The 57,092-nt window shown below is 65.0% G+C and carries 49 protein-coding genes and 2 pseudogenes (2 of these 51 only partly in view); 26 read left to right on the forward strand and 25 right to left on the reverse strand.

Annotated features, from left to right (window positions below):
• Together ABIB95_RS11735 and ABIB95_RS11740 are read right to left on the reverse strand one after the other, a co-directional pair.
• Positions 1–959, reverse strand: partial view of an FAD-dependent oxidoreductase gene (locus tag ABIB95_RS11735; protein ID WP_231143313.1) — the 5' portion only. It extends 775 nt beyond the left edge of the window; 959 of the gene's 1,734 nt are visible here — the first part of the coding sequence; its start codon is at positions 957–959; its stop codon lies beyond the left edge, outside the window.
• A 7-nt stretch (positions 960–966) separates the two neighbouring features.
• Positions 967–2,181, reverse strand: a complete 1,215-nt coding sequence (locus tag ABIB95_RS11740) for an ABC transporter substrate-binding protein (protein ID WP_231143312.1) — start codon at positions 2,179–2,181, stop codon at positions 967–969.
• Positions 2,182–2,552: 371 nt separating this feature from the next.
• Here ABIB95_RS11740 and ABIB95_RS11745 point away from each other — a divergent pair, with 371 nt between their 5' ends.
• On the forward strand, positions 2,553–3,854 hold the full coding sequence (locus ABIB95_RS11745) for an MFS transporter (RefSeq protein ID WP_354239449.1): 1,302 nt from the start codon (positions 2,553–2,555) through the stop codon (positions 3,852–3,854).
• Between the two features lie 6 nt (positions 3,855–3,860).
• Here the strand turns inward: ABIB95_RS11745 and ABIB95_RS11750 are convergent, their stop codons facing one another.
• Both ABIB95_RS11750 and ABIB95_RS11755 read right to left on the reverse strand, forming a co-directional pair.
• Entirely contained in the window at positions 3,861–5,399 is a 1,539-nt protein-coding gene (locus ABIB95_RS11750; protein WP_354239451.1) for a glycosyl hydrolase family 79 N-terminal domain-containing protein, read from the reverse strand.
• Positions 5,396–6,364: a LysR family transcriptional regulator gene (locus ABIB95_RS11755; protein WP_354239453.1), complete on the reverse strand. Its 969-nt coding sequence runs from the start codon at positions 6,362–6,364 to the stop codon at positions 5,396–5,398. The genes ABIB95_RS11750 and ABIB95_RS11755 overlap by 4 nt, the downstream gene beginning before the upstream one ends.
• 136 nt (positions 6,365–6,500) lie before the next feature.
• Here ABIB95_RS11755 and ABIB95_RS11760 point away from each other — a divergent pair, with 136 nt between their 5' ends.
• The 10 genes and pseudogenes from ABIB95_RS11760 to ABIB95_RS11805 all read left to right on the forward strand — a co-directional run bounded on the left by ABIB95_RS11760 (position 6,501) and on the right by ABIB95_RS11805 (position 16,729).
• The gene (locus ABIB95_RS11760) at positions 6,501–7,829 is read left to right on the forward strand and encodes a cation:dicarboxylate symporter family transporter (RefSeq protein WP_354239455.1); all 1,329 of its coding nucleotides are present in this window, start codon (positions 6,501–6,503) and stop codon (positions 7,827–7,829) included.
• An 18-nt stretch (positions 7,830–7,847) separates the two neighbouring features.
• The gene (locus tag ABIB95_RS11765) at positions 7,848–8,882 is read left to right on the forward strand and encodes a PdxA family dehydrogenase (RefSeq protein WP_354239457.1); all 1,035 of its coding nucleotides are present in this window, start codon (positions 7,848–7,850) and stop codon (positions 8,880–8,882) included.
• Positions 8,872–10,326: an MmgE/PrpD family protein gene (locus tag ABIB95_RS11770; RefSeq protein ID WP_354239459.1), complete on the forward strand. Its 1,455-nt coding sequence runs from the start codon at positions 8,872–8,874 to the stop codon at positions 10,324–10,326. Before ABIB95_RS11765 ends, ABIB95_RS11770 begins: the two co-directional genes overlap by 11 nt.
• A gap of 17 nt (positions 10,327–10,343) precedes the next feature.
• Positions 10,344–11,780, forward strand: coding sequence for an MmgE/PrpD family protein (locus ABIB95_RS11775; RefSeq protein WP_354239461.1), 1,437 nt, complete (start codon positions 10,344–10,346; stop codon positions 11,778–11,780).
• 52 nt (positions 11,781–11,832) lie between these two features.
• Positions 11,833–12,791 (forward strand): annotated as a pseudogene (locus ABIB95_RS11780) (Bug family tripartite tricarboxylate transporter substrate binding protein).
• A gap of 17 nt (positions 12,792–12,808) precedes the next feature.
• The gene (locus ABIB95_RS11785) at positions 12,809–13,597 is read left to right on the forward strand and encodes an SDR family oxidoreductase (RefSeq protein ID WP_354239463.1); all 789 of its coding nucleotides are present in this window, start codon (positions 12,809–12,811) and stop codon (positions 13,595–13,597) included.
• A complete protein-coding gene (locus tag ABIB95_RS11790) occupies positions 13,597–14,415 on the forward strand; it encodes an alpha/beta fold hydrolase (RefSeq protein WP_028147096.1) in 819 nt (272 codons plus the stop codon). The genes ABIB95_RS11785 and ABIB95_RS11790 overlap by 1 nt, the downstream gene beginning before the upstream one ends.
• A gap of 88 nt (positions 14,416–14,503) precedes the next feature.
• Positions 14,504–15,295: a fumarylacetoacetate hydrolase family protein gene (locus ABIB95_RS11795; RefSeq protein WP_354239465.1), complete on the forward strand. Its 792-nt coding sequence runs from the start codon at positions 14,504–14,506 to the stop codon at positions 15,293–15,295.
• 82 nt (positions 15,296–15,377) lie between these two features.
• Positions 15,378–16,169, forward strand: a complete 792-nt coding sequence (locus ABIB95_RS11800; RefSeq protein ID WP_354239467.1) for a transporter substrate-binding domain-containing protein — start codon at positions 15,378–15,380, stop codon at positions 16,167–16,169.
• A 143-nt stretch (positions 16,170–16,312) separates the two neighbouring features.
• Entirely contained in the window at positions 16,313–16,729 is a 417-nt protein-coding gene (locus tag ABIB95_RS11805) for a hypothetical protein (protein ID WP_084794986.1), read from the forward strand.
• A 10-nt stretch (positions 16,730–16,739) separates the two neighbouring features.
• Here the strand turns inward: ABIB95_RS11805 and ABIB95_RS11810 are convergent, their stop codons facing one another.
• The 4 genes and pseudogenes from ABIB95_RS11810 to ABIB95_RS11825 all read right to left on the reverse strand — a co-directional run bounded on the left by ABIB95_RS11810 (position 16,740) and on the right by ABIB95_RS11825 (position 20,052).
• Complete coding sequence (locus ABIB95_RS11810; protein ID WP_208088442.1) at positions 16,740–17,483, reverse strand: IclR family transcriptional regulator; 744 nt, start codon at positions 17,481–17,483, stop codon at positions 16,740–16,742.
• Between the two features lie 17 nt (positions 17,484–17,500).
• Positions 17,501–18,352, reverse strand: coding sequence for an HpcH/HpaI aldolase/citrate lyase family protein (locus tag ABIB95_RS11815; RefSeq protein ID WP_354239470.1), 852 nt, complete (start codon positions 18,350–18,352; stop codon positions 17,501–17,503).
• Positions 18,352–18,819, reverse strand: a pseudogene (locus ABIB95_RS11820) (MaoC family dehydratase); the annotation flags it as partial. The pseudogene ABIB95_RS11820 and the gene ABIB95_RS11815, both read right to left, overlap by 1 nt.
• Positions 18,820–18,849: 30 nt before the next feature.
• Entirely contained in the window at positions 18,850–20,052 is a 1,203-nt protein-coding gene (locus tag ABIB95_RS11825; RefSeq protein ID WP_354239472.1) for a CaiB/BaiF CoA transferase family protein, read from the reverse strand.
• A 226-nt stretch (positions 20,053–20,278) separates the two neighbouring features.
• Between ABIB95_RS11825 and ABIB95_RS11830 the strand changes: the two genes are divergently transcribed.
• Genes ABIB95_RS11830 through ABIB95_RS11850 form a run of 5 tightly spaced genes read left to right on the forward strand, consistent with a single transcriptional unit; the run spans position 20,279 to position 25,669 of the window.
• Positions 20,279–21,307 (forward strand): TRAP transporter substrate-binding protein, encoded by a 1,029-nt coding sequence (locus ABIB95_RS11830; protein WP_354239474.1) that lies wholly within the window; start codon positions 20,279–20,281, stop codon positions 21,305–21,307.
• Positions 21,308–21,348: 41 nt separating this feature from the next.
• A complete protein-coding gene (locus ABIB95_RS11835; RefSeq protein ID WP_208069839.1) occupies positions 21,349–21,903 on the forward strand; it encodes a TRAP transporter small permease in 555 nt (184 codons plus the stop codon).
• Positions 21,904–21,915: 12 nt separating this feature from the next.
• Entirely contained in the window at positions 21,916–23,205 is a 1,290-nt protein-coding gene (locus ABIB95_RS11840; RefSeq protein ID WP_038941832.1) for a TRAP transporter large permease, read from the forward strand.
• 36 nt (positions 23,206–23,241) lie between these two features.
• Positions 23,242–24,408, forward strand: coding sequence for an acyl-CoA dehydrogenase family protein (locus tag ABIB95_RS11845; protein ID WP_354239477.1), 1,167 nt, complete (start codon positions 23,242–23,244; stop codon positions 24,406–24,408).
• A 31-nt stretch (positions 24,409–24,439) separates the two neighbouring features.
• Positions 24,440–25,669 (forward strand): acetyl-CoA hydrolase/transferase family protein, encoded by a 1,230-nt coding sequence (locus tag ABIB95_RS11850; RefSeq protein ID WP_354239479.1) that lies wholly within the window; start codon positions 24,440–24,442, stop codon positions 25,667–25,669.
• A gap of 30 nt (positions 25,670–25,699) precedes the next feature.
• Here ABIB95_RS11850 and ABIB95_RS11855 read toward each other — a convergent pair whose 3' ends face one another.
• The 5 genes from ABIB95_RS11855 to ABIB95_RS11875 form a co-directional block, all read right to left on the reverse strand.
• A complete protein-coding gene (locus ABIB95_RS11855; protein WP_354239481.1) occupies positions 25,700–27,271 on the reverse strand; it encodes an AMP-binding protein in 1,572 nt (523 codons plus the stop codon).
• Positions 27,272–27,304: 33 nt separating this feature from the next.
• The gene (gene upp / locus ABIB95_RS11860; protein WP_354239483.1) at positions 27,305–27,940 is read right to left on the reverse strand and encodes a uracil phosphoribosyltransferase; all 636 of its coding nucleotides are present in this window, start codon (positions 27,938–27,940) and stop codon (positions 27,305–27,307) included.
• A 158-nt stretch (positions 27,941–28,098) separates the two neighbouring features.
• Positions 28,099–28,227, reverse strand: coding sequence for a hypothetical protein (locus ABIB95_RS11865; RefSeq protein WP_256376468.1), 129 nt, complete (start codon positions 28,225–28,227; stop codon positions 28,099–28,101).
• Positions 28,228–28,317: 90 nt separating this feature from the next.
• On the reverse strand, positions 28,318–28,716 hold the full coding sequence (locus tag ABIB95_RS11870) for a hypothetical protein (RefSeq protein WP_354239485.1): 399 nt from the start codon (positions 28,714–28,716) through the stop codon (positions 28,318–28,320).
• Between the two features lie 17 nt (positions 28,717–28,733).
• Complete coding sequence (locus ABIB95_RS11875) at positions 28,734–28,925, reverse strand: hypothetical protein (RefSeq protein ID WP_063981384.1); 192 nt, start codon at positions 28,923–28,925, stop codon at positions 28,734–28,736.
• A gap of 201 nt (positions 28,926–29,126) precedes the next feature.
• On the opposite strand from ABIB95_RS11875, the gene ABIB95_RS11880 reads away from it, so the two are divergent.
• A complete protein-coding gene (locus ABIB95_RS11880; protein WP_166344033.1) occupies positions 29,127–29,420 on the forward strand; it encodes a hypothetical protein in 294 nt (97 codons plus the stop codon).
• Positions 29,421–29,456: 36 nt separating this feature from the next.
• Here the strand turns inward: ABIB95_RS11880 and dapA are convergent, their stop codons facing one another.
• The 4 genes from dapA to ABIB95_RS11900 form a co-directional block, all read right to left on the reverse strand.
• Positions 29,457–30,374, reverse strand: a complete 918-nt coding sequence (dapA, locus tag ABIB95_RS11885) for a 4-hydroxy-tetrahydrodipicolinate synthase (protein WP_354239487.1) — start codon at positions 30,372–30,374, stop codon at positions 29,457–29,459.
• A gap of 18 nt (positions 30,375–30,392) precedes the next feature.
• Positions 30,393–30,647 carry a hypothetical protein gene (locus ABIB95_RS11890; protein ID WP_063981387.1) on the reverse strand — a complete coding sequence of 85 codons (255 nt, stop codon included), beginning with the start codon at positions 30,645–30,647 and terminating at the stop codon, positions 30,393–30,395.
• A 133-nt stretch (positions 30,648–30,780) separates the two neighbouring features.
• Positions 30,781–31,059, reverse strand: coding sequence for a hypothetical protein (locus tag ABIB95_RS11895; RefSeq protein WP_081369150.1), 279 nt, complete (start codon positions 31,057–31,059; stop codon positions 30,781–30,783).
• Positions 31,060–31,079: 20 nt separating this feature from the next.
• On the reverse strand, positions 31,080–31,547 hold the full coding sequence (locus ABIB95_RS11900; RefSeq protein WP_354239489.1) for a hypothetical protein: 468 nt from the start codon (positions 31,545–31,547) through the stop codon (positions 31,080–31,082).
• Between the two features lie 380 nt (positions 31,548–31,927).
• Here ABIB95_RS11900 and ABIB95_RS11905 point away from each other — a divergent pair, with 380 nt between their 5' ends.
• From ABIB95_RS11905 to ABIB95_RS11935, 7 genes are all read left to right on the forward strand, one after another.
• Positions 31,928–32,152: a hypothetical protein gene (locus ABIB95_RS11905; protein ID WP_085965673.1), complete on the forward strand. Its 225-nt coding sequence runs from the start codon at positions 31,928–31,930 to the stop codon at positions 32,150–32,152.
• 11 nt (positions 32,153–32,163) lie between these two features.
• A complete protein-coding gene (locus tag ABIB95_RS11910) occupies positions 32,164–32,253 on the forward strand; it encodes a K(+)-transporting ATPase subunit F (protein ID WP_041953522.1) in 90 nt (29 codons plus the stop codon).
• A 112-nt stretch (positions 32,254–32,365) separates the two neighbouring features.
• Positions 32,366–34,069, forward strand: a complete 1,704-nt coding sequence (kdpA, locus tag ABIB95_RS11915; protein WP_208088430.1) for a potassium-transporting ATPase subunit KdpA — start codon at positions 32,366–32,368, stop codon at positions 34,067–34,069.
• A gap of 18 nt (positions 34,070–34,087) precedes the next feature.
• On the forward strand, positions 34,088–36,202 hold the full coding sequence (gene kdpB, locus ABIB95_RS11920) for a potassium-transporting ATPase subunit KdpB (RefSeq protein ID WP_231143291.1): 2,115 nt from the start codon (positions 34,088–34,090) through the stop codon (positions 36,200–36,202).
• A gap of 57 nt (positions 36,203–36,259) precedes the next feature.
• Positions 36,260–36,865, forward strand: a complete 606-nt coding sequence (locus ABIB95_RS11925) for a K(+)-transporting ATPase subunit C (protein WP_063981392.1) — start codon at positions 36,260–36,262, stop codon at positions 36,863–36,865.
• A 40-nt stretch (positions 36,866–36,905) separates the two neighbouring features.
• Positions 36,906–39,629, forward strand: coding sequence for a DUF4118 domain-containing protein (locus ABIB95_RS11930; protein ID WP_085405238.1), 2,724 nt, complete (start codon positions 36,906–36,908; stop codon positions 39,627–39,629).
• Positions 39,626–40,315 (forward strand): response regulator, encoded by a 690-nt coding sequence (locus tag ABIB95_RS11935; RefSeq protein ID WP_028147071.1) that lies wholly within the window; start codon positions 39,626–39,628, stop codon positions 40,313–40,315. Before ABIB95_RS11930 ends, ABIB95_RS11935 begins: the two co-directional genes overlap by 4 nt.
• Positions 40,316–40,455: 140 nt before the next feature.
• On the opposite strand, the gene ku is transcribed toward ABIB95_RS11935, so the two are convergent.
• Positions 40,456–41,340 carry a non-homologous end joining protein Ku gene (ku, locus tag ABIB95_RS11940; protein ID WP_354239493.1) on the reverse strand — a complete coding sequence of 295 codons (885 nt, stop codon included), beginning with the start codon at positions 41,338–41,340 and terminating at the stop codon, positions 40,456–40,458.
• Positions 41,341–41,457: 117 nt separating this feature from the next.
• On the opposite strand from ku, the gene ligD reads away from it, so the two are divergent.
• Positions 41,458–44,124, forward strand: a complete 2,667-nt coding sequence (ligD, locus tag ABIB95_RS11945; RefSeq protein WP_354239495.1) for a DNA ligase D — start codon at positions 41,458–41,460, stop codon at positions 44,122–44,124.
• A gap of 106 nt (positions 44,125–44,230) precedes the next feature.
• Here the strand turns inward: ligD and ABIB95_RS11950 are convergent, their stop codons facing one another.
• Positions 44,231–44,395 (reverse strand): DUF3309 family protein, encoded by a 165-nt coding sequence (locus ABIB95_RS11950; protein ID WP_007595743.1) that lies wholly within the window; start codon positions 44,393–44,395, stop codon positions 44,231–44,233.
• Positions 44,396–44,577: 182 nt separating this feature from the next.
• On the opposite strand from ABIB95_RS11950, the gene ABIB95_RS11955 reads away from it, so the two are divergent.
• Entirely contained in the window at positions 44,578–44,895 is a 318-nt protein-coding gene (locus tag ABIB95_RS11955; protein ID WP_085405235.1) for a polyhydroxyalkanoic acid system family protein, read from the forward strand.
• A 3-nt stretch (positions 44,896–44,898) separates the two neighbouring features.
• On the opposite strand, the gene treY is transcribed toward ABIB95_RS11955, so the two are convergent.
• The 6 genes in view from treY to ABIB95_RS11985 are tightly spaced (at most 10 nt apart) and all read right to left on the reverse strand, a layout consistent with a single transcriptional unit that may run on beyond the window.
• Complete coding sequence (treY, locus tag ABIB95_RS11960) at positions 44,899–47,685, reverse strand: malto-oligosyltrehalose synthase (RefSeq protein ID WP_354239498.1); 2,787 nt, start codon at positions 47,683–47,685, stop codon at positions 44,899–44,901.
• A 1-nt stretch (position 47,686) separates the two neighbouring features.
• Positions 47,687–49,441: a malto-oligosyltrehalose trehalohydrolase gene (gene treZ / locus ABIB95_RS11965; RefSeq protein ID WP_354239500.1), complete on the reverse strand. Its 1,755-nt coding sequence runs from the start codon at positions 49,439–49,441 to the stop codon at positions 47,687–47,689.
• Complete coding sequence (gene glgX / locus ABIB95_RS11970; protein WP_354239502.1) at positions 49,438–51,516, reverse strand: glycogen debranching protein GlgX; 2,079 nt, start codon at positions 51,514–51,516, stop codon at positions 49,438–49,440. Before glgX ends, treZ begins: the two co-directional genes overlap by 4 nt.
• A 3-nt stretch (positions 51,517–51,519) precedes the next feature.
• Positions 51,520–53,667, reverse strand: a complete 2,148-nt coding sequence (glgB, locus tag ABIB95_RS11975) for a 1,4-alpha-glucan branching protein GlgB (RefSeq protein ID WP_354239504.1) — start codon at positions 53,665–53,667, stop codon at positions 51,520–51,522.
• Positions 53,660–56,950 carry a maltose alpha-D-glucosyltransferase gene (gene treS / locus ABIB95_RS11980; protein WP_354239506.1) on the reverse strand — a complete coding sequence of 1,097 codons (3,291 nt, stop codon included), beginning with the start codon at positions 56,948–56,950 and terminating at the stop codon, positions 53,660–53,662. Before treS ends, glgB begins: the two co-directional genes overlap by 8 nt.
• Positions 56,951–56,960: 10 nt before the next feature.
• Positions 56,961–57,092, reverse strand: partial view of a maltotransferase domain-containing protein gene (locus ABIB95_RS11985; protein WP_354239508.1) — the 3' portion only. Its footprint extends 1,815 nt past the window's final position; only the last 132 of its 1,947 coding nucleotides appear in the window; its start codon lies beyond the right edge, outside the window; the stop codon is at positions 56,961–56,963.

The raw sequence follows: 57,092 nt of genomic DNA on the forward strand, positions 1-57,092 counted from the left end.
TGTCCGCCGGCGCTTTCGGCAAGGCGCAGGCCGTCGCCGGTGTTGCCGGCCGGTCCCGGCGAATAATGCTCATGGCCGGTCGGTGCGTGTGGAAACATCTTCTTGCGGCGTTCGACGTCATGCGGGAAGCCGCCGCAGGCGAGCACGACGCCCTGTCGCGCGCGGACGCGCACCTCGCGGCCTTCGCGCGAAACGACGGCGCCAGTCACAGTGCCGTTCTCGACCGTCAGCTCGCGCACGGGCGAGGACAGCCACATCGGAATCTTCAGGTCCTGCGCGGATTTCGCGAGGCGCCCGGCAAGCGCGTTGCCGTTGGTCAAGGTCATGCCGCGGCCATAGCGCAGCACGTCCATCAGGTGCCGTGACAGGCGCTTGGCGACGTATACCGCCGAGGTCAGCGACTTCGTCACGCGCATGAAATGGATGATCTCCTTGCCGGAGCCTAGCATCATGCCGAACACGGTGAGCTCGGGAAGCGGCATGCCCAGCGTCTTGATCTGGTCGCCGAGCTCGCGGCCGTCGAACGGGCGCGTCACCATGGAGCGGCCGCCCTGCGCGCCGCCCGGCGCTTCGGCGTGATAGTCGGGAAACACCAGTGGCATGTCGAAGCGCAGCGCGGTCCTGGTGGTGAAGAAATCGACCGCCTCGGGACCCGCACTCAGGAATGCATCGACCCGCGCGGCATCGAAGTTGTTGCCGGCTTCGTGCCGCAAGTAGGTGCGGGCCTGCTCCGGCGCCTCCTCGATGCCGTAGGCCTTCGCCAGCGAGGTGCCGGGGATCCAGAGCCAGCCGCCGGAGCGGGCGGTGGTGCCGCCGAAGCGCGGCTCCTTCTCGACGATCAGCACGTCGAGGCCGCGATAACCCGCGGTGATCGCGGCCGACATGCCGGAGGCCCCCGATCCGGCCACGAGCACATCGCACTCGTAAGTCTCAATTGCGTTGCGCTCGTTGCCGGTCATGCGGGCCTCATTTCTTCAGCAGCGGACATTTGGATTCGGAGACCGGGCGGAAGGCGTCCTCGCCCTTCACGGTCTTGACGATCTGCAGATAGTCCCACGGCTCCTTGGACTGCTCGGGCGATTTCACCTTGGCGAGATACATGTCGCGGATGACGCGGCCGTCCTCGCGCAATTTGCCGCCATGGACGAAGGTATCCTCGATCGGCAGCTCGCGCATCTTGGCCATCACCTTGGCGGGGTCGTCGGTGCCGGCGGCCTTGATGCCCTTCAGATAATGCAGCACCGAACCGTAGACGCCGGTCTGGATCATGGTCGGCATCACCTTGGTGCGCTCGTAGAATTTCTTCGACCAGGCGCGGGTCGCCTCGTCCATGTTCCAGTAGGACGCCGTTGTCATGTAGGTGCCCTGCGCGGCCTTCAGGCCGACCGCATGCACGTCGGTGTCGAACATCAGGAGACCGACCAGCTTCTGGCCGCCCTGCACCAGGCCGAACTCGCCGGACTGCTTGATGGCGTTGTCGGTGTCCTGGCCGGCATTGGCGAACGCCACCACGTCGGCCTTCGAACTCTGCGCCTGGAGCGCAAAGGAGGAGAAGTCGGCTGTGTTGGTCGGATGCTTCACGCCGCCGAGCACCTTGCCGCCCATCTCGTTGATGAACCGCGTGGCGTCCTTTTCGAGCTGCTGGCCGAAGGCATAGTCCGCGGTGATGAAGTACCAGGACTTGCCGCCTTCCTTGATCACGGCGGAGGCCGTCACCTTGGAGAGCGCGTAGGTATCGTAGGTGAAGTGCACGGTGTTCGGGCTGCACAGCTCGTCGGTCAGCGAGCTCGCCCCGGGGCCGGAGAGCAGCGCGATCTTGTTGCGTTCGCGCACCATGTTGTGCACGGCGATCGCGATGCCGGAGTTGGGGATGTCGACGACGGCGTCGACCTTGCCGTTGTCGAACCAGCCGCGCACGATCTGCACGCCGACATCGGTCTTCATCTGGTGGTCGGCGCTGATGATCTCGATCGGCTTGCCGAGCACGGTCGGCCCGAACTCCTCGACCGCCATCTTGGCCGCCTCGACCGACCCCGGCCCGCTGTTGTCACGGCCCCAGCTCGACAGATCCGTCAGCACGCCGATCCGCACCGCGTCATCGGAGACTTGCGCGCTCGCCGCCGTGGTCATGGCAGCCGAAGTCATGGCCGCGAGCAAGGTGCAGGCCAAAAGCCCTCTCATCGTCGATCCCTCTCTTATTGGCCGCTTGGCGCGGCTGGTTATTCTGGGGGATAAATTAGATATTGGCGAATGAGTTTGTCAATGGCGAATAAGAGGGGTCAATGAGTTCCATGGTCGCCCGGGAGACATTGCCGGAGGCGTGCGCGCAACTGCCGCCACACCCGTCATTGCGAGCGCAGCGAAGCAATCCAGACTTTCTCCGCGGAGGCAGCCTGGATTGCTTCGTCGCAAGAGCTCCTCGCAATGACGGAGTGCGGGAGCAGCGACGCGCAAAATCTCGCCTTGTAATCCCGCACAGAGATCACACCTCCGCAGGTTGCAACCGTCCACACGATTAGCCATGATGCCGCCAGGAATCTTTGGGGCAGGGCATGACGGCAGCAACGGGGGTCTCCGCGGCCGCGGAGAAATCGACGACGGCGCATGTGGTGTGGGCAAGCGCGCTCGGCACCGCGATCGAGTGGTACGATTTCCTGATCTACGGCACGGCAGCTGCGCTGGTCTTCAACAAGCTGTTCTTTCCGAGCTTCGATCCCTTCGTCGGGACGCTGGTGGCGTTCTCGACCTATGCGGTCGGCTTCGTGGCGCGTCCGATCGGCGGCGCGATCATCGGGCATTACGGCGACCGGCTCGGCCGCAAGACCATGCTGGTCGCGACCATGATCGCGATGGGGCTCGGCACCTTCCTGATCGGCTGCCTGCCGACTTACAGCCAGATCGGCGTCTGGGCGCCGATCCTGCTCATCATCCTGCGCTTCGTCCAGGGCATTGGGCTCGGGGGCGAATGGAGCGGCGCGGTCGTGATGGTGATCGAGCACGCCGGTGATCGGCGCGGCTTCTACGGCAGTCTGGTGCAGATCGGCTTTCCGGTCGGCGTCGCTGCCTCGACCGGTATCTTCGCCCTGATGACGCAACTGCCCGAGGCCGACTTTTTGAGTTGGGGCTGGCGCGTGCCGTTCCTGATCAGCATCCTGCTCGTCGGCGTCGGCTTCATCGTGCGGCTCAAGCTCGCGGAAACGCCGCATTTCAAGGAAGTCGTCGAGCGCAAGGAAGTGCTGGCGCAGCCGGTGCTGGAGGTGCTGCGCCGCGACTGGCGCAGTTTTCTGCTCGCGATCGGCATCACGGTGTCGGAGGTCGGGCTCGCCTATCTCCTCACCGTCTTCACCGTGGTCTATGCGACGACGAAACTCGGCCTGCCTCGCCAGGTGATCCTGAACGCGGTGGTCTATGCCGCGCTCGTCGAGTTCGCGACGCTACCGCTCGCCGGCTGGCTCTCCGACATCTTCGGCCGCAGGGCGCTGTATCTCGCCGGCGGGGTGTTCTCGGTGGCGCTGGCGTTTCCGCTGTTCTGGTTCCTCGACACCAGGGAGCCGGCGCTGATCACGTTCGCGCTCGTCGTCACGATGACGCTGACGCACGCGCTGCTGTTCGGGCCGAAGGCGGCGTTCATGCCGGAACTGTTCCGCACCCAGGTGCGCTACAGCGGCGCCTCGCTGGGCGCCAATGTCGCGGCGGCGCTGAGCGGCGGCTTCTCGCCGCTGATCGCAACGGCGCTGCTCGCATGGGCCGGCGCCTACTGGCCGGTGTCGGTCTACATCATTGCGCTCTCGATCATCACGATCATCGCGACGCTGATGGCGCCGGAGACGGCGCGCGACGCGCTGAAGCCGTAAGCGCGGTCACCGGCAGGCGGGGTTTGCTGCATCCGGAAACGCCAGGAAGGTGACGGTGGCCGGCACAAGCCGGATCGCCCCCGCAGGTGTTGCGCGCGGCTCAAGTCTGGGCAGTTCGTCATTGGCACTCAGCGCGAGCGTCTTGCCGTTCAGCTGAACTGTCGCGTCTTGCAGCCGCCTCGCATGTATCGTGTAACGCTCGGCGGGGTGTGACAGCGTCAGGGTCGAAGATGCGTGCCGCGACGCGTTGATTGCGAGCACGGACACGGCGCCCCGCATGTCCGGATGGCAATGCGCGTAGAGATGGAGATCTGGCGCGGCGACCGGGTTCGCGTCGAGCACGATCGTTCCCATCAGCCGATGCCAGAGCAGCGCAGCCCAGTAGTTCGGCCGTGGACGAAACGTTCCCTCGTCGAGCAGGCCGTAGTCGCTGGCGGCCAGCGTGTTGTGCATCACCACCTGGACGCCGGCCCTTGCGAGGCGTCCGTGCTGGTCGAGATAGCGGAAGGTGTCGAGAAAGGTCTTGTCCGATGGATTGCCGCCGCAGGCGGCGTTCGCCGTCTCCGTCAGCCAGATCGGCTTGCGAGGCTCGAATGCGTCGCGCAGGGCGCGGTAGGTCGCGAACGTCGCGTCGGTGCGTGCCAGCCAGTCCGAGGAGAGCGTCTGCGCCGGATCATCGCGGCCGCCGCAGCGCGGCGAGAGCGTGTTGTAGTGATGATAGGAGAAGCGATCGATGCCGGGGGCGGATGCGGCGAGCAGATCGCGCGTGGTGATGCCCGACCCGGATGGCGACGGCGCGTCGCCGGTTGAACCCGGACCGACGATCAGCGTCTCGGGCGCCGCGCGTTGCATCCATTCGCGAAAGATCCTGAAGTCCCGGCCATAAGCGGCCGCATCATATCCCGGCGGCGCGCCGTTCGTCGCCGCAAGCGTCGGCTCGTTCATGAATTCCACCGCCGCGATGTGGCCACCCAGCGAACGCGTCGTGTCGATCAGGCGCTGCGCCTGATCGGTCTTCCACGCGCCATCCGCATCGCGGCTGCCCGGACTGATCGCGAAGGAGGTGACGATCTCCGCGTCGACTGCGCGCGCAAAGTCGATGACGTCGCGCCATCGGTTGCGGCTGAGCACGTCATTGAATCCCGGCGGGGGCTTGGCCGGCGCATGGTTCGTGTCGGCAAAGAACGTCGCATTGGCCCAGGTGCCGCTCACGCGCAGATAGGCCGGCGCCAAAGCGGCGGCGAGCTTGCGCAGCCGCGCATTGGCAAGATCGATCGGCGGCCTCTCGCCGTAACGATCCCGCTCATCGAGCGGGCGCATCGTTCGCGGATAGGGCTTCCAGAACCGGCCGCCGGTCACCTCCACCATCTCGATATTGTAGGATTGAAAGCGCGCATCGATCGTCCCGATCGCCTTCAGCTCGGCGGGTGCGATGGAGGCGCCGCCGGCGTGCGCCGCGTCTAACGTTGTGGCAGCGAGCAGGCTCATCAGCAGCATCTGCGGCCGAAGCAGCCCGAAGGCCGACTTGATCCGCGACACGGTCATCTGGTCCGCGGCGCGGCCGAGATGGATTTCCCTCCCGGCCGGCCCTTGCGCACCGAATTCCAGAAAGTCTCGGCCGCCCGGGTCATGCGGGCCCGCGTGCGGAACAGCGAGACGCTGATCGGAATGTCCCAATCCGCGCCGCCGGCGCGCAACAGGCGGCCGCCGTCGAGATCGGCGCGGACGAGGCTCATCGGAGCCCACGTCACGCCGCGCCCTTCGCGCGCCATGTCGACCAGCAGCATGACCGGCGCGGCGAAGCCGGGCGCTAGCCACGCCGTCGAATCCTTCGCGGCCAGGAACGAGGTGACGAGCCGCCCCACGCCCGAGCCGGGGTGATAGGCGAGATAGGGCAGCGGCGCGCCCGATGCGCCGGGCAGGGCGTAACGAGGCTGTGCCTTTTTGCTGCTGCGTCCACCGCGGCCCGGTTTTGCGGCCGGCGCGCTGATCGGGATCAGCACGTCGGTCGCGAGATCGACGCGCTGGAAGCGGTCCATGTCGAGCCGGCTTACCAGCGTCGGATGGTAGTGCGCCAGCATGAAATGGGCCTGCGCGTCCAGAAGTAGCTTCTCGCAGCCGGCGAAATTGGAGGCGACGAGCTGCACGGCGGAGTCGGCCCGCGCGCTGTCGGAGTTGCGGATCCATTCCGGAAAGAAGGTCTGCGACAGTGAATGCGTGGCCGCGAAGGTGATGGTCTCGGCCTTCAGCCGCGCCACTTCGAGCGCTTCCTCGCGTCCGACCAGGACCCGGCGCAGCACGTCCTCCGCGACGGGGCGGAAACTCTCGCCGGCCGGCGTCAGCGTGATCGTGTGGGTCGAACGTTCGAACAGCGGCGTGCCCAGCCACTCCTCGAGCGACCTGATGCGGCGGCTCAGCGCCGGCTGGGTCACATGCCGTCGCTGGGCGGCGCGCGAGAACCCGCCTTCCTCGGCGATGGCAAGGAAATCCTCCAGCCAGACCAGGTCCATGATGCGGTTTTGTCCTCAAATCATACCGATACGGCATTAGCGCCTGACACGCCGCTGGTCCAATGTAAACGGCATCGCAAGACAAGAACAAAGCGCCACCTTCGCATGGCGCGACGATGCCGTTGGAGGAAGCAAATTGCAGATCGCCGCAACGCCGCTGTCTGAGCCCATATCGACTGAGCCGATGTCGAGCCCGGTTTCCGAACGCCGCCGCAAGCCGCTCTGGCGCGAGCAATATGTCCTGGTCGTCGCCGGCGCCGCGCTCGGCGCACTGTTCGGCTTCCTGCTTCCGACCGTCGCCGTCGACTTCAAGCCGCTCGGCGATGCCTTCATCTCGCTGATCAAGATGACGATCGCGCCGCTGATCTTCCTGGTGGTGGTCACCGGCATCGCGCAGGTCGGCGACATGAAGGCGGTGGGCCGCATCGGGCTCAAGGCCTTCGCCTATTTCGAGGCGGTGACGACCGTCTGTCTGTTGATCAGTTTTGTGGTGGTGCGCTGGGTGCAGCCCGGCGCGGGCGTGGCGCATGCCACGGCGCAGCAGGTGGAGACCGTCGCGCGCTATTCGCAGGCCCATGTCGGGTCGCTTTCAGCCTACATCCAGCACATGATCCCGGAGAGTTTTGTCGGCGCGTTTGCGGCCGGCGACGTGCTCCAGGTGCTCGTGCTCGCGCTTCTTTGCGGCATCGGCCTGCTGCTGCTCGGCGAAAAGGCCGCGCCGCTTCGGACGGGCCTCGAGCGCGTGACCGAGCTGGTGTTCAGCGTCGTTCACGTCGTGGTGGCGCTGGCCCCGATCGGAGCGTTCGGTGCCATGGCTTTCACCGTGGCGAAGTTCGGCGCCGCCACGCTCTATGCGCTGGCGCTATTGGTCGGCACCGCCTGGGCGATGATGGCGTTCTTCATCTTCGTCATTCTTGGCACGATCTGTCGCCTCGCCGGTATTCGCCTGATGGATTTGCTGCGGCTGCTGCGGAACGAACTGCTGGTCGTGCTCGGCACCTCCTCGTCGGAGACTGCCATCCCCGGCATGATGGAGAAGCTGCCGAAGGCGGGTGTGGGGCGGGCAGTCGCTGGCCTCGTCATTCCCTCCGGCTATTCCTTCAATCTCGATGGTGTCGCGCTGACGCTGCCGCTCTCCACGATGTTCGTCGCTCAGGTCTACGGCATCGAACTGTCGGCCGGCCAGCAGTTGAGCCTGTTCGTGGTGATGCTGTTCACCAGCAAAGGCGCCGCGGGCGTCACCGGCGGCGCTTTCGCCGCGCTCGCCGCGACGGTGATCGCCGCGGGGTTGCCGGCGGAGGGACTGGCGCTGCTGCTGGGCATCGACCGCTTCATGTCGCTGGCGCGCTCCATCACCAACACCATCGGCAATGCCGTCGCCGCGATCGTGGTCGCGAAATGGGACGGGGAATTCAACCGGGAGGACTGGGCCCAGTCCGCCGCTCAAATCCAAGCAGTGAAGTAAGGACTCAAGGTTTCTATCATGGCTACCAGCACCAAAGAACTGCCCGTCATCGCGCTCACCCCCGGCGATTGCACTGGCATCGGCCCCGAACAGGTCGCGCGCATTCTGTCCGATGACCGGCTCGCGGATGCGGCCCGTCTCGTCGTCGTCGGCGATGCCCGCGTGCTCGAGATGGGCATGGCGCATGCCGGCGTGAAGCTGAAGGTCGAGCGGATTGCCTCGCCCAAGGCGGCCAACTGGGGCCGCGGCGCCGTGCAGCTCGTCGACCTCGGCAACACCGATCCCGCCAAATTCCCGATCGGCAAGGCCAGCGCGGAATCGGGCCGGCTGACCGGCGAGACGCTGTCGCGTGCGATCGATTTCGCCAAGGCGGGCGAGGTCGACGCGATCACGTTTGCGCCGCTCAACAAGCGCGCGATGTTCGACGGCGGCTGGAAGTTCCCCGACGAGCACAAGATGTTCGCAAGCCTGCTCGGGCATAAGACCTATTTCTCCGAGATGAACGTGCTCGACGGGCAATGGATGTCGCGCGTGACTGGGCATCAGTCGCTGCGCGAGGCGCTCGACGGCATCAATCCGCCGAGCATCACCGACTCGATCGAGCTGGTCGACCGCATGATGCAGAGGGCTGGCGTCGCCAGGCCGCGCATCGCGGTCGCCGCGCTCAATCCGCATGCCGGCGAGAACGGCCTGTTCGGCCGCGACGAGATCGAGATGATCCGCCCGACGGTCGAGGCCGCCGCGAAGACCGGCATCGCCTGCACCGGGCCTTATCCCGCCGACACCGTCTATATCCGAGCCTTCGCCGGCGAATTCGACAGCGTAGTCGCGATGTATCACGACCAGGGCCAGATCGCGACCAAGCTGCGCGGCTTCAACCGCGGCGTCACCGTCACCGCGGGTCTCGAGACCGTCTTCACCACGCCATCGCATGGCACCGCGTTCGACATCGTCGGCACGGGCGTCGCCAAGACCGGCGCGCTCGAAAGCGCGGTCCGCCTTGCAGCGCAACTGGTATCGATCAAGGTCAAGGAGGCTGCCCATGCAAACTGATCGCAGGACCCTGCTCCAGGCGGCGGCCGCGCTGCCGCTCGCAACCGTCGGCGCCAACGCGGCATTCGCGCAGGCACCCACCGCAGCTCCCGCAGCAGCGCCACCCAAGGAGGTGACGCGTGCGCTGGCGCATTATCTCGTGACCGCGAGTTATGACGACCTGCCAGCCAATGTGCGCAAGGAAGGCGTGCGCACGCTGCTGAACTGGGTCGGCGTCGCCATCGGCGGCTCGCATCACGAGACAGTCGATATCGCGGTCTCCGCGCTCGGTCCGTTCTCCGGGCCGCAGCAGGCCTCGCTGTTCGGGCGGCGCGAGCGGTTCGACATCATGAACGCGGCCTTCATCAACGGTGTGTCGAGCCATATCTTCGACTATGACGACACCCACCTGAAGACGATCATCCATCCTGCCGGTCCCGTGGCCTCGGCCATTCTCGCGCTGTCGGAAATGCAGCCGGTATCGGGCAAGGAATTCCTGAACGCGCTGGTGCTCGGCGTCGAGACCGAGTGCCGGATCGGCAACTCGGTCTATCCGAACCATTACGATGTCGGCTGGCACATCACCGGCACCGCCGGTGTGTTCGGCTCGGCCGCGGCCGTCGGCAAGCTGTTGAAGCTGAACGAGCAGCAGATGACATGGGCGCTCGGCCTTGCCGCCTCGCAGCCGGTGGGCCTGCGCGAATCCTTCGGCTCGATGAACAAGAGCTTCAATCCGGGCCGTGCCGCATCAAGCGGCATTTTCGCGGCGATCCTGGCCTCGAAGAATTTCACCTCGTCCGACGCCATGATCGAGGCCAAGCGCGGCTGGGCCAACACGATCAGCACCAAGCAGGACTACAACGAGATCCTGGGCGACCTCGGCAAACGCTATGAGGCCGCGCTCAATACCTACAAGCCATTCGCCTGCGGCATCGTCATGCACCCGGCGATCGACGCCGCGATCCAGCTCCGCAACGAGAGCAAGGTGACTGCGGACCAGATCGAGCGCGTCGACCTCAAGGTCCATCCGCTGGTGCTGGAACTCACCGGCAAGAAGACGCCGAAGACGGGCCTCGAAGGCAAGTTCAGCATCTACCATGCGGTTGCCGTTGCGATCGTCGAGGGCGCCGGCGGCGAGAAGCAGTTCAGCGACCGGGCCGTGACTGATCCGACCGTCGTCGCGCTGCGCGGCAAGGTGAATCCGGTGATCACACCCGGCATCAAGCCGGAGCAGGTCGATCTCACCATCGTGCTCAAGGACGGCCGCAAGCTCAACCGCTACATCGAGCATGCGATCGGCAGCGTCGAGGTGCCGATGACGGACAAGCAGCTCGAAACCAAATTCTCGGACCTTGCAGAGAGTATCATCCCTGCTGCGACGATCCGGCGCGTGATGGACGCCTGCTGGAATGTCGAGAACCTGCCGAACGCGGCGGAGATCGCAAAGATGTCGGTCGCGTCCTGACCGCGGGGGAGAGAAGCATGCCGTCACGCCGCCGTTTCCTGCAGTCCGCCGGTTCGGTTGCCGCCTTGGTCGCCACCGGCGGCCGTGCGGCTCTCGCGGCGAGCCCAGGTGTCACCGAGCGTCTCGCCCGCTACATGGTCGCCGCGCGCGACCAGGAGCTGCCGGAGCAGGTGCTGCGTGAATGCAAGCACCGCATTCTCGATACGCTCGGCGCGATGGTTTCGGGCTCGCGAATGAAACCGGGCGAAATGGCGCTGAAATATGTGCGCACCCTCGGCGGTGATGAGCAAGCATCCGTGATCGGTTCCGATTTCCGCACCACGGCTGTTAACGCGGCGTTGGCGAACGCGATGTGTGCGCATGCCGACGAGACCGACGATTTCGAGCCCGTCACCAAGGCGCACCCGGGCTGCTCGGTCGTGCCGGCTGCACTCGCGATTGGCGAGCGCGAGCATCGCAGCGGACAGGACGTCATTCGCGCCGTCGCGCTCGGCTACGACCTGACCTGCCGGCTGCTGTTCGCTCTGGGTCCCGACCTCGTCCGAGGTTCGCATCGGAGTGCCGAAGGGACGTCCTCGACGTTTGGCGCGCTCGGGGCCGCCGCATCGCTGGCGCGGCTCGATGAAAAGGGAATGCGCTACGCGATCTCCTATTCGTCGCAGCAGGTGTCCGGCCTGTGGAGCTGGGTGAAGGATCACGATCACATCGAGAAGGCGTTCGACTTTGCCGGCATGGGGGCCCGCAACGGCGTCATGGCGGTCGACATGGTGAAAGCGGGCCTCACCGGCGTCGACGACGTGCTCGATGGCACCCACAATCTCTTCATCGCGCTATCGACCGATCCGAAGCCGGAGGAGATGGTGAAGGATCTCGGCAAGCGCTTCTATGTCACGGAGACGGCGATCAAGACCTTCTCGGTCGGCTATCCCATCCAGTCGCCGCTGGATGCGATGCTGACGTTGCGCAAGCAGCACAGCCTCGCGCCAGATAACGTGCGTAGCATCCTGGTCAAGCTGCCGACCGATGCGATGGGAATTGTTGGCGAGAGCGCGATGCCAGACGTCAACTGCCAGCATCTCGTCGCTGTCGCGCTGGTCAAGGGCGCCGTGTCGTTCAACGACAGTCATGACGTCGCGCTGATGCACGATCCGAAAATCCTGGAGCAGCGCGCCAAGGTGACGCTGGCCGGCGACAAGGCACTGATGGACCCGGCAGCGCCGCGCGGCGCTGTCGTCGAAGTGACATTGACCGATGGCAAGAAGGTCGAGCACTTCACGAAGTATCCGCCGGGCACCAAGGAGAATCCGCTGAGCACGGAAGCAGTGGCGGCCAAGACGCGGGATCTGATTGCACCGGTATTGGGCAGTGACAGGGCCGAGAGGCTGATCGACCAGATCGGCAATCTCGAACAGCTTGACGACGTCGGCAAGTTGAGGCCATTGCTGACGGCGTGATGAATCAATCAACAACAAGACAAACATCAAGGAAGTGCCCATGCGCGGGGTTATGCGACGCACCTTTCTGACCGCCTGTGCGGCCGTTCTGTTCTCCGGCTTCGCGGTAGCGCAGGATTATCCCTCCCGACCCGTCAAGATCATCGTGCCGTTCCCGGCCGGCGGGTCCAACGACATCATCGCCCGTATCGTCGCGCAGAAGCTGACTGAACGGAACGGCCAGACCTTCCTGGTGGAGAACCGCGGCGGCGCCGGCGGCAATATCGGCGCCGAGACGGTCGCGAGCGCAGAGCCCGACGGCTACACCTTGCTGCTGACCGCGCCGCCTCCGCTGACGATCAACGGTTCCCTCTACAAAAAGCTGCCGTTCGATCCGGCCAAGGCCTTTGCGCCGGTGGCGCTGATCGCCTCGGTGCCGATTGTGCTGGTGGTCAATCCGTCGGTGCAGGCGAAGAATGTCGGCGAGCTGATCGCGCTCGCCAAGGCCAAGCCCGGCTCGCTGAATTTCGGCTCGTCCGGCATCGGCTCGACCAACAGCTCGCCGGCGAGCTGCTCAAGAGCATGGCCGGCGTGGACATCGTCCATGTGCCCTATCGCGGCGCCGCGCCGGCGATGAACGATCTGCTTGCAGGCCAGATCCCCTTCATGTTCGATAACATGCCGGCGGTGCTGCCGCAGGTGCAGGGCAAGGCCATCAATGCGATCGCGGTCGCGGGCGCCAAGCGTGCGGAAGCACTGCCCGACGTGCCGACCGTGGCCGACACCATTCCCGGCTTCGAGGCTTCGTCCTGGTTCGGACTGGTGGCGCCGGCCAAGACGCCCGCGCCCGCGCTCGCCAAGCTGAGCGGCGAGCTCGAGACCATTCTGAAGATGCCGGATGTCAAGAAGCGGCTCGCTGAACTCGGGGCCGAGCCCGGTGCCGTTTTCGGCGACGCATTCGGTCAATTCATGACGGACGAAACCGCAAAATGGGGCAAGCTCGTCAAGGCCTCCGGCGCCACGGTCGATTAGCAAGTTAGGGTAGCGTCATGGATCTGAACCTGGGCGGCAAGGTCGCCGTCGTCACCGGCGGCAGCATCGGCATCGGCCGTGCCATTGCCGCCGAACTCGCGCGCGAGCAGGCGCATGTCGTCATCGTCGCGCGCGACGCCGAGCGGCTTGCGGCGTCCGCGCAGGAGATGTCGCGGGATACGGGCCGGCGCGTGATCGCCTGTGCCGGCGACATGACCAAGCCTGACGACATAGCCCGTGTAATGACCACCGCGCGCGAGGCCTTCGGCCGCATCGATATCCTCGTCAACAATGCCGGCGCCTCTCCGATGGGCCGGATCGCGGAGACGCCGGATGCGACCTGGGCCAAGTCGATCGAGCTAAAACTGCTCGGCTACATGCGCTGTGCGCGCAATGTCTTGCCTGAAATGCGCGACCGCCGCTGGGGCCGCGTCATCAACATCATCGGCCGCAGCGGCCACCAGCCGCGCGCGGCCTATATGGCGGGCGGCGCGGTCAACGCGGCGCTGCTCAACTTCACGCTGGCGCTCGCCGAGGAATGCGCGCCGGACAATGTGCTGGTGACCGGCGTCAATCCCGGACCGGTGCAGACCGATCGTTGGGACAGCCTCATCTCTCAAGGCGCGGCGATCTCGGGCCAGGATCAGGGCGCGACCAATGCTGCGGCGATCGCCTCGGTTCCGCTCGGCCGCGTCGGGCAACCGCACGAAGTGTCCGGCCTCGTCGCGTTCCTCTGTTCAGACCGCGCGTCCTTCATTACTGGTACCTGCATCAATGTCGATGGCGGTGGAACGAGGTGTATCTGATGGCTAGCGAACTGCGGAAGATCGGTGTCAGCGAGGATTGCGAGCTTGCGGTTCGCATCGATGATTATCTGCTGCCATGGGACGTCAAGCCGCCGGTCGTGATGCTGCACGGGCTCGCCGAAAGCGGCGAGGCGTTTCGGCGCTGGGTGCCGTATTTCGCCACGCATCACCTCGTGGTGCGCCCTGACCTGCGCGGCTATGGCGATTCGACGCCGATGCAGGGCGACTATGTCTACCGCTTCGCAGGCCTTGGCGACGACATCATCCGGATGCTGGACGTGCTGAAGCTCGATCGCGTCTTCCTGGTCGGCGGCAAGATCGGCGGCACGCTGGCGATGCATCTGACGGCCAAGCATCCGGATCGGGTGATCGCGGTCGCGGCAGTCGGAGCGCCGGCGTCGCTCACCTCGTTCAATGAGCGGGCGCCGACTTGGCGCAAGCAGATCCGCGAACAGGGCGTCGAGCCCTGGGTGCGCGAGACCACGGCCGGCCGCCTCGGCTCCTCGCTGCCGCCGGCGGCGCTCGACTGGTGGATCAAGCTGATGTCGAAGACCAAGGCTTCGACGCTGGAGGCATTCCTACAGATGGTGCCGACGGTCGACGTCACCGGCGAACTTCCGTCCATCAAGCGTCCGACGCTGGTGATCACCACGACCGGCTCCGGTCTTGGCGACGTCGCCTCCGTGAAGGCATGGCAGGAAACGATTCCGGGCTCGAAGCTGGAAGTGCTGCCGGGCGATTCCTATCACGTCGCCGCGACTGACCCGGACGTCTGCGCGCAAAAAGTTCGCGCGTTCTTCGATCGCGTCGCGACTTAAGACGTACAGGGCGGGCCATTGGCCCGCCCTGCATTTGGCTCTAAGACTACCGTTCGACAAGAAACGGCAAATATCAGGGAGTGAAGCCATGACAAAAACCACGCGACGCAGCGTGCTCACGGCCGCAGCCGCGATGACGGCGGCGGGCCTCACTGAGGTGACGCCGGCTGCGGCGCAGGTCGCACCCAAGCCGATCTTTCCGGTGCCGATGGTTTCGATCCCGATCGTCGGCGAAACGAGTGTGTTCCAGGTTCGCCGCATCTACTGCATCGGCCGCAACTATGCCGCGCACGCGATCGAGCGCGGGTCGGATCCGAACCGCGAGCCACCCTTCTTCTTCCAGAAGCCGACCGACGCGATCCAGAACGTCGCGATCGGCCAGGTTGCCGACCATCCCTATCCGTCACTGACCAAGAACTATCATCACGAGGTCGAGCTGGTCGCCGCGCTGAAATCGGGAGGCACCAACATCCCGGCCGACAAGGCGCTCGATCACGTCTATGGCTACGCGCTCGGCCTCGACATGACCCGGCGCGATCTCCAGAACGGCATGGCCGCGGAGAAGAAGCCCTGGGAGATCGGCAAGAGCTTTGACCACGCCGCGGTGATCGGGCCGATCCATCCGGCCAGCAAGACCGGCCATTTCGAGAAGGGCGCCATCTCGCTCGCGATCAACGGGACGGTGAAGCAGAGCTCGGATCTCAGCAAGATGATCTGGAGCGTGGCCGAGCAGATCGCAAAGCTGTCGGAAGCGTTCGAGCTGAAGGCCGGCGACATCATCTATTCTGGCACGCCGGAGAATGTCGGCCCAGTGGTGAAGGGCGACGTGCTGCTGTGCAAGCTCGAGGGCCTGCCGGATATGTCGATCAAGATCGTGTAGTTCTTTACCTCTCCCCGTAAGAACGGGGCGAGGGAGCGCACCGTCAGCTTGTCGACGGATTGTCCAATCTTGGAGGCGCTAAATGTTGCGGCGTGGTCTGATTGCTGCGTTGGGCTTGGTCTTCATCATGACCTCCATTCCCAGCTTGAAAGCCGAAGGTCCCGTCGACATCGCGCCGACGGGAGCGCTCCGCGTGGCCGTGGCCGTCGGCCCGGCCGCGTCGGCCTTCTGGACGACGCGCGATCCATCGACCGGAAAACCGCGCGGCGTCACCGTAGAGCTCGCCAAGGCCGCCGCCGACAAGCTGCACGTTCCGCTCCAGCTCCTCGAATATCAGAGCTCCGACGAGATCGCCGCCGCCGGCAGCAAGGACGTCTGGGATCTCTCTTTCATGCCGGCGGACGTCAAGCGCGAGCAGTTCGTGGACCAAGGGCCCGCTTACGTCGCCTATATGAGCGGCTATCTCATCCGCGCCGGATCGGACATCCGGATCGTTGCGGATGTCGATCGCGCCGGCATGCGGGTCGGCTGTATCGAAGGGACATCGACGTCACGCACGGTCGAAAAATCCTTGAAGCAGGCGAAGCTGACAAAGTTCGTGAAGCCGGAAGAGGCGGCCGAATTGATCGGCAAGGGGCAGCTCGATGCTCTCGCCATGGGAATGGGAGCCTTGGAAGACCTTTCGCGAAAGCTGCCCGGAACCAAGGTGCTGGATGAGGTGATCCAGTCGACCGGCGTGGTCGTGGTCGTTCCCAAGGGCAAGGCCGTGGCGAAGACCTGGGCGGCGCGCTTCCTGGATGAAGCCAAGGTAGACGGCACCGTGCGTCGTGCGCTCGATGGTAACGGATTTACCAGCGACAAGATCGCGCCGTGATCTGGTCCCGCTGGAACCGCGAGTGGCGGCGGAGGTCTTTGAATTGCCGGAGTTCCATCGGTCATTGCCCCGTGTTGGGCAACGAACAAACCTCGTGCGGCCATATTTGAGTAAGAGTGATCTCCCGAGAGGGAGGCGCTCCGATGAAGAAAGTTTTGATCACTGCGGTCGTGCTGCTGGCTGGCGTGCCTGCGAGCGCCGTTGCGCAGGAGCGCGCTGGTGCTGCGGCGATAGGCGCCGTGTCCGGGGCCGTCGTGCTCGGTCCGGTCGGTGCGGTCGCGGGTGCAGTGATTGGCTATACCGCCGGTCCTTCAATCGCGAGGTCATGGGGCGTGAGAGGTTCGCGGTCGGCAAGACACCAGCAGCCGCCACGCCGCGAGGCGTACCGCGCAGCCGCGACCGGCGCTCCGCCGCGCGCACGTGAGGCGATGAATGCCAACGGCCAGATCAGAGCCGCCAGCAATCCGCCGGCTCAAGCCACGCCCCCGGTGCAGCCAGTTCAAGCTGCCCCGGCTCCGCCGGCGGAGACTTCGACCCCGCCCGTTCAGGGACTCGAATGAGGCTCCGGCTTTAGGCCGCGGTCGTCTTCGGCCGCAGCCGGTCGACGGTCCGTGCGATCAGCGCGGCCACCTCCGGCACTTTTGGACCAATGCGAAATTCCGGCCCTGCGACGACGACGGAGAGCCGGCGATCACCGATCGGCAGCGGGATCGCCGCGCCGGCGAGGTCGCGGCTGTAATCGGCGAAGCTCTGGCAATAGCCGCGCGCGATCGAATTGCGCAGCTCGATCTCGACCGCCTCGATGCTGATCGGCGTCGAGGGCCCGTATTGCTTGAACTCGATCTTGCGATAGACAGAGTCGCGCTCTTCCTGCGAATATTGCAGCAGCAGGGCGCGGCCGCTCGCGGTGGCGTGGATCGGCACGCGATGGCCGATGGTCGCGAAATAGCGGATCGCGGCCTGGGATTCGACGACGTCGATGAACACCGCCATCACGCCGGCAGGGGCGACAATCGATGCGGTCTCGCCGGTCTCGGCGGAGAGATCGGTGATCAGCTGATGCGTCCACGGCGGCAGCGGCTCGACCTCGGAGATCATCCGTGCCATCGCCAGCCAGCGCGGTGTCGGATAGAATCCGGCGCGCGGCCGCGGCTCATAGAGGTAGCCCTTCTCGGACAGCGTCGCGAGCAGGTTGAAGGTCGACGAGCGCGGCCAGCCGAAATGATCGGCGATCTCGGCAAGCGTCGCCGGCTTCCTCGTTTGCGCGAAGAATTCCATGATCTCCAGGACGTTTGCGGCTTGGCGAACGATCATGGTGGCGGCGTTCCGATCTAGGTCTGGCCGAGGATCTTCTTCGCGGCGCGAAGATGCGGCTTGTCGATCATCTGGCCGTCGAGCCGCAGCGTGCCGGAGTTCGGATTGCTCGCGAATGCGGCGATCACCTTTTCCGCCCAGGTGCGCTCAGCCTCGGTCGGCTCGAACGCCGCGTTGACGACGTCGACATGTTTCGGATGGATCAGCGCCTTCGCCGAAAAACCGTCACGGCGCGCCGCGCGCGTTTCTTGCTCGAGGCCGGCGAGGTTGTCGATGTCGGTATAGACGGTGTCGATCGGCGCGACCTCGGCTGCGGCCGCCGCCATCAGGCAGAGATCGCGCGCGAGGCGGTAGGGGCTGTGGAACACGCCGCCCGAGGCTTTCTCGGTGGCGCCGAGCGAGGCCGAGAGATCCTCCGCGCCCCACATCAATCCGGCGAGGCGAGGAGAGCAGCCCTTGTAGCTGCCAAGCCCAAAGATCGAGCTAGCAGTCTCCGTCGCGACGCAGACGATGCGCGTCGCACCGACCGTGATGCCGGATGCTGCTTCCAAGGCTTCGAGCCAGGTTGCAACCTGGCGCACGTCGTCGCCGCCTTGCGATTTCGGCAGCACGATGCCGTCGGGCTTGCCGGGCATCACCGCGGCGAGATCGGTGAGCGTCAGGCCGGTGTCGAGCGCGTTGACGCGGACATAGAGCTGATGCGGGCCGGGGCGGCCCTTCAGCATCGCAAGCGTCAGCCCGCGCGCTTCCGGCTTCCTCTCGGTGACGACGGAATCCTCGAGATCGATGATCAGCGCGTCGGCCTTGCCTTCGCTCGCCTTCTCGAATTTGCGCGGGGAATCCCCCGGCACGAACAGCATCGAACGCATCAGACCGGCCTCTTGTGCATCATCGCCATGCGGCGGCATTTGCCGACGATCTCGTCGTTCTGGTTCAAGGCGTGGTGCTCGAACTCGACGATACCCGCTCTCGGGCGCGATTTGGATTCCCTCAACGAAAGCACCTTCGTCGTCGCCCGCAAGGTGTCGCCATGGAAGACCGGTTTTGGGAACGTGACGTCGGTCATGCCGAGATTGGCAACGGTGGTCCCCATGGTCGTATCATAGACCGTCATGCCGATCATGATGCCGAGGGTGTAAAGGCTGTTGAAAATGCGCTGGCCGAACTCGGTCTTTTCAGCGAAATGTGCGTCGATATGCAGCGGCTGCGGGTTGAGCGTCAGCAGGCTGAACATGGTGTTGTCCATCTCCGTGACGGTCCGGGTCAGCGGATGCCTGAACTCCTGGCCCACGGAAAAGTCCTCGAAATAAAGTCCGGCCATCGCGGTTTCCTCCCTGTATCGCTGCGATTCTGGCCAGCGCTGCCGTTAGGGCGGCGCGGCCAGGTGAACTGCTTTTTGCTCTGCGAGCTGTTCGATTTCGTCAGTCGAGAAGCCGGCCTCGCGCAAAATGTCGCGGCCATGCTGGCCGAGGGTCGGTGCGGGGCCGGCGGCTTCCGGCTGGGTTACGCTCCAGGTGGAGGGCACGCGCATCTGGCGGATGCGGCCTTCGACGGGGTGATCGACGGTCCTGAAGAAATCGATCGCTTGGAGATGCGGATCTTCGAGGATTGTCTCAAGCGTATGCATCGGCATCACCGGAATGTCGGCGCGCTCGAGCAGATCGCGCCATTCCGTGGTGGTGCGTGTGAGGAAGATGTGGCCGATCTCCTCATAGATCTCGTCGATGTGCTTCGTCCGCGCGGCGTGGTTGGCGAAGCGCGGCTGATCGAGGAAATGCGGCTGTCCGATCGCCTCAAAAAAGCTGCGCCAGTGCTTGTCGTTGTAGATGAGCACGCAGAGATAGCCGTCGCTGGTCTTGTAAGGGCGGCGATAGCGCGACAGCAGGCGGGCGTAGCCGCCATGGTCGAGCGGCGGATCGTAGGTGAGGCCGCCCAGATGATCGACCAGCACGAACTCCGTCATCGATTCGAACATGGGAACGTCGATGCGTTGGCCAACGCCGGTGCGGCTCTGATGCATCAGCCCGCCCATGATGGCGTTGACCAACATCAGGCCGACGATGCGGTCGGCGATGGTGACGGGGACGTAGCGCGGCGTGCCGTCGCCGGCCGCCGCAAGCAGCGTCGGAATCGTGGCGGCGCCCTGGATCAGATCATCGTAGGCGGGCTTTGCGGCATAGGGCCCGGACTGGCCGTAGCCGAACGCGCCGACATAGACGAGGCCGGGGTTGATCTCGCGAAGTGTCTCGTAGTCGAGGCCGAGCCGGGCCATCGCCTGCGGGCGCACATTGTAGACGAGCGCGTTGGCGCGCTTGGCCAGCCGCAGCAAGGTGTCGCGGCCTTCCGTCTTCTTCAGGTCGAGCACGATGCTGCGCTTGCCGCGATTGGCATTGAGGAACATCCCGCCCATGCCGGGCGTGCGGCCGGGACCGATCTGGCGAACGATGTCGCCCTCGGGGCTTTCGACCTTGATGATGTCGGCGCCCATGTCCGCCAGCACCTGGGTGCCGTAGGGGCCCATCAGCACCGAGGTCAGGTCGAGAATGGTGAAGCCGGCGAGCGGTCCCATTGAGGCCTCGTTGGATAAATTCATATACGTGGAGTTAGAGTTCATAAAGTAGCCGTGTCAATTCGGCGGCTTCGGTCGACGGCGCATAGCTCCATGCATAGTTCATACACTTGACAGATAAATTCACCTATATGTACATTTTCAAGCAAGAAATCGAGCGAGGGCCGGACGGCGCCGCAGCAATTCGCTGCCGCGTTCGGCGTGGGGACGCGTCAAGGAGAACGACATGAAGAAGAATCTGGTCAGGGCCGCAGCAGTGCTCGCTCTCTCGCTGCCGGTCTCGACGCTGCAGGCGCAGGCCCTGGAGCTGAAGGTCGCCGATAGCTTCCCCGCCGGTCACTATCTCGTCCGCCTGATGCTGAAGCCCTGGATGGACGACGTCACCAGGCGCACCAATGGCGCGGTGACCTTCACCTATTATCCGAACCAGCAGATCGGCAAGGCCGCCGACATGCTGCGTCTGACGCAGTCCGGCGTGGTCGACATCGGCTACATCGGACCGTCCTATGTCTCCGACAAGATGCCGCTCTCGGAAGTCGCGCAATTGCCGGGCGCGTTCGCGACCAGCTGCCAGGGCACGCTCGCCTATTGGAAGACCGCGCGTGAAGGCATTCTCGCCAAGCAGGAATACGCGCCGAACAAGATCAAGCTGCTGCTCGCCGTGGTGCTGCCGCCCTACCAGGTGTGGACCGTCAAGTCGAAGGTGGAAACCACCAAGGACATGCAGGGCCTGAAGCTGCGCACTACGGGCGGCGCGCAGGACCTGACGCTGCGTGCGCTCAGCGCCGTGCCGGTGCGCATGGCTGCGCCCGATGCCTATGAGTCGCTGTCGCGCGGCACGATGGACGGGCTGCTGTTTCCGCTCGACAGCGTCGTCTCCTACGGCCTCGACAAGCTGGTCAAGCACGCCACCGAAGGCGTCAGCTTCGGCAGCTTCATCGTCGCCTATTCCATCAACCAGTCGGTCTGGGACAAGCTGCCCGACGACGTGAAGAAGGCGATGAACGAGGCTTCGGAGGCGATTACGCCGCAAGCCTGCGCCGGCGTCGAAAAGGAAGGCGAAGTCACCAAGAAGCAAATGCAGGACGAAGGCATCAGCTTCGATCCGCTGCCGGAGGCGACGCGCACCGAGATCAAGGACAAGCTCAAGGGTGTCGGTAAGGAGTGGGCGAGCGGGCTCGACAGCCGCGGCAAGCAGGCGTCTGCCGCGCTGAAGGAGTTCGACGATCTGCTCACCGCGGGCGGCGCCAAGTAAAGGCGCCAGGTAGTCCGATATCCAACAGGGAGACGCTAGAGGTGATCAAACGGGCAGGAGATGTGCTCGGCGCGCTGGAGCGCGCGCTGACGGTGATCGCGGTGGTGTTCATGTTCGTGATCATGCTGCTGGTGGTGGCCGACGTGTTTATGCGTTACGCGCTGAACAGCCCTTTCTCCTTCACCTATGATCTGATCGGGCTCTATCTCCTCGCCGGCGTGTTCTTCTTCACGCTGTCGGATGCGTTGCGCGAGCATGTCCATGTCGGCGTCGACATCCTCTTGTCGCGCTTCTCGCTGACGGGGCGGCGGTTGTCCGAGATCGTCACGGCGCTCGCCGGCCTGTTCGTGTTCATCCTGATCTGCAAGGTCGGCTTCGAGCGCGCGCTGGAGAATTACGAGCAGCACGACGTGCTCTCCGGCGCGATCCCCTGGCCGACCTGGATTTCGGCGGCGCTGGTGCCGTTCGGCTGCGGCGTGCTGGTGCTGCGGCTCGCGCTGCAGCTCGTAGGCAATGTGCTGAGCCTCGTCAGCGGCCGCGATCTGTATCCGCTGCCGCCGGTGACCGGTGTCGGCGAAGCACGCGGCTTCGAGTAACGGGCGATATCCATGACACCTTTCATCGTTCTCGCCCTGCTGTTCGGCTTGCTCGCGCTTGGCACGCCCGTCGGCTTCGCCATGGCCTTTTCCGGCTCGGTCGGCCTCGTGATGGTCGGCGGATGGGGCACGCTGCTCGGCATCTTGCAAACCGCGCCGCTCTCGACCGTCTCGGCCTACGAGTTGATCACCATTCCGATGTTTCTCCTGATGGCAGACCTCGTGCTGCTCTCGGGCGTCGCGGACGATCTGTTCAAGACCGCCTCTGCCTGGGTCGGCCGCATCCCCGGCGGCCTCGGCATGGCCACCGCGCTCGCCGGTGCCGGCTTTGGCGCGATCTGCGGCACCTCGACGGCCTCGGCCGCGACGTTGTCCTCGACCAGCCTTCCCGCAATGATCCGTCAGGGCTATGAGCCGAAGATGGCCGCGGGCGTCGTTGCGATCTCGGGCACGTTGTCGATGCTGCTGCCGACCAGCGTTGCGCTCGTCATCTTCGGCCTGCTGGCCGAGGTGAATATCGGCAAGCTGCTGATCAGCGGCATCATCCCGGCAATCCTGGTGACGTTTACCATCATGGCCACGATCTACTTCCTGGTCTGGCAGGATCCCTCGCGCGCGCCCGCTGCGAAATCAGTGCCGTGGCGGGAAAAATTCGCGCTGCTGTGGCAGGTCTCGCCGATGGTGGTGCTGTTCTCGATCGTGACAGGCACGATCTATCTCGGCGTCGCGACGCCGACGGAAGCCTCCGCCTTCGGTGCGTTCGGCGCCTTCCTGCTCGCCATCGTCAAGGGCAAGATCACGCCGTCATCGCTCTATGCGACGCTGCTGCGCGCCTGCCACGGCACCTGCATGATCATCATGATCCTGGTCGGTGCCTCGATCTTCGGCTATTTCTTCACGCTCACCCATGTCACGCAGGACCTCGTCGCCTGGATCGGGTCCTTGCCGGCCTCGCGCTGGGTGATCATCACGCTGATCCTGTGCGGTTATATCGTGCTCGGCTCGTTCATGGACCAGATCGCGATCCTGGTGTTGACCGTGCCGATCGTGCTGCCGCTGATCAAGACGCTCGGCTTTGATCCGATCTGGTTCGGCGTCATCAAGATCGTCACCGCGGAAGTCGGCATGATCACGCCGCCGGTGGGCCTCAACTGCTTCATCGTTGCCCGCTATGCCAAGCGGCCGGTGGCGGAAGTGTTTCACGGCACCTTCCCGCATTTCATCGCGCACCTGATCGCAATCGCGATCCTGGTGGCGTTTCCCTCGATCATTCTCTGGCTGCCCTCGCAGATGGGGCGCTAGGATCGGAGCTCGGCTCCCAATAAGGAGATCAAGAACATGGATTTCGCGCTCACCGATCAGCAGGAAGCCATTCGTGCCGCCGTCGCAAAAGTTTGCGAGGACTTTCCCGACGCCTATTGGCTGAAGAAGGACCACGACGGCGGCTTCCCCCATGACTTCCACAAGGCAATGGCCGATGCCGGTTGGCTCGGCATCTGCGTGCCGGAGGAATATGGCGGCTCCGGGCTCGGCATCACCGAAGCCGCGATCATGATGCGTGCCATCGCGGAATCCGGCGCCGGCATGTCCGGCGCCTCCGCGGTGCACATCAACGTCTTCGGGCTCAACCCCGTCGTGGTGTTCGGCACCGAGGAGCAGCGCAGGCGCATGCTGCCGCCGATGGTCGAGGGCCGCGAGAAGGCATGCTTCGCCGTCACCGAGCCCAATACAGGCCTCAACACCACCCAGCTCAGGACGCGTGCTGTGGCCAAGAACGACCGCTACATCGTCAACGGCCAGAAAGTGTGGATCTCCACCGCGCAGGTCGCACACAAGATCCTGCTGCTGGCGCGCACCACGCCACTGGAAGAGGTGCGCTCGCCAACCCATGGCCTCAGCCTCTTCTACACGGATTTCGACCGCAAGAAGATCAAGGTCCATGAGATCGAGAAGATGGGCCGCAAGATCGTCGATTCCAACGAGCTGTTCTTCGAGGATTTCGAGATCCCGATGGAGGACCGCATCGGCGAAGAGGGCAAGGGCTTCCAGTATATCCTCGAAGGCATGAATCCGGAGCGTATCCTGATCGCCGCCGAAGCCGTCGGCCTCGGCAAGCTCGCGCTGTCGCGCGCGACCGAATACGCCAAGACGCGCGTGGTGTTCAACCGGCCGATCGGCAAGAACCAGGGCATCCAGCATCCGCTCGCGGTCAACTGGGTCGAGCTCGAGGCGGCCTGGCTGATGGTGATGCAGGCAGCCTGGCAATACGACAAGGGCTTGCCCTGCGGCGCCGGGGCGAACGCCGCAAAATATTTCGCAGGCGAAGCCGGCTACCATGCCTGCGAGCAGGCGGTGATGACCCATGGCGGCTTCGGCTATGCCAAGGAGTTCCACGTCGAGCGTTATCTGCGCGAGGTCCTGATCCCGCGAATCGCACCGGTCAGCCCGCAGCTTGCGCTCAGCTTCATTGCGGAAAAGGTGCTCGGTCTGGCGAAGTCCTACTAGTCTTCGCGCGGATCGCTTAGCAGGGACGCCAATGAACCTCGACTTCTCCGACCTGATCCGGGAGGGCGACCGTGTCGTGTGCGGGCAGGCGACGGCTGAGCCGGTCACCCTGACCGAAGCGCTGGTCGCGCAAGCCGGGCATCTGCCGGCGTTCCGCATGATGGTCGGTCCAATATTCTCCGACACGTTTTCCGCGTGCGCGCCCAACATCTCGTTCCAGAGCTATGGCGTAATCGGCAATGCGCGGCGGCTTGCGAAAGCAGGACGGCTCGACGTGATCCCGGGCAACTACAGCGCCTTCTGCGCCGATTTTGCCTCACGGCGCCATCGTGCGGATGTGGTACTGGTGCAACTCGCCGAGTCCGGCGATGGTCGATTGAGCGCGAGCCTCTCCAACGATTATGTCATCGATGCCGCACGGGGCGCGCGCATCGTCATCGCCGAGATCAATCCCGATGCGCCCTGGACGTTTGGCGCGGAATGGCCTGTGGACGCGCCGATCCATCTGCGGGTCGCCGCTCGCCGTCCGCCCGTCGAACTGCCACCGGCGCCGCTTGATGACGTCTCACGAAAAATCGCGTCACATGCGGCGAGCCTGATCGCCGATGGCAGCACGCTTCAGTTCGGCGTCGGCCGGATTCCGGATGCGATCCTGTCTTCGCTGTCGCATGCGCGCAATCTCGGTATCCATTCCGGCCTGATCAACGACGCCGTCGTCGACCTGATCGAGCGCGGCGCGGTGACGAATGCGGAGAAGGGAATCGATGCCGGGATCACGGTGACGAACCAGGTGATCGGCACGAAGCGGCTCTATCGCTTCGTGCACGAGAACGAGGCGGTTTCGGTGCGACCGACGTTGTATACGCACGGCCAGAACGTGCTGGCGCGGATCAACCGGCTGGTCGCGATCAACTCGGCGCTCCAGGTCGGGCTCGATGGCAGCGTGAACTCCGAAACGCTTAACGGCGTTGCGATCGGCGCCATTGGCGGGCAGCTCGATTTCGTGCGCGGTGCCAATGCATCGCCCGGGGGCAGGGCGATCATCGCGCTGCCGGCGACGGCGTCCGACGGGACCAGCCGCATTGTCGCCGATGTGGAGACCGTGACGACGCCGCGCGCCGACGTCGATTCCATTGTGACCGAATGGGGCGTTGCCGAGCTGCGCGGCTGCGGTCTTGCCGAGCGTGCGCGCCGCATGATCGCGATCGCGGCGCCCGGGCACCGCGATGCGCTGTCGGCACAACTTCGCGCCGCGCGCTAGAATCTCGCGAGCTATCTGAAACAGGCGGGCCTATTCGGCGGCGATCCGTTCCATTGCCATGGCGCGAAGCCGGGCGCGCTGGATTTTCACACCGTTGGCGCTGTCGGTGACGGGAAAAGCGTCGACGATATAGATTCGTGCCGGCACCTTGTAGCCGGCGAGCCGCTCGCGCAGGCGCGCCACCAGCATCTCCTGCTGCGGCGGCTCCTCGGCCGGAATCACGAAGGCGACGCAGCGCGCCTGCCCCTTAAGATCGACCGCGACAACCTGGGCGTCGGCAACCCCCGTGCAGGCTTTGAGCTCGTCCTCGATCTCGCCCGGCGCAACCAGGAAGCCGCCGAGCCGCATCGCATCGCCCGCACGGGTCTCGTAGACAAAGGCGCCGTCGCCGCGCATCCGGCCGATATCGCCGGTGCGGAAGAAGCCGTCGGCGGTGATCGCATCGCGCGTCGCATCCGGGTTGTTGAAATAGCCGAGGAAGCGCGAGGGCGCGCTGATCTCGATCTCGCCGGAGACGCCTTGCGCCACCAGCTCCCCGGTCTCGGTATCGCGCACGCGCACCTTCGCGCCGGGAGACATCGGCCACCCGCCGCCTTCGATACGATCGGCGAAGGCATCACCGGGGCGGGCGATCGAGAACAGCGCCTGCACCTCGCTCGAGCCGTAGAGGCCGAACAGCGGCATGCCGCGCGCCTCGGCCTCCGCGGCGAGCTCGCGCCAGCCGGGCTGAAACGCGGCGAAGCCGCAGACTTCGAGATGCGGGAATGGCCGTGGTGTGTCGGCGAGCGCGAGGATGCGGCGGAACATCTCGTCGGAGCCGAAGGCGTGCGTGATCTTGTGTTCGCCAAGGACCTTCAACGCTGATGCCGCCTCGAAAGCATCGAGTACCTGGATGGTTGCGCCGGCTGCGATGAAGCCGAGCAGGCTGGTCATGCCGAAGGTGCCGCAGAACGGCAGCATGGCCAGCAGTGAATGGCGCCGTGGCGAGAGTTTCAGCGCCTTGGCGACGGAGGCGGCGTGCGTGGCGAGCGTCCGTTGCGAATGCGCGACGAGCTTCGGCCCCTTGGTCGTGCCCGATGTCGTGTAGAGCAGCACCGGCAGATCGACATCGTCCTGCGCCGGCGGCGCTGGCGGATAGGACGTCTCGAACGCATCGAAGCGCGCACAGGGCCAGTGAGCGGGGATCGCATCCCCGCCGACCACCGCGACCCTTTGCAGCGCAGGCACTTCGTCTTTGCTGACCTCGGCGAGGATGGCGGCAAAATCGATCGACCGGAACGCGGCCTCGACCACCATCAGCCTGGCGCCGGACACCTTGAGCAGATGGCCGACTTCCGCGCTGCGGTAGCGGGTATTGACCGAGGCGACGATCGCACCGCAGCGGGCGGCGGCGAACAGCAATGCGATCCATTCGACCCGGTTGACCAGCCAGACCGCGACCACGTCGCCCTGGCCGATGCCTTGTGCGGCAAGCCATGCGGCGGTCTGCTCGACCTTCCCGGAGAATTCCGCGCGCGAGACCGGCCTGCCGTCAAACACGAAGGCGGGCTCGGCACCTTCGGCACCGATCAGCGATTGAAGCGAAAATTGGTTGACGCTCATGGCAACCGGACTAACCCGATCGCGCAGACCTGTCTACTTGGTGCCGAACATCCGGTCGCCGGCATCGCCCAGGCCCGGCACGATGTAGCCGTGGTCGTTGAGCCGCTCGTCGATCGCGGCGGTCCAGACCGGCACGTCGGGATGCTCGCTCTGGAACCGCGCGATGCCTTCGGGCGCGGCCAGAAGGCAGACGAAGCGGATGTCGCGGGCGCCGCGCGCCTTGAGCAGGGAGGCGCCGGCGCAGGCCGAGTTGCCGGTCGCCAGCATCGGGTCCATCAGGATCACGGTGCGGTCGGACAGGTCCTGCGGCGCCTTGAAGTAATATTCCACGGCCTGCAATGTCTCGGGGTCGCGGTAGAGCCCGATATGGGCGATACGCGCCGACGGCATCAGCGCCAGCATGCCGTCGAGGAAGCCGACGCCGGCGCGCAGGATCGGCGCCAGCGTGAGCTTCTTGCCGGCGATCTTCGGTGCCCGCATCGGGGAGATCGGCGTCTCGATCTCGACGAGCTCCAGTGGCAGATCGCGCGTCACCTCGTAGCCGAGCAGCATCCCGATCTCGTTCAGGATCTCGCGAAAACTCTTGGTCGAGCGGTCCTTCTCCCGCATGAGGGAGAGCTTGTGCTGGACTAGGGGGTGGGCGACGACATTGACGCTGCTTGTGCTCATGAAACCGATCTACACGGTTCCGTGAAATTGCGCCAGATCGGCCAGATCTTTTCGCGGGGATACGCGGCCTCAGGTGGACATGGCGAAGGCGCCGCGAACCCGGCTGCTCGCCTCGTAGGCAGCCATGGTCAATTCACGGTCCATCGATGTGCCGGGTTCTAAACTCCCAGCCCGCGTGCCACGAGCGTGATCACGATTGTCAGGATCGCGCCCCAGATCAGGCTCAGCGTCATGGTCAGGATCGTCGTCGTGACCGCCTGCTCCAGATTTCCCTTGAGGAGCTGCATGCTACTTGTCCGTGGCAGGCGCGACGCCGATGCGCAGGCCGAGCAGCAATGCACCCATCACCGCAACCAGGATGGCGATCTTGAGCTCGATCATGTCCGCAGCCTTGTCGCCGCGCGGGCCAGGAGCCGCCTCGCACCCTCCGCCAGCGCAATCAGCGGATTGCCGCGGTTCTCGATATCGAGCTCGAAGGTCTCGGCGGGAAACACCAGCGCGCATCTTGCGAGCCCACTCTGCCGGTTGGCGAAATCGACCGCGGAGCTCTTGAACAGGAACAGACCGCCGACGCGTCCATGCGCCTCACGCGCGACCCAGAGGCCGGCGCCGTTGCGCCCGATGAAGAACGCGGGGATGGCGGTGCTTATGACATCCGGGTCGATCGGTCCAAGGCACGCCGCGGACGCGGCCATTGTCGGTCGCTCGGGCTGGCGACGCGTGGCTTGAAGGGCGATCGCGGCCATGGCGGCCTCCTCACACATCTGCAAGGTCATGATGGTCTCCCATGCCGTCAGGCGTGGAGGTGCCAGACATAGATCGCGGTCTTCAGCGCGATCAGCGCTGCGAGCACGCTGCCCATCGAGAGCAGGGTCAGCGCGCTGAGCGCGATGCGCTTGAGCTGCGCCTTGCGCTCCGGCGAGATCCGTGCGGGGCGTTCGGCCCAGCCAAGGGAGCGCTCAACGCCATGTGTCAGCATCGACATGTCTGCATTCCTTCGTCAGCGTGGCGGTGGCCGAGGCCGCCGCAATCTGCCTCGTATGATGTCCATCGTTGCGTAGGATTGCGAGATGAGCGCCGAGGCACCAGTATAGGAATGCTATAAGGATGCCGACCGTCGCGCCGGCAGTCCTCTGAAGAGACCGGGGTTCCGCTTCGGCCGGGCCTGAGACGGCGCAGGATCCGAATGCGTCATCCCGATCGCTGCGGCAAAGGCGTTCCGCAGCCGCGGTTCCTCGATCTGCTTGCAGAAGCATTCCAGCGTCGCTTCCACACTCTGCCGCTGCCCGCTGATGGCCGCACAGAGTTGCGAGCTGGTCCGCCGAAAGAAGTGGAGGGAGTCCCTGGCGCCGCCGCCCAGATGATCGAGCTCCGCCGCGAGCGCGGCGACATTAAGCCTGTCGGACTCATCGAGCGTCACGGCAAATCGCAGCAGCGCGAGCTGCCAGGCGCGGAGCAGCCTGTGAGGCCTTTCGATTGATTGCCGCATGGGGATACCCGGATGCCGTGCGACGCCTCAGGCGCCGACGCGGTCGATCAGCTCCTCGTCGGCGATCGCGGCGAATGCGCGTACCACTTCCCTCTGCGCGGCTGCGTCCAGCGGAACGATCGGAAGCCTTGTGGCGGGCGACATCAGGCCAAGCACGCCGAGTGCACATTTAAGTGCGGCCGGGCTCTCCTTCCCGAGGCAGGCGATCAAGGGGATCAGGCGCTTGTGCAGGTAGCGGGCGGATTGCAGCCGGCCCTGCCTGACATGCGAAAAAATCGTGCGGCAGAGATCCGGCGCGACGTTGGCAACCTCCGAGATCGCGCCATCGCCGCCGTCCGCGATGAAGCCGAAGGCGGTGGTGTCGTCGCCGGATAGACAGCGAAAGCCGGCGGGCAGGCGGCGGGACAGGCGCATCGGACGGGTGATGTCGCCGCTCGCATCGCGCAGGCCCACGAACTGGCGCGATTCGACGAGACGCAGAAGCGTCTCGTCGGCGAGCGGCCGCAGCGTGCGGGAGGGCGCGTCGTGCAGGATCACGGGCAGGCCGATCGCACCGGCAATGGCGCGGAAGTGCGCGAGCATTCCTTCCTGCATCGGCTTGTTGTAGGCGGGCACCACCGACATCACGGCATCGGCGCCGGCGGCCTCCGCGCGCCGCGCGAGTTCGATGGCGTGGCCCGTTGAATTCGACACGGCGCCGGCAATGATCCGCACGCGGCCACGCGCGACATCGACCGCGGTGCGAATGATCAGCGCCTGCTCGGCCGGCGAGAGCGTCGGTGCCTCGCCGGCGGTCTCACACACCACCAGCGCGGGTACGCCGGCTGCGATCTGACGCTCGCAGAGCGCGGCGAACGCCTTCAGGTCGATCGCGTCGGCCGAATCGAACGGTGTCGGCAGGTCCGGTATGAACCCGGTGAACCAGGCGGAGGGTGGGATGAACATGGTTTTTTGCCGAGGAACTCAGGCGGCGCGCTTGGGTGCGGCGGCATCGGGCCTGCTGCCCATGTCGAGCTCGATCTCGCGTGGCAGCTCGATGATGGTCTCGGGATGCTGTCCGTTTTCGAACAGCGCATATTTGATGGCCTGGGCGCGGTTGACGAAGAGGCCACCGTAGAGGCCGTTCTGCTGCTGGGCGACCCACTGTCCCCTGTGGTTGCGGCCGATGAAGACGATGGTCGAGGGAGAGCTGCACGAGGGAGGTTCGACGAGTTTCACTTTCGTATTCCTTCCGATTGACGCGGGCGGCGGGTGCGTGTCCCGCGACCACCCGATCAATATCTTTTCAAGCGAATATGATTTCGAGTGAGGCTGCGCGACGATCTCATAGGAAGGTCATAAAGCCCGATGTTCAGGCCAGCTCGTTGACGACCTGAACCAGCGCGAACAGGGCGCCGAAGGCAACGCCCTCGTCCCAATGATTGAGGACGGCACCGAACAGCGGCTCGCGCCTGACGAGGCCGGCGAGGGCGCACAGGATGATCGACATCCAAAGCAGGGCGGAGAGGCTGCGTGCAAAACCTACGCTGCCGAAGGCTGCAAAGGCGACGAGCAGTGCGATGCGGACGGCAAAGCGCGCGATCAACCGCGTCGGGCTGAGGCCCCGCGACATGTCTGAAGATTGCGGCAAGGCGCGAACCTCCGCTTGGCCTAGCTGAAATTCTCGCAAGCGACCGGCTGATAGAGCGGGTCCGGGGCGGGGCGCACGGTGGGAACGCTCGGCCGCGATACCTCCACGGCCAATGCCTGTACTTCGATGAAGGCCGACAGCAAGGCCAGTGCGAGATCGGCATGCCGGGCTTCGACAGCGGCGTCGAGCCAGTCCGGCAATTCGCGCTCGCGCGACAGCGCGCAATGCCACTCGCCCTCGTCATAGGCGATGCGGCGGACCTGCCACAGCGGCAGCTCGAGCTCGATCAGCGCCAGCGCGGCGTCGGTCCAGGCCTCGGCATCGACCAGGCGCATGATACGCGCACTGCGCTCGCTCCGCCCTCGCGACGGGAAGCGCCGGCAGGCCTGATCGATGACGTCGAGCATCAGCGGACGCGTCATTGCCGGTGCCGCGCGAAGCTGCTGGTTGAGGGAAGGTGGGGCAAGGCGTCGGAGAACGGCGGTCATGTCAGGCCTCCTGGAATTGGCGTCGGTCAGTCGGCCGGCCTCTCCAAGATGGCTGGAAGCGCATTTGAAAACGAGATGGGGACGGGACGGGAGATATAAGGATTTCATAAGTGCACGGAATCTTCCGGATAAGAGCGACAGATCCCCGGCCACCGTCGCCGCCGAAGGTCGAGGCTTATAGAAGCAGGGCTTTTTGAAAAGACCCTCGCCACGGCCTGCCTTAACAACGGTAGTGAAAGCAACGGTGGCTTGTGTCGCTGCGCTGCCTGCTCGGAACGGCCGCCCGGAATACAGTGTCGGCGCCACATGGCGGACAGCCACGACGCGTCGGCACTTATGGAATTCATATAACTTCGCCATAGGCCTCATCTCGAAAACCTATGCCGGTGGTGGCACTTCAACACGGTCAAAAGTCCCGGCTGGTGCCGTGGAAATGCTTTGCATTTCCTTCGTTCCACGCGCTCGCCGGACGCCTGAGAAACGGTTGCGTCCGACATAAAGCCGCAACGAGGAGCATTCCCATGATGGACATTCTGATGCTGGCGCTGGGCTTTGGCTTCTTCGCGCTCGCGATCGGCTACACCTACGCCTGCGAACGGCTGTGAGGGAGCGGACCATGACCTTCGATTATTCGCTCGCCGCCGTCGTCTCGCTCGGTCTCCTGTTCTACCTCACTTACGCGCTGCTGCGGCCCGAGCGGTTCTGACCTGTGCTGCTGCTTCTCGAATTGCTGCTCGCGGACGCCGCGCTCGTGGCGTGCCTGCTTGCCCTGATCCTGCCGCTCCTGCGCAGGTCAAACGTCCTAAAGGGTTGATGCCATGACTATGATCGGTTGGCTCCAGATCATTCTCTTTTGCGCGATTATCGTCGCGCTGACAAAACCGCTCGGCGGGTACATGACGGCTGTGTTCAACGGCGAGCGGACGTTCCTGTCGCCGGTGCTGCGGCCGATCGAGGCCGGCATCTACTGGTTTTCCGGCGTCGAGGAGAGGCGCGAGCAGCATTGGCTGACCTACACGGTCTCGATGCTGCTGTTCCATGTCGGCGGCTTCCTCATCATCTACGGCGTGATGCGGCTTCAGGCGGTGTTGCCGTTCAACCCGGCCGGGCAGGGCGCGGTCGCCCAGGATCTCTCCTTCAACACCGCGATTTCCTTCATCACCAACACCAACTGGCAGAATTACGGCGGCGAGAGCACGGTATCCTATCTCGTGCAGATGCTCGGCCTGACGCACCAGAATTTCCTGTCGGCGGCGACCGGCATCGCGCTCGCGGTGGCCATGATCCGCGGATTCTCGCGCGCCTCGATGCGCACGGTCGGCAATTTCTGGGTCGACGTCACCCGCACGACACTTTACGTGCTGCTGCCGATCTGTGTCGTCTACACGCTGTTCCTGGTCTGGCAGGGCATCCCGCAGACGCTCGGCGATTACGTCGAGGCCACGACGCTCGAAGGCGCCAAGCAGACCATCGCGGTCGGCCCGGTGGCCTCGCAGGTCGCGATCAAGATGCTCGGCACCAATGGCGGCGGCTTCTTCAACGCCAACGCCGCCCATCCCTTCGAGAACCCGACCGCGCTGTCGAATCTCGTGCAGATGCTCTCGATCTTCCTGATCGGCGCGGCCATGACCAATGTGTTCGGCCGCATGGTCGGCAACCAGCGCCAGGGCTGGGCGATCTTCGCGGTGATGGGCGTGCTGTTCATCGCCGGTGTCTCCATCACCTACTGGGCGGAAGCCAACGGCACCTCGATGATGCATGCGCTCGGCCTCACCGGCGGCAACATGGAGGGCAAGGAAGTCCGCTTCGGCATCGTCGCATCCTCGCTGTTCGCCGTGGTGACCACGGCCGCCTCGTGCGGCGCGGTCAACGCCATGCATGACAGCTTCACCGCGCTCGGCGGCATGATCCCGCTGATCAACATGCAGCTCGGCGAAGTCATCATCGGCGGCGTAGGCGCCGGCCTCTATGGCATGCTGCTGTTCGTCGTGCTCGCGATCTTCGTCGCCGGCCTGATGGTCGGCCGCACACCGGAATATGTCGGCAAGAAGATCGAGGCGCGCGAAGTCAAGATGGCGATGCTCGCGATCCTGGTGCTGCCGCTGATGTATCTCGGCTGGACCGCGGTCGGCGTGGTCTATCCGGCGGCGGTCGCCTCCATGGCGAATGCCGGCCCGCATGGCTTCACCGAGGTGCTCTACGCCTTCACCTCGGCGACCGGCAACAACGGCTCGGCCTTCGCGGGCCTCACCGGCAACACGTTGTTCTACAACCTCACGCTCGCATCCGCGATGTTCGTCGGCCGGTTCTTCATGATCGTTCCGGCGATGGCGATTGCGGGCTCGCTGGCCGCCAAGAAGTCGATCCCGCCGTCGGCGGGCACGTTCCCGACCACGGGTGGGCTGTTCGTCGGCCTCGTCGTGGGCGTGATCCTGATCATCGGCGGCCTGACCTTCTTCCCGGCACTCGCGCTCGGCCCGATCGTCGAGCAACTCGCGATGAACGCCGGCAACGTCTTCTGATTGTTTGGAGTGACCTCCATGGATACGATGAAACTGCAAAAACGTGCCCCGATGTCGGCAATGCTCGATCCCAAGATCGTTCTGCCCGCGATCAGCGCGTCCTTCACCAAGCTCGACCCGCGGCTGATGATCAAGAACCCCGTGATGTTCGTGGTCGAGATCGTGGCCGCGCTCACCACGGTGATCTTCCTGCGCGACCTCGTCACCGGCGGCGAGAATCTCGGCTTCACCTTCCAGATCATCCTCTGGCTCTGGTTCACGGTGCTGTTCGCCAATTTCGCCGAAGCGGTGGCCGAAGGCCGCGGCAAGGCACAGGCGGAATCTCTGCGCAAGACCCGCACCGAGAGCCAGGCCAAGCTCCTGAGCGGCGCGGGGCAGGCCTTCACGCTGGTGCCGGGCACCAGCCTGAAGGTCGGCGACATCGTGCTGGTCGAGGCCGGTGACGTCATCCCCTCCGACGGCGAGGTGATCGAGGGCGTGGCCTCCGTCAACGAAGCCGCCATCACCGGCGAGTCCGCGCCGGTGATCCGCGAGTCCGGCGGCGACCGGTCGGCGGTGACCGGCGGCACGCAGGTGCAGTCCGACTGGATCCGCGTCCGCATCACGGCCGCGCAAGGTTCGACCTTCATCGACCGCATGATCAAGCTGGTCGAGGGCGCCGAGCGGCAGAAGACGCCGAACGAGATCGCGCTCAACATCCTGCTCGCCGGCCTCACCATCATCTTCGTGTTCGCCACCGTCACCATTCCGAGCTATGCGGCTTATGCCGGCGGCTCGATCTCGGTGGTCGTGCTGGTCGCACTGTTCGTGACGCTGATCCCGACCACGATCGGCGCGCTGCTATCGGCGATCGGTATCGCTGGCATGGACCGCCTGGTCCGCTTCAACGTGCTGGCGATGTCCGGCCGCGCGGTCGAGGCTGCCGGTGACGTCGATACGCTGCTGCTCGACAAGACCGGTACGATCACGCTCGGCAACCGTCAGGCCACCGCATTCCGCCCGGTTCGCGGCGTCACCGAGCAGGAGCTCGCCGATGCGGCGCAGCTCGCCTCGCTCGCCGACGAGACGCCGGAAGGCCGCTCCATCGTCGTGCTGGCGAAGGAGAAGTATTCCATTCGCAGCCGGGACATGGCCGAGCTTGGCGCCACCTTCATTCCGTTCACGGCACAAACCCGCATGAGCGGTGTCGATGCCGGCGGCTCGTCGGTGCGCAAGGGCGCGGTCGATGCCATGCTCAACTATGTCGGCGGCGGTGCGCCGCTGGCCGTTGCCTCCGGCAACACCGCGCGCGCCATTCAGCCTGCGGTGCTTTCCGACGTCGGCCGTGAAGTCCAGACCATCGCCGATGAGATCTCGAAAGCGGGCGGAACACCGCTTGCGGTCGCCAAGGACGGCAAGCTGCTCGGCGTCATCCAGCTCAAGGACATCGTCAAGGGCGGCATCCGCGAGCGCTTCGCAGAACTGCGCCGCATGGGCATCCGCACCATCATGATCACCGGCGACAACCCGATGACGGCCGCTGCGATCGCGGCGGAGGCGGGCGTCGATGACTTCCTCGCGCAAGCAACGCCCGAGGACAAGCTGAAGCTGATCCGCGACGAGCAGGCCAAGGGCAAGCTGGTCGCCATGTGCGGCGACGGCACCAACGACGCGCCCGCGCTCGCCCAAGCCGACGTCGGCGTCGCCATGAACACCGGCACCCAGGCCGCCCGCGAGGCCGGCAACATGGTCGACCTCGATTCCAACCCGACCAAGCTGATCGAGGTGGTCGAGATCGGCAAGCAGCTGCTGATGACGCGCGGCGCGCTGACGACGTTCTCGATCGCCAACGACGTCGCAAAGTATTTTGCGATCATCCCGGCGATGTTCCTGGCGTTCTACCCGCAGCTCAACGTGCTCAACGTCATGAACCTGTCGAGCCCGCAGAGCGCCATCCTGTCGGCGATCATCTTCAACGCGCTGGTCATCATCGCGCTGATCCCGCTGGCGCTGAAGGGCGTCGCCTATCGCGCGGTCGGTGCCGGCGCATTGCTGAGGCGCAACCTCCTGATCTACGGCCTCGGCGGCATCGTGATTCCCTTCATCGGCATCAAGGCGATCGACCTCGTCGTCACCGCCTTGCATCTGGCTTGATCGTCGTCGCGGGGCGCACCGCGCCCCGCGCAATGACGAAAGATTTGGAGACCTAACATGCTCAGAGAAATTCGCCCCGCCATCGTCCTGCTGCTGGTGCTCACCGCCATCACCGGCCTGGCCTATCCGCTCGCAATGACCGCTATTGCCGGTGCGATCTTCCCCTCGCAGGCGCAGGGCAGCCTGATCGAGCGGGACGGCAAGGTGATCGGCTCCGCCCTGATCGGGCAGGAGTTCAAGGAGGACAAATATTTCCACGGCCGCCTCTCGGCGACTTTGGCGCCGGACCCGAATGATTCGACCAAGACGGTGTCGGCGCCCTACAACGCGGCCAACTCGGGCGGCTCCAACCTTGGCCCGACCAGCAAGGCGCTGGCCGACCGGCTCAAGGAGGATGTGGACAAGTTGAAGGCTGAAAATCCGAACGCCGCCGTGCCGGTCGACCTGGTCACCACCTCGGCCAGCGGCCTCGACCCGGACATCTCGCCGGAAGCGGCTGAATTTCAGGTGCCGCGGGTGGCGAAGGCGCGGAATCTGCCGGACGATCAGGTCAAGCAGCTCGTGGCCTCCAACACCCAGGGCCGTTTGCTCGGCCTGATTGGCGAACCGCGGGTTAACGTTCTGGCACTGAACCTCGCGCTCGATCGCGCCACCGCGAAGTAGCGGTCTAGGCTGCGGGCGGGCGGATGATTATATTGGCCTGATGGTCCGAGAGCGCCGCGATCCCGAACAACGTCCGTCCCCTGAGGCGCTGCTTGAAGCCGCGCGCCGGGAGGAGAGCGCGAGCGGCAAGCTGAAGATCTTCGTCGGCGCCGCCCCCGGCGTCGGCAAGACCTACGAGATGCTGCAAAGCGCCCATGCCAGGCGCAAGGCGGGCATCGACGTGGTGGTCGGCTTTGTCGAGACCCATGGCCGCGCCGAGACCGAGGCGCTGGTGCGCGGGCTCGAGGTGGTGCCGCGCAAGAGGTTCGATTACCGCGGCCAGAGCGTCGAGGAGATGGACCTCGATGCCGTGATCGAGCGCCGCCCTCGGATCGCGCTGGTTGACGAGCTCGCTCATACCAATGCCGCCGGCAGCCGCCATCCCAAGCGCTATCTCGACGTCGAGGAGCTGCTGTCCCACGGCATCGACGTCTATACCGCCGTCAACATCCAGCATATCGAGAGCCTGAACGACGTCGTCGCCCAGATCACCCATGTGCGGGTGCGCGAGACCGTGCCGGACTCGGTCTTCGACCGCGCCGATGCGATCGAGCTGATCGACCTCACGCCCGACGATTTGATCCAGCGGCTGCGGGAGGGCAAGGTCTATGTGCCCAAGCAGGCCGAGCGGGCGCTGGAGCACTATTTCTCGCCCGGCAATCTGACCGCGCTGCGCGAGCTGGCGCTGCGGCGTACGGCCGAGCGGGTCGACGAGCAGCTTCTCAATCACATGCAGGCGAATGCCATCGCCGGCCCCTGGGCCGCGGGCGAGCGCATCCTCGTCTGCATCAGCGAGGATCCGCGCGCGGCGGGGCTCGTGCGCTACACCAAGCGGCTGGCCGACCGGCTGCATGCGCAATTCACCGCAATCTCGATCGAGACCCGGCGGTCGCTCCAGCTTTCGGACGAGGAGCGCGACCGTCTCGCCGATACGTTGCGGCTTGCCGAATCGCTCGGCGGTGAAGCGCTGACCATTCCCGCTGTCGGCCGCCGCATCGCCGACGACGTCATCAACTTCGCGCAAGGCAACAACGTCACCCAGATCGTGATCGGGAAATCGACGCGCTCGCGGTGGTTCGAACTGACGCGCGGCTCCGTCGTGCATGATCTCGTGCGCAGTTCCGGCAATATCAGCGTTCACGTCATTCCCGGCGATGAGCTCGCGGCCGAGCCGGCGCCGAAGACGGCGGTCCAGACGGCGGCACGGGCAGAGGCGTTTGATGCACGTCCCTATTTGAAGGCGCTCGGGATCACCGCGCTCGGCCTTGCCGCAGCGGTGGCCATCAAGCCGTATTTCGGCATCGAAAACGTCGACCTGATGTTCCTTACCGCGGTTGTCGCCGTGGCTGTTCGCTACGGGTTGTGGCCGTCGCTCCTTGCGAGCGTCGCGGCGTCGCTGGCGTACAACTTCTTCTTCCTGCCGCCGGTCTACACGTTCACGATTACCGACCCGACCAATGTTGCGGCGTTCTTCTTTTTCATGTTGATCGCGTTCGTGGTGTCGAACGTCGCCGGACGGGTGCGCACGCAGGCAGACACCGCGCTCGGCCGCATCCGCACGACCGAGCAGCTCTATGCGTTCAGCCGCAAGCTCACGGGCACCGGCACGCTCGACGACGTGCTCTGGGCGACTGCCTATCAAACCGCGCTGATGCTGAAGGTTCGCGTGGTCCTGCTGCTGCCGGAGGAGGGGCTGCTCACGGTGAAGTCCGGCTATCCGCCCGAGGACCAGATCGACCAGGCCGATCTCGCCGCAGCCAATTGGGCCTGGAGCAATGATCGTCCCGCCGGCCGCGGCTCGGATACGCTTCCCGGCGCCAAGCGGCTGTTCCTGCCGATGCGCACCGGGCGTGGCCCGATCGGCGTCATCGGTATCGACAATGATCGCACCGGTCCGCTGCTGACCCCCGACCAGCGCCGGCTGCTCGATGCACTCGTCGACCAGGGCGCACTGGCAATCGAGCGCGTGCTGCTGGTCGAGGACGTGGATCGCGTCAAGCGCACCGTCGAATCCGAGCGGTTGCGCTCTGCGCTGCTGACCTCGATCTCGCACGATCTCAAGACGCCGCTGGCCTCCGTGCTTGGCGCGGCCTCGACCATGCGCGATCTCGCCGGTGCCTTGTCCGACACCGAGAAGCGCGATCTGCTCGCCACCGTGATCGACGAGTCCGAGCGCCTCAACCGCTTCATCGCCAATCTGCTCGACATGACAAAGCTCGAATCCGGCGCCATCGTGCCCAACGCGGCACTGCACGATCTCGGCGAGATCGTCGGCAGCGCGCTGCGGCGTGCGAGCAAGATATTGACGGCGCACAAGGTTGAACTGGTGCTGGCCGCCGATCTGCCGATGCTTCAGCTCGATGCCGTGCTGTTCGAGCAAGTGCTGTTCAATCTGCTCGACAATGCCGCGAAATATTCGTTGCCCGATACAACGATCTCGATCCGCAGCCGGCGCGAGGGGAATCATGTTGTGCTAGAGATCGCCGACCAAGGCGGCGGCATTCCGCCTGACGAGCTCGAGAGCGTGTTCGACAAGTTCTATCGCGTGCAGAAGGGCGACCATGTCCGTCCCGGCACCGGGCTGGGGCTCGCCATCTCCCGCGGCTTCGTCGAGGCGATGCAGGGCACGATCTCGGCCGCCAACCGCGGCGACCGCAGCGGCGCGATCCTCACCATCCGGCTGCCCGTTCCGGCACGGACCCACGCATTGGATACAGCCGCATGAGTGCCGCCCCGATCAAGGTTCTGGTCATCGACGACGAGCCGCCAATCCGAAAATTGCTGCGGATGGGACTCTCGACGCAAGGCTACGAGATCCTGGAAGCGTCGAACGGAAAGACCGCGCTCGAGAAGCTCGCGGAAGAACCCGCGCTGATCATTCTCGATCTCGGCCTGCCCGACATCCAAGGCCACGAATTGCTGCGCACCATCCGCGGCCGCAACGAGGGCGTGCCGATCGTGGTGCTGTCGAGCCGCGGCGACGAGGCCGGCAAGGTGCAGGCGCTCGATCTCGGCGCCGACGATTATCTGACAAAGCCGTTCGGCATGGACGAGCTGTTGGCGCGCCTGCGCGCGGCGCTGCGGCACCAGCTCCAGGTCAAGGGCGAGCGTCCGGTGTTCCGCACGGGCGATCTCTCGGTTGATCTCGTGCGTCGTATCGTCAAGGTCGGCGAGCGCGAGATAAAGCTGTCACCGAAGGAGTACGATCTTTTGCGCGTGCTGGTGCAGCACGCCGGCAAGGTGCTGACCCATCGTTTCCTGCTCAAGGAGCTCTGGGACGAGCTCACTGACGCACAATATCTGCGCGTCTATGTCCGCCAGCTCCGCCAGAAGATCGAAGCCGATCCGGAACGCCCGCAATATGTGCTGACGGAGACGGGGATCGGGTACCGGCTGAAGGCGGGAGATTAGCTTTCGATCCTCATCCTGAGGAGCGCGGAACGCGCGTCTCGAAGGATGAAGGCCCGGCTGCGGCAGCGAGGCCTGCATGGTTCGAGACGGCGCTTCGCGCCTCCTCACCATGAGGGCAGAGAGTGGGTCGCGCGGCGAAATTACCCCACCTTCCTCTGCCGCGCCGTCGAGCGCTGCGTCTTCTTCGCGCTGCGCTGCCGCCCCGTCGCACGACGCGCATGCGACTTCGCCGCCGTCTTCTTCCCGCCGCGTCCCTTCAGGCTCTGCTTCAGCGCGTCCATCAGGCTGACGACGTTGCTCGGCCGCTCCTCGCGCTCCGGCAGCTCGATTGTCTTGCCGCTGGCCTTGCGCTTCACCAGCGCCTTCAGCGCGGTCTCGTACTCATCCTTGAACTTGCTCGGGTCGAAATGTGCGGCCTTGGTCTGCAGGATGTGGCCGGCGAGCTCGACCATGTCCTTGGTGATCTTGGGGCTCTTGATGCCGTCGAAGAACTGGTCCTCGTCGCGCAGCTCATAGGGGAAGCGCAACGTGGTACCGAGCAGGCCCTTGCCGAGCGGTTCGATCGCGATGATGTGCTCGCGGTTGGTGAGCACGATCTTGGCGAGCGCCACGCGGTCCTGGTCCTTCATGGCGTCGCGGATCACGGCGAAGGCATCGACCGCAGCCTTGCCGTCGGGCGCGATATAATAGGGATGATTGAGATAGCGCTGGTCGATCTCCTCGCTCGGCACGAAACTCTCGATGTCGATGGTGTGGTTGCTTTCGATCTGGACCGCCTCGAGCTCCTCCGGCTCGATCTCGACATATTTGCCCTTGCGCAGCTCGTAGCCGCGTCCCTTCTGGCCGCTCTCGACCACGTCACCGGTCTCGTAGTCCACCATCTGCTGCTTGAGCCGGTTTCCGGTCTCGCGGTTGATCATGTGAAACCGCGTCTTCTCGGCCGCGGTGGTCGCCGGATAGAGCGCGACCGGGCAACTGACCAGCGAGAGCTTTAACGTTCCCTTCCAATAGGCGCGCGGGGCCATTCCGTTCTCCAGCGTTTCAAGGCATTTTGGAACCCCAACAGCCCCATCGGGTTTTGGTTCCGGGTGGGACTTCCGCCGTGATAGGCTTCAACGCCGAAAGAGAATGCGGGACCGGTCGTGCTGCGAAAACTCTCCACCTACCGACAGAAACGCGATTTCGAGAAGACACCGGAGCCGTCGGGCAAGACCGCGGTGGCGCCATCGGCGCAGCGGCGCTTCGTGATCCAGAAGCACGATGCGACGCGACTGCACTATGATCTGCGGCTCGAGTTCGAAGGCGTGTTCAAGTCGTGGGCGGTGACCAAGGGACCCTCGCTCGATCCGCATGACAAGCGGCTGGCGGTCGAGGTCGAGGACCATCCGCTCGACTATGGCGATTTCGAAGGCACGATTCCGGAAGGGCAGTATGGCGGCGGCACGGTCATGCTCTGGGACCGCGGCACCTGGGAGTCCGAGGATCCCGAGCGTGGCTTCCAAAAGGGCGACCTCAAGTTCACGCTCCACGGCGACAAGCTGCATGGAAGCTGGGTGCTGGTGCGGATGAGGCATGACCGCACCGGGGGCAAGCGCACCAACTGGCTCCTGATCAAGCATCGCGACGAATATGCCAGCGAGAGCGATGACATTCTCAGCGAGGACAAGTCGGTGGCCTCCGGCCGCGCGATGGCAGAGATCGCCGATGGCAAGGGTCGCGCGCCAAAACCGTTCATGCTGGCGAAGGGTGCCAAGGTCAAGGCCGATGCGGTCTGGCAGTCCAATCGTGCCGATGAGCCGAAAGGGCGCACCGTCAGGCCGGCGCCCGGCGCGGCGTTGAAGCGCGGGACGGGCGCAAAGAAGAAAGCGACGACCGCGACAAGCGCGAAAGAAGTCGCGGAGATGCCGGACTTCGTCGCGCCGCAGCTCTGCACCCCGGTCGAGCGGCCACCGGCGGCCGACGGCTGGTGCCACGAGATCAAGTTCGACGGCTATCGCGTCCAGCTCCGCGTCGAGGACGGGGAGGCGACGCTGAAGACGCGCAAGGGCCTCGACTGGACCGACAAGTTCGCAGCCATCGCGAAGGAGGCGGGCGAGCTTCCCGACGTCATGATTGACGGCGAGATCGTCGCGCTCGATCACAACGGCGCGCCGAATTTCTCCTCGCTCCAGGCCGCGCTGTCGGACGGCAAGACCGAGGACCTGATCTTCTTTGCGTTCGACCTCCTGTTCGTCGAGGGGCTCGATTGCCGGCGCCTGCCACTCGGCGAGCGCAAGGACCGCCTCAGGCAAGTCCTGGACGCAGGCAAGAGGAAATCGAGCCAAATCCGCTATGTCGAGCATTTCGAGAGCAGCGGCGATGCCGTGCTGCAATCGGCCTGCAAGCTCGAGCTCGAAGGCGTGGTGTCGAAGAAGCTCGATGCGCCTTACCGGTCGGGGCGAACGGAAAGCTGGACCAAGGCCAAATGCCGCGCCGGCCATGAGGTCGTGATCGGCGGCTGGAAGACCACCAACGGCAAATTCCGCTCGCTGATGGCCGGCGTGCACCGCGGCGATCATCTTGCCTTCGTCGGCATGGTCGGCACCGGCTTCGGCGCGGACGCGGTCAAGCGCATCATGCCGTCCTTGAAGGCCATGGAGGCCAGGCAAAGCCCCTTCGGCGGCAAGAACGCGCCGAAAAAGACGCGCGACGTGCACTGGCTGAAGCCGGAGCTCGTCGCCGAGATCGAGTTCGCCGGCTTCACCGCCGACGGCAATATCCGGCAGGCCGCCTTCAAGGGTCTGCGGCAGGACAAGCCGGCCGAGGAGGTCGAGGCGGAAACACCCGCTGATACCGAACTCGCAAAGCCCTCGGCCAGGAAGCGTGCCGTGCCGAAGGCAGGCAAGCGGAAGGAGGCCGGCACGGCCGAGGTGATGGGTGTCGTCATCTCGAAGCCGGACAAGGAGCTGTGGCCGGATGGCGGCGACGGCGAGGGCGTGACAAAGCTCGATCTCGCGCGCTATTTTGAGGCCGTCGGCGCCTGGATGATCGAGCACATCAAGGGCCGGCCCTGTTCGATCGTGCGCGCGCCGGATGGCATCGGCGGCGAAAAATTCTTCCAGCGCCATGCCATGCAGGGCACGTCGAACCTGCTGGAGCTCGCGAAGGTCTCGGGCGATCGCAAGCCGTACCTGCAGATCGATCGCGTCGAGGGGCTTGCCGCGGTCGCGCAGATCGGCGGCGTCGAGTTGCATCCTTGGAATTGTGCCCCGGACGCCTACGATACGCCGGGCCGGCTGGTGTTCGATCTCGATCCCGCGCCGGACGTCAAATTCGCCGATGTCGTGGACGCCGCCAAGGAGATGCGGCAGCGCCTCACCGACGTCGGCATGGAGAGCTTTTGCAAGACCACCGGCGGCAAGGGCCTGCACGTGGTGGTGCCGCTGCTCCACGGCGCGCGCGACAAGGTGAGCTGGAAGGAGGCCAAGGCGTTCGCGCAAGGCGTTTGCCAGTGGATGGCCGACGACGATCCCGAGCGCTATCTGCTCAACATGTCGAAGAAGCTGCGCAACGGAAAGATCTTCCTGGATTATTTGCGCAACGACCGCCTGTCGACGGCGGTAGCCCCGCTGTCGCCCCGTGCGCGCGATGGCGCGACCGTGTCGATGCCCGTGACATGGGCGCAGGTGAAGGGCGATCTCGATCCGAAGCGGTACACGGTGCGGACGGTACCGGGTCTGCTGGCGCGCTCGAAAGCCTGGGATGGCTATGACGACGCGGCCACATCGATCACTGCGGCAGCGAAGAAGCTCGCGGGGAAGAAGAAGTAGGGTGGGCAAAGCGAAGCGTGCCCACCAGCTTTCTTATTGCGGCGAAGAGGTGGGCACGGCGCGTTGCGCCTTTGCCCACCCTACGAGGCCGCTACAGCTCCTTGCGCTAGATCCGTCCGAGCAACAGCAAGATCAGCAGGATGACGATGACGAGCCCGAGGCCGCCGCCGCCGTAATAGCCGGTGCCGTAGAACGGGCCGCCGCCGATGCCGCTGAAGCCGCCGAGCAGCGCGATGACCAAAATGATCAGAATGATCGTACCGATAGACATGCTAGTCTCCTCCAGCCCTTTGTTGAAAGGGTCGTTTGCACCTGTCCCGTGGTGCGAGGGCAACTTGCCGCAGGTTCTATAGTTCCGACGATGAAACACGGCGAACGGGGCGAACTTGCATGGAACCTTTGCCAGTCCAGGCGGCATGACTATGTAAGGATCAGTCACCACAGGGCAGCGCCATGTCAGCACCGCTTGTCGTCTCCATTCCGCATCGTCTCGGCCGCGAGGAAGCCGTGCGCCGGCTTAAGACCGGGCTCGGCCGCGCCGCAGCCAGCATTCCCGTGATGCAGGTCGAGGAGGAGCGCTGGAACGGCGACAGCATGAATTTTCGCATCCGCGCGCTCGGGCAGATCGCGAGCGGTCAGGTCGATGTCGCCGACGACCACGTCAAGGTTGAGGTGGTGCTGCCGTGGCTGTTGCAGCGCTTCGCCGAGATGGCGCAGGCGACCATCCGCAAGCGCGGGCAGCTGCTGCTGACCAAGGACGGGGGCAAGTAGCCGTCAGCTACGAGCGCGCTGTTGCCTGGGTCTCGCCGTGCTTGCGGCGCGTGCTTCGATGACCGCAGCGGGAATATCCCGGAAGGCTTGCGCGAGCGGCAATTGATTGCCGGCAAAGCCCGGCCCGGTGTAACCGGTGATGTCGATCGTCGCGTCAACGCCCTCGAACGCGGGCCATTGTCGGCCCTCTTGCGTGAACGGCGCAAACTGGCGCCCGACCACGACGATCGCGGCCGTGCGGCCGTGTCGGCGGACAAAGGCGATGACGTGGTCTGCGTGCGCGCCCCGGACCTGTAGCGGCTGATACTCGCCCTGCGCGAACACATCGGCGAGTTCGTTGCGCAGTTTGAGCAGGTGATGTGTCCAGGCCAGCTTGAGCTGGCCGTCCGGCCAGGTCTTGATCAGCCCGCGCCAGTCCGGCGCTTCCAGTGATGTCAGCGCCGTCTGCCGTGCGGCAAAGTCCACCGGGCGGCGGTTGTCGGGATCGACGAGCGACAGGTCCCAATATTCGGTGCCTTGGTAGAAGTCCGGCACGCCGGGCAGCGTCGCCTTGAGCGTGAGCTGGCTCAGCGAGTTCAAGGCGCCGAGCAGCGCAACGCGGCGTACCAGGATTTGCAGCGCGTCCAGGAACTCGCTGGATTGTACTGGATCGAGGATCTTCCCGATGAAGCTCGCGACGCCGTTCTCATAGGCCTCGTGCGGGTTGAGCCAGCTGGTCTCCTCCTTGCCCTCGCGCGCGGCCTTGAGCGCATAGGCCTGGATGCGCTCGACGAAGCCGGCATCGGCTGTCTCCTCAAGCGACCAGGCGCCGAGCAGGGTCTGATAGAGCATGTATTCGAACGTCGCCGACGGCGCGCGCAGATTGCCGTCGAGCGCGAGGTGCGGCGCGTTCAGGACTTTCCAGCGTGCCACGGCGCTGGTCCATTCGCCGGGAATCTCGCTGAGCGCCGCGATGCGCGCGCGCGCGTCCTCGCCGCGCTTGGTGTCGTGGGTCGCGGTCGCCGTCATCCCTTGCGGCCATTCGTTGGCACGCGCGCGCATAGCCTCGTGGAAGGTAGGTACCGTGAGGCCGTTGCTCGCGGGGTCGCCGCCGACCTCGTTCAGGGCGAGCAGCCGGTGGAATTGATAGAACGCGGTGTCCTCCAGCGACTTCGCCATCATCGGTCCCGTGAACTGCTGCACCTTCAGCGCGAAGCGGCGCACCCGCGGGGCGCTGTGCGGGGGACGGCCGGGCTTGAGCAGGTCCATGGTCAGCGCGTCGCGCAGGAAGTCGAAGATGCCTTCATCCGCGGCGAACCATTCCGCGCGGGCCCGCTCGATGGTGTCGTCGATCAGCTTGCGGTCCAGGGCAGTCGGGCCGCTATGCGTCAAATAGGTGCGATAGACCGGGAAGTGCAGCACGTACAATTCGAGCGCTTGGCGCAGGCTGTCGGCGGAGAAGTCGCGCGTCGAGTAATGCCCGTTGGCGATCCGCGCGAGCAGGCGGGTCAGCACGGTGAATTCGCTGGTCAGCAGCGTCTCCAGCACGCGCCGCTTGGCGTCCTTGACGTAAGGCGCCAGCCGTGGCGCGCGGTTGCTGATCTGCCGCCAGGTCTCGTTCAGCGCCTGCAGCCCTTTCGCGTCGACCAGAACCTGGGTGATGACATTCATCCACTCATAGCCCGTGGTGCCCTGAACGCCGGCAAAACGCGGCAGGCGCTCGTGCTCGCACAGGATCTTTTCGATCACGGTATAGAACGGCTTGGTGTTGCCTTGCGCGTCGCGCACCAGCCGGCGCAGCCGCTGGCAATATTGGGCGGGATCGCGCAGGCCGTCGATGTGATCGAGGCGGATGCCTTGCAGCTTGCCGTCGGCAATGAGCTGCTTCACCAGCCGGTGCGTGGCGGCGAACGTGCTCGCGTCCTCGACGCGCAGGCCCGCGAGCCCGTTGACGTCGAAGAAGCGGCGATAGTTGATGTCGCTGGAGGCAAGCCGCCAGTGCCCGAGCTTGTAGTGCTGGCGCTCCAGCAGATGATGCAGCGCCAGCGTCTGCGCCGGACGATCCTTGGCGGAACGATAGGCAGCGAGGCCGCGTTCGATGATGTCGGCGCTGCCCGCGATCTCCTTGAGCTCCGCCTTGAAGCCGGGTGCTTCCCTGCGGTTGGGGCGACGCAACCCCGTGTAGCGGGCCGTGAGTGCGAGCAGGCGCTTGCCGGCCTCGGTCTCGGCGGCGTCGGCTTCCTTCACGATCACGCGCAGCATTTCGCCATAGCGTTCCGGCGCGATCGGCAGGCGATGCTCGAAATACCAGGCGGAAAAACTGCCTTCATCGGGATCGTAGCGCAGCTCGATGTCGCCGCGCTCCAGCGCCTCGCCATAGGGCGAGCCGAGGATCGGCAGCAGCACGCCGCCCCGGGCGCGATAGGCCAGTTGATCCCAGTCGATGTCGAAGGAAACCGCATGCGGCGAGGCCTGCCCCCATTCCAACACGTCGAGCCACCAGGGATTGTCGGCAAAGTGCACGCCGACATGGTTCGGCACGAAGTCGATGATGAGGCCGAGGTCGTGCTGCGTGAGTGCATCGCTCAATCGAGCAAAGCCGGCTTCGCCGCCGAGCTCGGGATTGAACTGGCTGTGATCGACGGTGTCGTAGCCGTGGGTCGAGCCCTTGCGCGCCTTCATCACCGGCGAGGTGTAGAGATGCGTGATCCCGAGTGCCTTGAGGTAAGGCACGACCGCGGCGGCCTTGTCGAAGTCGAAATCCGCGGTGAGCTGAAGCCGATAGGTCGCAAGAGGAATGGCAGGAGGCATGCTAACCTCCGAGATGCCAGATCACCGACCAGGGTGGGAGCCGATCGCCGCTGACAGAGCCCCAGATCGGCGTGCCTGTCGCGTCGCTGGGACGTGCGATGTCCTTGTCCGAGAGATTGGCGGTCAGGCGCAGCTTCGCGCCGTCGCCCATACGCCAATGCGCGGTGAGCAGGCCGCTATCGGCCGTCTCGGCATCGCCGAACTTCGCACTCTTCAGCCGCGGTGCGATCTCCTTGTGACGCAGCGCGAGCAGCTCCCGCACCAGCGCGAGCCGCGCATCCTGCTCCGGCGTGTGGCCGGTCCAATCCAGCACGGCCGATTGCAGCGTTTTGGGATCGAGCGGATCGGGGACCTCGTCGCCGTATTTCTCGTAGGCCCAGGCATATTCCTGCTTGCGACCCTTGCGCACGGCATCGGCAAGGCCACCCCGGAAATCGCAGAAGAACGGGAAGGGCACCGTGGAGCCCCATTCCTCGCCCTGAAACAGCATCGGCACCATCGGTGCGAGCAGGGTCACCGCGAGTGCGGCTTCGATCTGCCGCGGCGATGCCAGGCTCTCGAGCCGCTCGCCCAGCGGGCGATTGCCGATCTGGTCGTGGTTTTGCAGGAAGTTGACGAAGGTCGCCGGCGGCAGCTCGCCGCTCGCCTCGCCGCGCGGCTTCTTGCCCCAGAACTCCGAGATCTCGCCCTGGTAGACGAAGCCCGACGCGAGCGCGCGCGCAAGATCCATGCGCGTCGTCTGGTAGTCGGCGTAATAGCCGGCGAACTCGCCGGTCAGCATCACGTGCCAGACGTGGTGATAATCGTCGTTCCACTGCCCGCGATATTTGCCGTTGGGCGGGTCCTGCCCAGCATCGAGCAGGCTGGCGCGGTTGTCGCCGTTCTCCAGCACGAGATGGATGTGCCGCCCGGTGGCCCTGGCAAGCTCGCCGGCGGCGACGCTGAGATCCTGCAACATCGACTGCTCGCCCGGGATCGCCATGATGTGATTGGCGGCATCCAGTCTCAGGCCGTCGAAGCGGTAGTCGGTGAGCCAGGACAGCGCGTTCTCGACTGCGAAGGCCCGGACCTGCGGCACGCGATAATCGATCGCGCTGCCCCATGGCGTATGCGCATCGGTGAAGAAGGCCGGCGCATAGCGGCCGAGATAATTCCCCTCGGGGCCGAAATGATTGTAGACGACGTCGAGGAACACCATCAGCCCGCGCAGATGCGCCTCGTCGATCAGTGTCTTCAGGTCCTCGGGCCGACCATAGGCACTGTCGGGCGCGTACCAGAGCACGCCGTCATAGCCCCAGCCGCGGCGGCCGGCGAAATCGGCCACCGGCATCAATTCCAGCGCGGTGATTCCGGTCGCAACGAGATGATCGAGCTTGTCGATCATGGCGCGGTAGGTGCCCTCAGGCGTGAAGGTGCCGACATGGGTCTCGATCAGCACCGTCTCTTCCCAGGGACGTCCGCGCCAATCGCGCGCGCGCCACGCGAAGGCATCATGATCGACGACTTCGCTCGGGCCAAAAACGTCGTCCGGCTGGAAGGCGGATGCGGGATCGGGCACGTCGATCTCGTCGTCGATCCTGAACTGGTAGGGACTTCCGACGGGCAGGCCGGCAATCTCGGCGACATACCAGCCATCCTGCCGGCGCTGCATCGCGTGCCTTCTGTCGAGCAGGAGATCGACTCGGCGAGCACCGGGTGCCCACAGCCGGAACGACACGCCGTCCTTGGTCGGCCTCGCCCCGAACGATGGTCTCATAGCGCCCCCGCGAAGGCGAGCACGGAGCGCGGCGGCGCCTTGCTGTCGCTTCCGGGCTGCAGATCAACACTGTTCGGCCTGGCATCAGTGGTATTCAGGATCTGCTGCCAGCTCTGGTACTCGGCCATTTTGGGCAATTTGAATGCGATCTCTTCGGGGGCGGCGTTCAGTACGATAAAGATCGCGGCGCTCCCCGGTTCCATCGGCCCCATCACATAGGAGAGGAACCGCCCTTCCGGAAATTTCCAGTCGTTCTCCGTCATCTCGTCGCCGGCGGGCGTCAACCACAGCGCGCCGTAGGAGACGCCGTCCTTGGGCCGGCCGTCGAGCCAGCGATGGCTGCGAAGCTGCGAGAAGCGGCGGCGGATCTCCGCGAGCCCGGCGACGAAATCGACCATGTCGTCGCCATCCTTGCCGAGATTGTCCCAGCCGACCCAGCCGACCTCGTTGTCCTGGCAATAGGCGTTGTTGTTGCCGGACTGCGAATTGCCGACCTCGTCGCCGGCCAGGATCAGCGGAACGCCCTGCGCCAGCATCAGGCAGGCCAGCACGTTCTTGCGAAGCTGCCGCCGCAGCCCGAGAATCCCGGGATCGTCGGTCGGACCCTCGACACCGCAATTGTTGCTGTGGTTGTCGCTGGAGCCGTCGCGATTGTCCTCGCCATTGGCCTCGTTGTGCTTCTCGTTGTAGCTGAAGAGGTCGGCGAGCGTGAAGCCGTCATGCACCGTGATGTGGTTGATGCCGGCGCGCGGCCGCCGTCCGTCATGGTTGAACAGGTCGGATGAGGCCGTCATGCGGCTCGAGATGTCGCCGATCAGGCTGCCTTCGCCACTCCAGTAGCGGCGCATGGCGCTGCGATACCGATCGTTCCACTCCGACCATTGGGAGGGGAATGCGCCGACCTGGTAGCCGCCGAGCCCGAGATCCCAGGGTTCGGCGACGAGCTTGACCGCCGCCAGCACCGGGTCCTGCCGGATCGCCGTCAGGAACGAGCTGCCGCGATCATAGCCGTTCGGTCCGCGCGCGAGCGTGGTCGCGAGGTCGAAGCGGAAGCCGTCGACATGGCAGACCTCGACCCAGTAGCGCAGCGAATCCATCACCATCTGGAGCACGCGCGGATGGGTGAGGTTCACCGACGAGCCGCAGCCGGTGAAGTCGTCGTAATAGCGCGGGTTCTCGCGGTTCAGCCAGTAATAGGAGGCATTGTCGATGCCGCGGTAGCACAGGGTCGGACCGAGGTGATTGCCTTCGGCCGTGTGGTTGTAGACGACGTCGAGCATCACCTCGATGCCGGCATCGTGCAGGCGCGCGACCGTGGTGCGGAAGGAATCGAGCGCATTGTCCTGGGCGTAGCGCGGTTCGGGCGCAAAGAAGGACAGCGTGTTGTAGCCCCAGTAGTTGACGAGCTTCTTCTCGACCAGAATGCGGTCGTCGATGAAGCTGTGGATCGGAAGCAGCTCGACGGTGGTGACGCCGAGCGTTTTCAAATGCTCGATCATCGCCGGCGACGACAGGCCGCCATAGGTGCCGCGCAAATTCGGCGGCACGTCGTCGCGCTTCTGCGTCAGGCCCTTGACGTGGGCCTCGTAGATGATGGTGTCTTCCCAGGGGATGTTGGGCCGGATCTCGCGACGGCCCCAGTTGAAGGTCTCGTCGACGACGACGGCCTTGGGCATGCCGCGCGCGTTGTCGCGCCGGTCGAACGAGAGGTCCTCGCGCGGTGAGCCGGTGCGATAGGCGAAATGGGCATCGCTCCAGACCAGCCGCCCGGCGAGCCGTTTGGCGTAGGGGTCGAGCAGCAGCTTGTTGGCGTTGAAGCGGTGGCCGTGCTCGGGCTCGTAGGGGCCGTGCACGCGATAGCCGTAGAGCTGGCCCGGCGAGATGTCGTTGAGATAGCCGTGCCAGACGTCTTCGGTCCGCTCGGGCAGCTCGACACGCTCGAGCTCACGCCTTCCTTGCGTGTCGAACAGGCACAGCTCGACTTTCTGCGCATTGGCGGAGAACAGCGCGAAATTGGTGCCGCGTCCGTCCCAGCTTGCGCCGAGGCGTGCGGGCGATCCGGCAGTCAGGCGCATCGGTCAGCTTTCCGGAACGAGGAAGATCGCGGCGAGCGGCGGAACGGTGAGGCGAAGCTCGGGCGCCTTGCCGCCAGCGGCATGAACCTCGCCGATGTTTCCGACATCGGTGCCGCCGTAATGGGCGGAGTCCGAATTGAACACTTCTTTCCACTTGCCGGCAAAGGGCACGGGGACGCGATAGTTGCGATAGACGTTGGGTGAGAAGTTGATGATCACGAGACACCGTGCGTGCTCGTCGAATCCCTTGCGCAGCCAGGCGAACACGTTGCGGTTGGCGTCATCCGTGATCAGCCATTCGAATCCGCCCTGTTCGCAATCCATCTGGTGCAGCGCCGGCACCGCGCGATAGAGCCGGTTGAGGTCGCGGATCAGCGCCTGGATGCCGGAATGATACTTGTATTCGAGCAGGTGCCAGTCCAGCGACTGGTCGTGATTCCATTCGCGGCTTTGCGCGAGTTCCGCGCCCATGAATAACAGCTTCTTGCCGGGATGGCCGAACATGAAGCTGTAATAGGCGCGCAAATTCGCAAAGCGCTGCCATTCGTCGCCGGGCATGCGGCCGAGGATCGAACGTTTGCCGTGCACGACCTCGTCATGTGACAGCGGCAGGATGAAGTTCTCCGAGAAAGCGTAGTGCAGGCCGAACAGGATATCGCCGTGATGATGCTTGCGGTGGATCGGATCCTTGCTGATGTAGTTCAGCGTGTCGTGCATCCAGCCCATGTTCCACTTGTAGCCGAAGCCGAGCCCGCCGAATTCGACCGGGCGCGAGACCTGCGGCCACGCGGTGGATTCCTCGGCTGCCGTGGTCGCCTGCGGGAAGCGCGCGAACAATTCGGTGTTGAAGCGGCGCAGGAACGCAATCGCCTCGATGTTTTCGCGGCCGCCATACTGGTTCGGAATCCAGGCGCCCGGCGGGCGGCTGTAGTCGAGATAGAGCATGGAGGCGACCGCATCGACGCGTAGGCCGTCGATCGCGTAACGCTCGAGCCAGAACAGCGCGTTCGACACCAGGAAGTTCGTCACTTCGGTGCGGCCGTAATTGTAGATCAGCGTGCCCCAGTCGAGGTGGCGGCCCTGGAGCGGATTGGCATGCTCGTAGAGCGAGGTGCCGTCAAAGCTGCCGAGGCCGTGCGGATCGTCGGGGAAATGGCCGGGCACCCAGTCGAGCAGCACGCCGACGCCCTCGCGATGGCAGGCATCGACCAGCGCGGCAAAATCCTCAGGCCCGCCGAAGCGGCTGGTTGGCGCATAGAGGCCGGTCGGCTGATAGCCCCAGGAGCCGTCGAACGGATGCTCGCTGACGGGCAGGAATTCGAGATGGGTAAAGCCCATGTCGCGGGCATAGGCCGGCAGCTGCTCGGCCAGTTCGCGATAGGTGAGCCATTCGTCGCCGTTCTTGCGGCGCCAGGAGCCGAGATGGACCTCGTAGATCGACATCGGCGCCGAGAGCGCGTTGATGCCATCCGGCGCCGGGCGCGGGCGCGCGAGATGTGCCTCGTCGAACACGATGGAAGCCGTCTTCGGCCGCACCTCGCTCGCAAAGGCCATGGGATCGGACTTCAGCGGCACCTGATGGCCGTGCGGCCCGATGATATCGAACTTGTAGTGGTCGCCGGCCTTGGCGTGCGGGATGAACAGCTCCCAATAACCGGCACCGCGGACCCGCATCGGATGGCGCCGCGCGTCCCAGAAATTGAAATCGCCGACCACGGATACGCGCCGCGCATTCGGCGCCAGCACGACGAAGCCGATGCCGTCGATGCCTTCGAGCCGCATCGGATGCGCGCCGAGCTTGTCGTAGAGGCGCTGATGGGTGCCTTCGCCGAGCAGATAGAGATCGAAATCGGTCAGGATCGGCGGGAAGCGATAGGCGTCCTCGAACTCGACGATGTTGTCGCCGAACCTGGCGCGGAGCTGATAGCGCTTCGAGCCGTTCGGCAGGGCGCCGATGAACAGGCCCGAATCGTGGACGCGATCGAGCTTCGCCACCTCGCCATGTTCACCCACCGCTTCGACATTGGTGGCCTCGGGGAGGAACGCGCGCACCACGCTCTTGCCGCCCTCGGGATGCATCCCGAGATAATGGAAGGGGTCGGAGTGGCGGCCCTCGATGATCGCGTAGGCCTCGGCTGGCAGTTTAGGCATGGGCTTCGCTCTCATTGGACAGAATGCGAAGCAGTCCGGTCAGCGGCGCGCGGAGCCCCTCAGGCCGGTGGGACAGCTCGTACTCTACTTCGTCGAAGGCTTGATCAAGCAGGAAAAACCTTAACAGGCCTTCCGCGGATTGCCGATCTTCCGGCCACAGCCGGCGATCGGTCATGGCTTCGCGGTAAGCGTTAAGGAATGTCGCGGCGGCGCGTTCGCGCCATTCGCCGAGTGCGGTCGCGAGCCGGTCCTGCTCGTCGGATGCGCCCGTCAGCGCGCGGCCGAGCGCTGTGTTAACCGAAAGCTCAATCGAGCGGATCAGGCCGGCGACGTCGCGTGCGGCAGGTGCCTTGCGCCGCTTGTCGGCCAGCGGCAGACGCGGATCGCCGTCGAAGTCGATGATGAAGATATCGTCCTTCACGATCAGAATTTGCCCGAGGCGGAAGTCGCCATGATGACGGATGTTCAACCCGCCGATGTCGGATGGCAAGAGCGCATTGAGGTGGTCGGGCAGGGTCGCGCGCACCGCGACGAGCTGGTCGATCAGAGGCCGGTCGGTCTCGCGCAGGCCGTCGCGGCTGTCGGCCAGCCGTTCGAAGATCCGCTCGGCTCGTGCCTTGAGCTCGGATGCCCAGCGCTCGACCTGCGCGGGGTCGATCGGCTCCGGCGCGAGATCGTCGGGCCTTGCGGCGGCGAGAGCCACGTGCAGCTCGGCGAGCCGCCGGCCGATCTGCGCCATGAAGTGCAGATAAGGCGCCTGCTCCTGGGTCTCTCGGGGCGCTTCGCTCATCGGCGCCAACCGCTGCTCGTCGATATAGCGGTCGAGATAACCCGTGGTGACGGCCCAGCCGTCGCCCTGGTTCTCGACATAGGCGTGCAGCACGCCGACCGCGCTGCTTCTGTCGCCTTCGACCAGTTCGACGCTGCCGAGCAGCGCCGGCGTATTGGCAAAGTGCGCGACGTCGGTGAGGTAGGAGCCAATCTCGATCTCGGGATTGATGCCGCCTTCGAGCTGGCGATAGATCTTGGCGACGTACTGGTTGTCGACCAGCGCCGTGCTGTTCGACTGCTCGATGGCGCGGATGCGCTCGGGCTCCTTGATGATGTAATCGGCGAACCGGCTGGTCGCCTTGAACTCCAGGCGCAGATTGTTCTCTTCCACCACCAGGTTCTGCGACAGATTGCGCAGGAACAGGCCGATGAAGATCTGCTCGGTCGCAACGTCGAGCAAGGTACCTTCGCGCGCGCCCTGACGCACGGCGGCGAGCGCCTTCGGGTTGAAGCGTTCGCGGTCGAAGCGCACCCATTCGATCTGCATCGGCAGCACGTAGCGCGCCGTGGCATCCTGTTGCGGGGTTTCGAAGACCGCGATCCAGGGCCTGTTGTCACCGATGTCGCAGAACGGCACCGCCGAGGTCAGCGTCGGCTTGATCTGCTTGGGATCTTGCTCGGGATACCAGCGCGTGCGCGACAGGAAGCCTGGCAGCACCTCATGCTCGAACACGCCGCGCTCGCGCGCCAGCGACACCCAGGTCGAATTGACCGGCACCACCAGCGTCTCGAACTCAGGCACCGCGCGCGGCGTCACCGGCTCGGACTTGTTGCGCTCGGTGAGCTGGAACCAGTAGAAGCCGTAAGGCCCCAGCGTGATCATGTAGGGCACTTCGCCGATCGGCGGAAAACGCGTGCGTCCGAGCATCTCCTGCGGAATGCGGTCCTTCCACGGCGACAGATCGAGCTCGGTCGCCTGGGCTGCGCGCGAGAGGTTGGCGACGCACAGGATCACCTCGTCGTTGTACTGCCGGACATAGGCCAGCACGGCGCGGTTGGCCGGGCGGATGAAGGTCATGGTGCCGCGGCCGAAGGCGAGGGTCGATTTGCGCACCGAGATCAGGCGCTTGGTGGCGCTGAGCAGCGAGGACAGGCTGCGCGACTGCGCCTCCACGTTGACCGACTCGTAGCCGTAGACGGGGTCCATGATCAGCGGCGCATAGAGGCGGGCCGGATCGCAGCGGGAGAAGCCGCCATTGCGATCCGGGCTCCACTGCATCGGCGTGCGCACGCCGTTGCGGTCGCCGAGATAGATGTTGTCGCCCATGCCGATCTCGTCGCCGTAATAGATGATCGGCGTGCCGGGAAAGGAAAGCAGCAGCGAGTTCATCAGCTCGATCTTGCGGCGGTCATTGTCCATCAGCGGCGCGAGGCGCCGGCGGATGCCGACATTGATGCGGGCGCGGGGATCGTTGGCGTAGGTGGTCCAGAGATAGTCGCGCTCGACGTCGGTGACCATCTCCAGCGTCAGCTCGTCATGGTTGCGCAGGAACAACGCCCATTGGCAGCTTGCGGGAATGTCCGGCGTCTGGCGCAAGATGTCGGTGATCGGAAAGCGGTCTTCCTGCGCGATCGCCATGTAGATGCGCGGCATCAGCGGGAAGTGGTAGGCCATGTGGCACTCGTCGCCGCGGCCGAAATATTCCTGCACGTCCTCCGGCCATTGATTGGCCTCAGCCAGTAGCAGCTTGCCCTTGGAGTAGGAGTCCAGTTCCTGGCGCAGGCGCTTGATGATGGCATGCGTCTCGGGGAGGTTCTCGTTGTTGGTGCCGTCGCGTTCGCAGAGATAGGGGATGGCGTCGAGGCGGAATCCGTCGACGCCGGCATCCAGCCAGCGCTTCATGACCTGGATCAGGGCGCTGACCACGCGCGGATTGTCGAAATTGAGGTCCGGCTGGTGCGAGAAGAAGCGATGCCAGTAGAACGCCCCGGCTTCGTGGTCCCAGGTCCAGTTCGACTTCTCGGTGTCGGTGAAGATGATCCGCGTGCCCTGGTATTTCTGGTCGGTGTCGCTCCAGACATACCAGTTGCGGGCGCTCGAGCCCGGATGGCTGCGGCGCGCGCGCTTGAACCATTTGTGCTGGTCGGAGGTGTGATTGACGACGAGCTCGGTGATGACGCGCAGGCCGCGCTTCTGCGCTTCCTGGATGAAGCGCTTGAAGTCCTTCATCGTCCCGAAATCGGGATTGACCGAGCCGTAGTCGGCGATGTCGTAGCCGTCGTCGCGCCCGGGCGATGGATAGAACGGCAGCAGCCACAGCGCGGTGACGCCGAGCTCCTGGAGATAGGGCAGCTTCTCGGTCAGTCCGGCGAAATCGCCGATGCCGTCATGGTTGCTGTCGGCAAACGCCTTGACGTGGAGCTGGTAGATGATGGCGTCCTTGTACCAGAGTTCATCCACGATCTCGGCTGCCTCGGCTTTTTGGGTGTCGACGGAAGACAAAACATTCATGGCGTGATCCTTACGCCAGGCAGCGGAACAGCAGCGCCGGGTCGCGGTCGGGATCGATATATAATCTGATCCCGCCCCATTCGATGCGGGACAGTTCGCCTGTGATGAGATTTTCGAGTGCAGTGACGTGGCGGCGTGCGCC

It is taken from the genome of Bradyrhizobium sp. LA2.1, assembly GCF_040547725.1.
Taxonomy (GTDB): Bacteria; Pseudomonadota; Alphaproteobacteria; order Rhizobiales; family Xanthobacteraceae; genus Bradyrhizobium; species Bradyrhizobium barranii.

Bases quoted from the DNA above. Each gene is read 5' to 3' on its own strand.
- ABIB95_RS11740 (WP_231143312.1), bottom strand. From the start codon at position 2,181: ATGAGAGGGCTTTTGGCCTGCACCTTGCTCGCGGCCATGACTTCGGCT.
- ABIB95_RS11745 (WP_354239449.1), top strand. From the start codon at position 2,553: ATGACGGCAGCAACGGGGGTCTCCGCGGCCGCGGAGAAATCGACGACG.
- ABIB95_RS11750 (WP_354239451.1), bottom strand. From the start codon at position 5,399: ATGACCGTGTCGCGGATCAAGTCGGCCTTCGGGCTGCTTCGGCCGCAG.
- ABIB95_RS11755 (WP_354239453.1), bottom strand. From the start codon at position 6,364: ATGGACCTGGTCTGGCTGGAGGATTTCCTTGCCATCGCCGAGGAAGGC.
- ABIB95_RS11765 (WP_354239457.1), top strand. From the start codon at position 7,848: ATGGCTACCAGCACCAAAGAACTGCCCGTCATCGCGCTCACCCCCGGC.
- ABIB95_RS11770 (WP_354239459.1), top strand. From the start codon at position 8,872: ATGCAAACTGATCGCAGGACCCTGCTCCAGGCGGCGGCCGCGCTGCCG.
- ABIB95_RS11775 (WP_354239461.1), top strand. From the start codon at position 10,344: ATGCCGTCACGCCGCCGTTTCCTGCAGTCCGCCGGTTCGGTTGCCGCC.
- ABIB95_RS11785 (WP_354239463.1), top strand. From the start codon at position 12,809: ATGGATCTGAACCTGGGCGGCAAGGTCGCCGTCGTCACCGGCGGCAGC.
- ABIB95_RS11790 (WP_028147096.1), top strand. From the start codon at position 13,597: ATGGCTAGCGAACTGCGGAAGATCGGTGTCAGCGAGGATTGCGAGCTT.
- ABIB95_RS11795 (WP_354239465.1), top strand. From the start codon at position 14,504: ATGACAAAAACCACGCGACGCAGCGTGCTCACGGCCGCAGCCGCGATG.
- ABIB95_RS11800 (WP_354239467.1), top strand. From the start codon at position 15,378: ATGTTGCGGCGTGGTCTGATTGCTGCGTTGGGCTTGGTCTTCATCATG.
- ABIB95_RS11805 (WP_084794986.1), top strand. From the start codon at position 16,313: ATGAAGAAAGTTTTGATCACTGCGGTCGTGCTGCTGGCTGGCGTGCCT.
- ABIB95_RS11810 (WP_208088442.1), bottom strand. From the start codon at position 17,483: ATGATCGTTCGCCAAGCCGCAAACGTCCTGGAGATCATGGAATTCTTC.
- ABIB95_RS11815 (WP_354239470.1), bottom strand. From the start codon at position 18,352: ATGCGTTCGATGCTGTTCGTGCCGGGGGATTCCCCGCGCAAATTCGAG.
- ABIB95_RS11825 (WP_354239472.1), bottom strand. From the start codon at position 20,052: ATGGGACCGCTCGCCGGCTTCACCATTCTCGACCTGACCTCGGTGCTG.
- ABIB95_RS11830 (WP_354239474.1), top strand. From the start codon at position 20,279: ATGAAGAAGAATCTGGTCAGGGCCGCAGCAGTGCTCGCTCTCTCGCTG.
- ABIB95_RS11840 (WP_038941832.1), top strand. From the start codon at position 21,916: ATGACACCTTTCATCGTTCTCGCCCTGCTGTTCGGCTTGCTCGCGCTT.
- ABIB95_RS11845 (WP_354239477.1), top strand. From the start codon at position 23,242: ATGGATTTCGCGCTCACCGATCAGCAGGAAGCCATTCGTGCCGCCGTC.
- ABIB95_RS11850 (WP_354239479.1), top strand. From the start codon at position 24,440: ATGAACCTCGACTTCTCCGACCTGATCCGGGAGGGCGACCGTGTCGTG.
- ABIB95_RS11855 (WP_354239481.1), bottom strand. From the start codon at position 27,271: ATGAGCGTCAACCAATTTTCGCTTCAATCGCTGATCGGTGCCGAAGGT.
- upp (WP_354239483.1), bottom strand. From the start codon at position 27,940: ATGAGCACAAGCAGCGTCAATGTCGTCGCCCACCCCCTAGTCCAGCAC.
- ABIB95_RS11865 (WP_256376468.1), bottom strand. From the start codon at position 28,227: ATGCAGCTCCTCAAGGGAAATCTGGAGCAGGCGGTCACGACGACGATC.
- ABIB95_RS11870 (WP_354239485.1), bottom strand. From the start codon at position 28,716: ATGACCTTGCAGATGTGTGAGGAGGCCGCCATGGCCGCGATCGCCCTT.
- ABIB95_RS11875 (WP_063981384.1), bottom strand. From the start codon at position 28,925: ATGTCGATGCTGACACATGGCGTTGAGCGCTCCCTTGGCTGGGCCGAA.
- ABIB95_RS11880 (WP_166344033.1), top strand. From the start codon at position 29,127: ATGCGTCATCCCGATCGCTGCGGCAAAGGCGTTCCGCAGCCGCGGTTC.
- dapA (WP_354239487.1), bottom strand. From the start codon at position 30,374: ATGTTCATCCCACCCTCCGCCTGGTTCACCGGGTTCATACCGGACCTG.
- ABIB95_RS11900 (WP_354239489.1), bottom strand. From the start codon at position 31,547: ATGACCGCCGTTCTCCGACGCCTTGCCCCACCTTCCCTCAACCAGCAG.
- ABIB95_RS11905 (WP_085965673.1), top strand. From the start codon at position 31,928: ATGCCGGTGGTGGCACTTCAACACGGTCAAAAGTCCCGGCTGGTGCCG.
- ABIB95_RS11910 (WP_041953522.1), top strand. From the start codon at position 32,164: ATGACCTTCGATTATTCGCTCGCCGCCGTCGTCTCGCTCGGTCTCCTG.
- kdpA (WP_208088430.1), top strand. From the start codon at position 32,366: ATGACTATGATCGGTTGGCTCCAGATCATTCTCTTTTGCGCGATTATC.
- kdpB (WP_231143291.1), top strand. From the start codon at position 34,088: ATGGATACGATGAAACTGCAAAAACGTGCCCCGATGTCGGCAATGCTC.
- ABIB95_RS11925 (WP_063981392.1), top strand. From the start codon at position 36,260: ATGCTCAGAGAAATTCGCCCCGCCATCGTCCTGCTGCTGGTGCTCACC.
- ABIB95_RS11930 (WP_085405238.1), top strand. From the start codon at position 36,906: ATGGTCCGAGAGCGCCGCGATCCCGAACAACGTCCGTCCCCTGAGGCG.
- ABIB95_RS11935 (WP_028147071.1), top strand. From the start codon at position 39,626: ATGAGTGCCGCCCCGATCAAGGTTCTGGTCATCGACGACGAGCCGCCA.
- ku (WP_354239493.1), bottom strand. From the start codon at position 41,340: ATGGCCCCGCGCGCCTATTGGAAGGGAACGTTAAAGCTCTCGCTGGTC.
- ABIB95_RS11950 (WP_007595743.1), bottom strand. From the start codon at position 44,395: ATGTCTATCGGTACGATCATTCTGATCATTTTGGTCATCGCGCTGCTC.
- ABIB95_RS11955 (WP_085405235.1), top strand. From the start codon at position 44,578: ATGTCAGCACCGCTTGTCGTCTCCATTCCGCATCGTCTCGGCCGCGAG.
- treY (WP_354239498.1), bottom strand. From the start codon at position 47,685: ATGCCTCCTGCCATTCCTCTTGCGACCTATCGGCTTCAGCTCACCGCG.
- treZ (WP_354239500.1), bottom strand. From the start codon at position 49,441: ATGAGACCATCGTTCGGGGCGAGGCCGACCAAGGACGGCGTGTCGTTC.
- glgX (WP_354239502.1), bottom strand. From the start codon at position 51,516: ATGCGCCTGACTGCCGGATCGCCCGCACGCCTCGGCGCAAGCTGGGAC.
- glgB (WP_354239504.1), bottom strand. From the start codon at position 53,667: ATGCCTAAACTGCCAGCCGAGGCCTACGCGATCATCGAGGGCCGCCAC.
- treS (WP_354239506.1), bottom strand. From the start codon at position 56,950: ATGAATGTTTTGTCTTCCGTCGACACCCAAAAAGCCGAGGCAGCCGAG.